The sequence below is a fragment of the Paenibacillus sp. UMB7766-LJ446 genome (assembly GCF_030226665.1).
GTDB classification, from domain to species: Bacteria; Bacillota; Bacilli; order Paenibacillales; family Paenibacillaceae; genus Paenibacillus; species Paenibacillus vandeheii.
This window is the reverse complement of record NZ_JASOYM010000012.1, coordinates 1-57,224: the sequence shown is the minus strand read 5'-3', so window position 1 is coordinate 57,224 and position 57,224 is coordinate 1. Positions and strand designations below refer to the sequence as shown.

General features: G+C 41.2%; 66 protein-coding genes and 1 pseudogene (1 of these 67 running past the window's edge). 62 read left to right on the top strand and 5 right to left on the bottom strand.

Annotation, left to right across the window (positions count from 1 at the left end; translation table 11 throughout):
• The 5 genes from QP794_RS24885 to QP794_RS24865 all read left to right on the top strand — a co-directional run.
• Positions 1-719 carry the 3' portion of a vWA domain-containing protein gene (locus tag QP794_RS24885; RefSeq protein ID WP_024630329.1) on the top strand. 34 nt of this gene lie to the left of the window's left edge, so 719 of the gene's 753 nt are visible here — the last part of the coding sequence; its start codon lies beyond the left edge, outside the window; the stop codon is at positions 717-719.
• Between the two features lie 10 nt (positions 720-729).
• Complete coding sequence (locus tag QP794_RS24880; protein WP_079346814.1) at positions 730-1,572, top strand: protein phosphatase 2C domain-containing protein; 843 nt, start codon at positions 730-732, stop codon at positions 1,570-1,572.
• 190 nt (positions 1,573-1,762) lie between these two features.
• Positions 1,763-2,569, top strand: a complete 807-nt coding sequence (locus QP794_RS24875; RefSeq protein ID WP_285079439.1) for an SDR family oxidoreductase — start codon at positions 1,763-1,765, stop codon at positions 2,567-2,569.
• Positions 2,570-2,664: 95 nt separating this feature from the next.
• A complete protein-coding gene (hrpB, locus tag QP794_RS24870; RefSeq protein ID WP_285079437.1) occupies positions 2,665-5,181 on the top strand; it encodes an ATP-dependent helicase HrpB in 2,517 nt (838 codons plus the stop codon).
• Positions 5,182-5,798: 617 nt separating this feature from the next.
• Positions 5,799-6,401, top strand: coding sequence for a general stress protein (locus QP794_RS24865; protein ID WP_285079436.1), 603 nt, complete (start codon positions 5,799-5,801; stop codon positions 6,399-6,401).
• 135 nt (positions 6,402-6,536) lie between these two features.
• Here the strand turns inward: QP794_RS24865 and QP794_RS24860 are convergent, their stop codons facing one another.
• Entirely contained in the window at positions 6,537-6,947 is a 411-nt protein-coding gene (locus QP794_RS24860) for a YidH family protein (protein WP_029880936.1), read from the bottom strand.
• A 61-nt stretch (positions 6,948-7,008) separates the two neighbouring features.
• Between QP794_RS24860 and QP794_RS24855 the strand changes: the two genes are divergently transcribed.
• The 7 genes from QP794_RS24855 to QP794_RS24825 all read left to right on the top strand — a co-directional run bounded on the left by QP794_RS24855 (position 7,009) and on the right by QP794_RS24825 (position 13,438).
• On the top strand, positions 7,009-8,154 hold the full coding sequence (locus QP794_RS24855) for an acyltransferase (RefSeq protein ID WP_285079435.1): 1,146 nt from the start codon (positions 7,009-7,011) through the stop codon (positions 8,152-8,154).
• A 569-nt stretch (positions 8,155-8,723) separates the two neighbouring features.
• Positions 8,724-9,098, top strand: coding sequence for a replication termination protein (locus QP794_RS24850; RefSeq protein ID WP_053783896.1), 375 nt, complete (start codon positions 8,724-8,726; stop codon positions 9,096-9,098).
• 2 nt (positions 9,099-9,100) lie between these two features.
• Positions 9,101-10,108 carry a Gfo/Idh/MocA family protein gene (locus QP794_RS24845; RefSeq protein ID WP_285079434.1) on the top strand — a complete coding sequence of 336 codons (1,008 nt, stop codon included), beginning with the start codon at positions 9,101-9,103 and terminating at the stop codon, positions 10,106-10,108.
• A gap of 301 nt (positions 10,109-10,409) precedes the next feature.
• Positions 10,410-10,850: a ribonuclease gene (locus QP794_RS24840; RefSeq protein WP_285079433.1), complete on the top strand. Its 441-nt coding sequence runs from the start codon at positions 10,410-10,412 to the stop codon at positions 10,848-10,850.
• Positions 10,851-10,867: 17 nt separating this feature from the next.
• The gene (locus tag QP794_RS24835; protein WP_285079431.1) at positions 10,868-11,143 is read left to right on the top strand and encodes a barstar family protein; all 276 of its coding nucleotides are present in this window, start codon (positions 10,868-10,870) and stop codon (positions 11,141-11,143) included.
• A 214-nt stretch (positions 11,144-11,357) separates the two neighbouring features.
• Positions 11,358-12,644 carry an MFS transporter gene (locus QP794_RS24830; protein WP_285079430.1) on the top strand — a complete coding sequence of 429 codons (1,287 nt, stop codon included), beginning with the start codon at positions 11,358-11,360 and terminating at the stop codon, positions 12,642-12,644.
• 110 nt (positions 12,645-12,754) lie between these two features.
• Positions 12,755-13,438 (top strand): ArsR/SmtB family transcription factor, encoded by a 684-nt coding sequence (locus QP794_RS24825; RefSeq protein ID WP_285079429.1) that lies wholly within the window; start codon positions 12,755-12,757, stop codon positions 13,436-13,438.
• Between the two features lie 158 nt (positions 13,439-13,596).
• On the opposite strand, the gene QP794_RS24820 is transcribed toward QP794_RS24825, so the two are convergent.
• Positions 13,597-14,163, bottom strand: a complete 567-nt coding sequence (locus tag QP794_RS24820) for a TraR/DksA C4-type zinc finger protein (protein ID WP_285079428.1) — start codon at positions 14,161-14,163, stop codon at positions 13,597-13,599.
• Positions 14,164-14,369: 206 nt separating this feature from the next.
• On the opposite strand from QP794_RS24820, the gene QP794_RS24815 reads away from it, so the two are divergent.
• From QP794_RS24815 to QP794_RS24765, 11 genes are all read left to right on the top strand, one after another.
• The gene (locus QP794_RS24815; RefSeq protein ID WP_024630343.1) at positions 14,370-14,747 is read left to right on the top strand and encodes a DivIVA domain-containing protein; all 378 of its coding nucleotides are present in this window, start codon (positions 14,370-14,372) and stop codon (positions 14,745-14,747) included.
• 62 nt (positions 14,748-14,809) lie between these two features.
• Positions 14,810-15,244, top strand: coding sequence for an Rrf2 family transcriptional regulator (locus QP794_RS24810; RefSeq protein WP_285079427.1), 435 nt, complete (start codon positions 14,810-14,812; stop codon positions 15,242-15,244).
• A 36-nt stretch (positions 15,245-15,280) separates the two neighbouring features.
• A complete protein-coding gene (locus QP794_RS24805; protein ID WP_094939528.1) occupies positions 15,281-15,778 on the top strand; it encodes a metallophosphoesterase family protein in 498 nt (165 codons plus the stop codon).
• Between the two features lie 230 nt (positions 15,779-16,008).
• Positions 16,009-16,923 carry a sugar phosphate isomerase/epimerase family protein gene (locus tag QP794_RS24800; RefSeq protein ID WP_285079426.1) on the top strand — a complete coding sequence of 305 codons (915 nt, stop codon included), beginning with the start codon at positions 16,009-16,011 and terminating at the stop codon, positions 16,921-16,923.
• Positions 16,920-18,092, top strand: coding sequence for a Gfo/Idh/MocA family protein (locus QP794_RS24795; RefSeq protein ID WP_285079425.1), 1,173 nt, complete (start codon positions 16,920-16,922; stop codon positions 18,090-18,092). Before QP794_RS24800 ends, QP794_RS24795 begins: the two co-directional genes overlap by 4 nt.
• Positions 18,093-18,190: 98 nt before the next feature.
• Positions 18,191-19,288 (top strand): Gfo/Idh/MocA family protein, encoded by a 1,098-nt coding sequence (locus tag QP794_RS24790; RefSeq protein WP_285079423.1) that lies wholly within the window; start codon positions 18,191-18,193, stop codon positions 19,286-19,288.
• Between the two features lie 202 nt (positions 19,289-19,490).
• Positions 19,491-20,498, top strand: a complete 1,008-nt coding sequence (locus QP794_RS24785; RefSeq protein WP_285079422.1) for a hypothetical protein — start codon at positions 19,491-19,493, stop codon at positions 20,496-20,498.
• Between the two features lie 210 nt (positions 20,499-20,708).
• Positions 20,709-21,293, top strand: coding sequence for a hypothetical protein (locus tag QP794_RS24780; RefSeq protein WP_285079421.1), 585 nt, complete (start codon positions 20,709-20,711; stop codon positions 21,291-21,293).
• 322 nt (positions 21,294-21,615) lie between these two features.
• Positions 21,616-22,464, top strand: coding sequence for an RCC1 domain-containing protein (locus QP794_RS24775; RefSeq protein ID WP_285079420.1), 849 nt, complete (start codon positions 21,616-21,618; stop codon positions 22,462-22,464).
• Between the two features lie 335 nt (positions 22,465-22,799).
• A complete protein-coding gene (locus tag QP794_RS24770) occupies positions 22,800-23,864 on the top strand; it encodes a DUF1648 domain-containing protein (protein ID WP_285079419.1) in 1,065 nt (354 codons plus the stop codon).
• A 498-nt stretch (positions 23,865-24,362) separates the two neighbouring features.
• On the top strand, positions 24,363-24,905 hold the full coding sequence (locus QP794_RS24765) for a GrpB family protein (RefSeq protein WP_285079418.1): 543 nt from the start codon (positions 24,363-24,365) through the stop codon (positions 24,903-24,905).
• A 199-nt stretch (positions 24,906-25,104) separates the two neighbouring features.
• Here QP794_RS24765 and QP794_RS24760 read toward each other — a convergent pair whose 3' ends face one another.
• Both QP794_RS24760 and QP794_RS24755 read right to left on the bottom strand, forming a co-directional pair.
• Entirely contained in the window at positions 25,105-25,395 is a 291-nt protein-coding gene (locus tag QP794_RS24760) for a hypothetical protein (RefSeq protein WP_285079417.1), read from the bottom strand.
• Positions 25,392-25,652 (bottom strand): hypothetical protein, encoded by a 261-nt coding sequence (locus QP794_RS24755; protein WP_285079416.1) that lies wholly within the window; start codon positions 25,650-25,652, stop codon positions 25,392-25,394. Before QP794_RS24755 ends, QP794_RS24760 begins: the two co-directional genes overlap by 4 nt.
• 298 nt (positions 25,653-25,950) lie before the next feature.
• Between QP794_RS24755 and QP794_RS24750 the strand changes: the two genes are divergently transcribed.
• The 29 genes from QP794_RS24750 to QP794_RS24610 all read left to right on the top strand — a co-directional run bounded on the left by QP794_RS24750 (position 25,951) and on the right by QP794_RS24610 (position 46,595).
• On the top strand, positions 25,951-26,610 hold the full coding sequence (locus tag QP794_RS24750; RefSeq protein ID WP_285079415.1) for a lysozyme inhibitor LprI family protein: 660 nt from the start codon (positions 25,951-25,953) through the stop codon (positions 26,608-26,610).
• 233 nt (positions 26,611-26,843) lie between these two features.
• Positions 26,844-27,647: an isoprenoid biosynthesis enzyme family protein gene (locus QP794_RS24745; protein WP_285079414.1), complete on the top strand. Its 804-nt coding sequence runs from the start codon at positions 26,844-26,846 to the stop codon at positions 27,645-27,647.
• 788 nt (positions 27,648-28,435) lie between these two features.
• Positions 28,436-29,575 (top strand): DUF3626 domain-containing protein, encoded by a 1,140-nt coding sequence (locus QP794_RS24740; protein ID WP_285079606.1) that lies wholly within the window; start codon positions 28,436-28,438, stop codon positions 29,573-29,575.
• Positions 29,576-29,781: 206 nt separating this feature from the next.
• Positions 29,782-30,297: a phosphotransferase-like protein gene (locus QP794_RS24735; protein WP_285079413.1), complete on the top strand. Its 516-nt coding sequence runs from the start codon at positions 29,782-29,784 to the stop codon at positions 30,295-30,297.
• 141 nt (positions 30,298-30,438) lie between these two features.
• A complete protein-coding gene (locus QP794_RS24730) occupies positions 30,439-31,320 on the top strand; it encodes a GNAT family N-acetyltransferase (protein WP_285079412.1) in 882 nt (293 codons plus the stop codon).
• Positions 31,321-31,399: 79 nt separating this feature from the next.
• Complete coding sequence (locus QP794_RS24725; protein WP_285079410.1) at positions 31,400-32,179, top strand: phosphotransferase family protein; 780 nt, start codon at positions 31,400-31,402, stop codon at positions 32,177-32,179.
• 154 nt (positions 32,180-32,333) lie between these two features.
• The gene (locus tag QP794_RS24720) at positions 32,334-32,864 is read left to right on the top strand and encodes a hypothetical protein (RefSeq protein WP_285079409.1); all 531 of its coding nucleotides are present in this window, start codon (positions 32,334-32,336) and stop codon (positions 32,862-32,864) included.
• A gap of 424 nt (positions 32,865-33,288) precedes the next feature.
• Entirely contained in the window at positions 33,289-34,128 is an 840-nt protein-coding gene (locus QP794_RS24715; protein WP_285079408.1) for an aminoglycoside phosphotransferase family protein, read from the top strand.
• A 160-nt stretch (positions 34,129-34,288) separates the two neighbouring features.
• The gene (locus QP794_RS24710; protein WP_285079407.1) at positions 34,289-34,816 is read left to right on the top strand and encodes a P-loop nucleotide/nucleoside kinase family protein; all 528 of its coding nucleotides are present in this window, start codon (positions 34,289-34,291) and stop codon (positions 34,814-34,816) included.
• A 292-nt stretch (positions 34,817-35,108) separates the two neighbouring features.
• Positions 35,109-35,633: a GNAT family N-acetyltransferase gene (locus QP794_RS24705; RefSeq protein ID WP_285079406.1), complete on the top strand. Its 525-nt coding sequence runs from the start codon at positions 35,109-35,111 to the stop codon at positions 35,631-35,633.
• Positions 35,634-35,794: 161 nt separating this feature from the next.
• Positions 35,795-36,346 carry a GNAT family N-acetyltransferase gene (locus QP794_RS24700; RefSeq protein ID WP_285079405.1) on the top strand — a complete coding sequence of 184 codons (552 nt, stop codon included), beginning with the start codon at positions 35,795-35,797 and terminating at the stop codon, positions 36,344-36,346.
• 22 nt (positions 36,347-36,368) lie between these two features.
• A complete protein-coding gene (locus QP794_RS24695; protein WP_285079404.1) occupies positions 36,369-36,875 on the top strand; it encodes a GNAT family N-acetyltransferase in 507 nt (168 codons plus the stop codon).
• A gap of 33 nt (positions 36,876-36,908) precedes the next feature.
• Positions 36,909-37,331 carry an NUDIX hydrolase gene (locus QP794_RS24690; protein WP_285079403.1) on the top strand — a complete coding sequence of 141 codons (423 nt, stop codon included), beginning with the start codon at positions 36,909-36,911 and terminating at the stop codon, positions 37,329-37,331.
• A gap of 187 nt (positions 37,332-37,518) precedes the next feature.
• Positions 37,519-37,797 carry a hypothetical protein gene (locus QP794_RS24685; RefSeq protein WP_285079402.1) on the top strand — a complete coding sequence of 93 codons (279 nt, stop codon included), beginning with the start codon at positions 37,519-37,521 and terminating at the stop codon, positions 37,795-37,797.
• Positions 37,798-37,880: 83 nt separating this feature from the next.
• Positions 37,881-38,354: a GNAT family N-acetyltransferase gene (locus tag QP794_RS24680; protein ID WP_285079401.1), complete on the top strand. Its 474-nt coding sequence runs from the start codon at positions 37,881-37,883 to the stop codon at positions 38,352-38,354.
• A 212-nt stretch (positions 38,355-38,566) separates the two neighbouring features.
• Positions 38,567-39,283, top strand: coding sequence for a class I SAM-dependent methyltransferase (locus QP794_RS24675; RefSeq protein WP_285079400.1), 717 nt, complete (start codon positions 38,567-38,569; stop codon positions 39,281-39,283).
• Between the two features lie 135 nt (positions 39,284-39,418).
• On the top strand, positions 39,419-39,904 hold the full coding sequence (locus QP794_RS24670) for an NUDIX hydrolase (RefSeq protein ID WP_285079399.1): 486 nt from the start codon (positions 39,419-39,421) through the stop codon (positions 39,902-39,904).
• A gap of 22 nt (positions 39,905-39,926) precedes the next feature.
• Positions 39,927-40,085 (top strand): hypothetical protein, encoded by a 159-nt coding sequence (locus QP794_RS24665; protein WP_285079398.1) that lies wholly within the window; start codon positions 39,927-39,929, stop codon positions 40,083-40,085.
• A gap of 92 nt (positions 40,086-40,177) precedes the next feature.
• Complete coding sequence (locus QP794_RS24660) at positions 40,178-40,600, top strand: DUF1801 domain-containing protein (protein WP_285079604.1); 423 nt, start codon at positions 40,178-40,180, stop codon at positions 40,598-40,600.
• Between the two features lie 33 nt (positions 40,601-40,633).
• The gene (locus tag QP794_RS24655; protein ID WP_285079397.1) at positions 40,634-41,065 is read left to right on the top strand and encodes a GNAT family N-acetyltransferase; all 432 of its coding nucleotides are present in this window, start codon (positions 40,634-40,636) and stop codon (positions 41,063-41,065) included.
• An 83-nt stretch (positions 41,066-41,148) separates the two neighbouring features.
• Positions 41,149-41,550: an NUDIX hydrolase gene (locus QP794_RS24650; RefSeq protein WP_285079396.1), complete on the top strand. Its 402-nt coding sequence runs from the start codon at positions 41,149-41,151 to the stop codon at positions 41,548-41,550.
• A gap of 164 nt (positions 41,551-41,714) precedes the next feature.
• Positions 41,715-42,269, top strand: coding sequence for a GNAT family N-acetyltransferase (locus QP794_RS24645; RefSeq protein ID WP_285079395.1), 555 nt, complete (start codon positions 41,715-41,717; stop codon positions 42,267-42,269).
• Positions 42,270-42,298: 29 nt separating this feature from the next.
• Positions 42,299-43,183 carry a hypothetical protein gene (locus QP794_RS24640; RefSeq protein WP_285079394.1) on the top strand — a complete coding sequence of 295 codons (885 nt, stop codon included), beginning with the start codon at positions 42,299-42,301 and terminating at the stop codon, positions 43,181-43,183.
• Between the two features lie 46 nt (positions 43,184-43,229).
• Entirely contained in the window at positions 43,230-44,036 is an 807-nt protein-coding gene (locus tag QP794_RS24635) for a GNAT family N-acetyltransferase (protein ID WP_285079393.1), read from the top strand.
• 66 nt (positions 44,037-44,102) lie between these two features.
• Complete coding sequence (locus QP794_RS24630) at positions 44,103-44,381, top strand: hypothetical protein (RefSeq protein ID WP_285079392.1); 279 nt, start codon at positions 44,103-44,105, stop codon at positions 44,379-44,381.
• 13 nt (positions 44,382-44,394) lie between these two features.
• The gene (locus tag QP794_RS24625; protein WP_285079391.1) at positions 44,395-45,192 is read left to right on the top strand and encodes an aminoglycoside phosphotransferase family protein; all 798 of its coding nucleotides are present in this window, start codon (positions 44,395-44,397) and stop codon (positions 45,190-45,192) included.
• An 82-nt stretch (positions 45,193-45,274) separates the two neighbouring features.
• The gene (locus QP794_RS24620; RefSeq protein ID WP_285079390.1) at positions 45,275-45,739 is read left to right on the top strand and encodes a hypothetical protein; all 465 of its coding nucleotides are present in this window, start codon (positions 45,275-45,277) and stop codon (positions 45,737-45,739) included.
• A gap of 4 nt (positions 45,740-45,743) precedes the next feature.
• Positions 45,744-46,205 carry a GNAT family N-acetyltransferase gene (locus QP794_RS24615; RefSeq protein WP_285079602.1) on the top strand — a complete coding sequence of 154 codons (462 nt, stop codon included), beginning with the start codon at positions 45,744-45,746 and terminating at the stop codon, positions 46,203-46,205.
• A 21-nt stretch (positions 46,206-46,226) separates the two neighbouring features.
• Complete coding sequence (locus QP794_RS24610) at positions 46,227-46,595, top strand: NIPSNAP family protein (RefSeq protein ID WP_285079601.1); 369 nt, start codon at positions 46,227-46,229, stop codon at positions 46,593-46,595.
• A 286-nt stretch (positions 46,596-46,881) separates the two neighbouring features.
• On the opposite strand, the gene QP794_RS24605 is transcribed toward QP794_RS24610, so the two are convergent.
• Positions 46,882-47,229 carry a hypothetical protein gene (locus tag QP794_RS24605; protein ID WP_024632092.1) on the bottom strand — a complete coding sequence of 116 codons (348 nt, stop codon included), beginning with the start codon at positions 47,227-47,229 and terminating at the stop codon, positions 46,882-46,884.
• A gap of 103 nt (positions 47,230-47,332) precedes the next feature.
• On the opposite strand from QP794_RS24605, the gene QP794_RS24600 reads away from it, so the two are divergent.
• The 10 genes and pseudogenes from QP794_RS24600 to QP794_RS24555 all read left to right on the top strand — a co-directional run bounded on the left by QP794_RS24600 (position 47,333) and on the right by QP794_RS24555 (position 57,131).
• Complete coding sequence (locus QP794_RS24600) at positions 47,333-47,863, top strand: DUF6933 domain-containing protein (RefSeq protein WP_285079388.1); 531 nt, start codon at positions 47,333-47,335, stop codon at positions 47,861-47,863.
• A gap of 169 nt (positions 47,864-48,032) precedes the next feature.
• Positions 48,033-48,572, top strand: a complete 540-nt coding sequence (locus tag QP794_RS24595; RefSeq protein WP_024632090.1) for a GNAT family N-acetyltransferase — start codon at positions 48,033-48,035, stop codon at positions 48,570-48,572.
• Between the two features lie 416 nt (positions 48,573-48,988).
• Positions 48,989-50,052, top strand: a pseudogene (locus QP794_RS24590) (polysaccharide deacetylase family protein).
• A gap of 250 nt (positions 50,053-50,302) precedes the next feature.
• Positions 50,303-50,857, top strand: coding sequence for a GNAT family N-acetyltransferase (locus QP794_RS24585; protein ID WP_285079387.1), 555 nt, complete (start codon positions 50,303-50,305; stop codon positions 50,855-50,857).
• A gap of 61 nt (positions 50,858-50,918) precedes the next feature.
• The gene (locus QP794_RS24580; protein WP_285079386.1) at positions 50,919-51,395 is read left to right on the top strand and encodes a GNAT family N-acetyltransferase; all 477 of its coding nucleotides are present in this window, start codon (positions 50,919-50,921) and stop codon (positions 51,393-51,395) included.
• Between the two features lie 167 nt (positions 51,396-51,562).
• On the top strand, positions 51,563-52,498 hold the full coding sequence (gene cysK, locus QP794_RS24575; RefSeq protein WP_285079385.1) for a cysteine synthase A: 936 nt from the start codon (positions 51,563-51,565) through the stop codon (positions 52,496-52,498).
• A gap of 143 nt (positions 52,499-52,641) precedes the next feature.
• Complete coding sequence (locus QP794_RS24570; RefSeq protein ID WP_285079384.1) at positions 52,642-53,700, top strand: alpha/beta hydrolase family protein; 1,059 nt, start codon at positions 52,642-52,644, stop codon at positions 53,698-53,700.
• Between the two features lie 76 nt (positions 53,701-53,776).
• Positions 53,777-54,712 (top strand): GNAT family N-acetyltransferase, encoded by a 936-nt coding sequence (locus QP794_RS24565; protein ID WP_285079383.1) that lies wholly within the window; start codon positions 53,777-53,779, stop codon positions 54,710-54,712.
• 655 nt (positions 54,713-55,367) lie between these two features.
• On the top strand, positions 55,368-56,225 hold the full coding sequence (locus tag QP794_RS24560; protein ID WP_285079382.1) for an MBL fold metallo-hydrolase: 858 nt from the start codon (positions 55,368-55,370) through the stop codon (positions 56,223-56,225).
• Between the two features lie 264 nt (positions 56,226-56,489).
• Positions 56,490-57,131 carry a FusB/FusC family EF-G-binding protein gene (locus tag QP794_RS24555; protein WP_285079380.1) on the top strand — a complete coding sequence of 214 codons (642 nt, stop codon included), beginning with the start codon at positions 56,490-56,492 and terminating at the stop codon, positions 57,129-57,131.
• Positions 57,132-57,224: the final 93 nt, after the last annotated feature.

Below are 57,224 nucleotides of genomic sequence, written 5' to 3'. Positions count from 1 at the left end.
CTGCACTGATTATCTATTTAATTGATATTAGCGCCTCCATGAACATGGTTCTGGACAATCGTCGGCGGATTGATGTCGTCTATGATGCCTTATCTCTGGCAATTCGCCAAATGGTATTTCGATCTACGAAGGGGAACCGATTGACACCTCGCTACAGGATTGCCATTCTAGCATACAGCGACGATGTATACGATCTGTTGAACGGGATTAAGGGCATCGACGAAATCGCTGCTGTGGGCTCCTTGCCCGATTTGACGCCGAAAAGATTCTCTGATTCAGCGAAGGCTTTCCTGCAGGCGGAGAAAATTCTGCAGGCTGAAATTCCGAATATGCAGGATTGTCCTGCGCCGTTAGTATGTCATATGACCGATGGGGTAGCCACAGGCGAAGATCCGGAGCCGATTGCCAAAAGAATTATGGGCATGAGTGTGCCTGATGGCAATGTACTCGTCGAGAATATTTTTATATCCGATCATCTGCTGGAAGGCCCTATTGCGGAGCCGAGAAGATGGAAGGGCATATCCCAGGAGACGACCCTTCAGGATGAACATGGAGAGAAGCTGCGCAATATGTCCTCGGTTTTGCCAGAAAGTTATCGTGAAATGCTGGTTGAGGCGGACTATTTGCTTGCACCCGGCGCCCTTATGATGCTTCCTGGTACTTGTGCAGAACTGGTATCCATCGGGTTTCAGATGTCCGCTGCTACGCCTGTGAGATAGGAGGGGAATCATGAGAGCGATGCGTTTGGCAACATTGTCTGCTGGAGATAAAGGGAGCCATGCCGACCCCTATCAGGGCAACTTTCGCTATGTGAGTGTCCAGACAGGGGAACAGCCGCTGAGCCGTTATCAAGGTACATTCAAGTGCAGGTATGGTTATGGAAGAGCGGCGGAGACCGTTAATCAGGGAGACACCGGACAGGATTTTGCTGCTGTTCGCATGAATGGTAATGTGTGTACTTTCGTATTATGTGATGGAGTAGGCATGAGTTACCTGGGTGATTTTGCTGCACGCTTTCTAGGAAACGCCTTGCTGGAATGGCTGGATACAACTCAACATCCTTCTTTGGAAGCTATGGAGCGTCTGCTTCATGACTTGACAAGTCCGGCATCCGAACAGCTGGAGAAGTTGCAGCCTTTGGAAAACTCGCCGTTACTGCTGCGGGAAGTGCTGATGGAGAAGCGAAGCAGGGGAAGTCAGGCCATGTATGTGTGTGGACGCATCGAGCTCTCTGCGGGCAATCGAAAAAGCAAGGTGTGGCTGGCCTGGCAGGGGGACTCCCGTATCCGTCTCTGGCGAAACGGTCAGGAGCAATCGGCAGCATTCCAGGTGAACTGCCGTACGAATGAGCGTTGGTCTACACTGGAAGGGCCGGTGGGTGGCAAACCGCATATCTATGAGGCGAAACTGTCTGCGAATGAAGCCGCTCGCCTTCAGCTGTACACGGATGGCCTGAATGACCTGGATGCCATTCAGGCTTATATTCCCGATGAACACATTCAGGTGCTGCTGGATGCCAGACATACGGGTGGGCTTGAAGATGATGCCGCTTTCATTGAGCTGGAATGGTGAGGTCGGATGTAGTATTAGAGGATAACTCTGATCAAACTGCTGAAAATAGTGAGCATCACCTGCAAAAAAACTTGTCCTTGTTGATTTAAAAGACACTCTTTTTGGGTAATCTTGTGAAGAATCTACTTACAGATATTGCATGAACGTACATTCTTACATAATTACTGAGCGAGAAGGAGTGGAATGGAAAATGACACAACATAACGGCAAGTCTCGGTTCGAAGGCAAGGTCGCCATTATTACGGGTGCTGGTTCGGGGATTGGTAAAGCTGCAGCGCTCAAACTGGCGAGCGAGGGAGCGTATGTTGCACTGCTCGATCTGGTTAATGATCGAATCTCGGAGACAGAGGCAGAAATCAATAAGACTCGTGAAGGTGCGGCAAGAGCATTCGATGTAGATATCTCCGATCCTGCCCGGGTGGAAAAGGCAGTTCTGGAGACCATCGAATTGTTCGGCGGGTTGGATATCGTTTTTGCCAATGCAGGCATTAATGGCGTATCGGCGCCGATTGAGGAAATTCAGGTTGAGGATTGGCAGCAGATTATGACAACGAACCTGAACGGGACTTTTTTTACCATTAAGTATGCACTGCCTCATATGAAGAAGCGTGGTGGTGGAAGTATCATTATCACCAGCTCCATTAATGGCAATCAGCGCTTCTCCAGCTTCGGCTTGTCGGCGTACAGTACATCCAAGGCGGGGCAGGTCGCTTTTGCGAAGATGGCTGCGCTGGAACTGGCGAAGTTCAAAATTCGTGTCAATGTTATCTGTCCTGGAGCGATTGCAACGAATATTGACCAAAGTACGATCAAAACGGATGAGTTGCATCAAATTGTCATTCCGATGGAATTCCCTGAAGGCCAACAGCCGCTGGCTGACGGGCCGGGTCAACCAGAGCACGTTGCTGATCTGGTCGCTTTCCTGGCTTCAGCGGAGTCCAGACACATTACAGGTGCGGAAATTGTCATTGACGGTGCTGAGTCGCTGTTGAGTTAAATTGATATAACTATGAAGTCGTTCCTCTGGAACGGCTTTTTTTGTTATAATGCTAACATTCGAATAGACACGTGGTATCAATTAGGAGAGATGAGATGAAGACGGATTTACCGATAGAGCAGATTATTCCTGAGCTGAGGCAGTTATTTCAGGAGAAGGATACAGTTGTTTTAATTGCGGAGCCGGGTGCGGGTAAAACGACCGTAGTACCGCTGGCTCTGCTGGAGGAGCCATGGGTTGCCGGACGGAAAATTATTATGCTGGAGCCCCGCAGACTCGCCGCTCGCTCGGCAGCTGCACGAATGGCAGCTTCCCTTGGTGAAAAAGCGGGACAGACTGTAGGGTATCGGGTGCGGATGGATACTCGTGTAAGTCAGTCCACTCGTATTGAGGTGGTGACGGAGGGCGTATTAACCCGGATGCTTCAACAGGATCAGGGACTGGAAGATACGGCGATGATTATCTTTGATGAATTTCATGAGCGGCATCTGCAGGGTGATCTTGGATTGGCGCTTGCGCTTGAATCCCGGGCCATGCTGCGTCCGGATCTGAAACTGCTGGTGATGTCGGCCACACTGGACCCAGCTCCTGTCTGTGCGCTGCTTGGCGAGGGAACCAGTTGGATTGACTGCCCAGGACGAACGTTCCCCGTGGAAACCCGATATGTATCCAAACCGGCATCCGAGCAGATCGAGACTTTTACAGCTCAGGCAGTCGTTAAGGCGCTGGCAGAACAGGAAGGGGATGTGCTGGTTTTCCTTCCAGGTGCCAAAGAAATCCATCGCACAGAGCGAGAACTGTCAAACCTCATGCTTCCTGCTCATGTTCAGGTTCATTCCTTATATGGCAGCATGCCTGTAGAACGTCAGGATGAAGCTGTGCGACCCGCAGAAGAGGGCAAGCGGAAGGTTGTATTGTCCACGTCCATTGCCGAATCCAGTCTTACCTTGGCCGGAGTCAAAGTCGTGGTGGATGCAGGGCTGAGCCGTGCGTCCGTTTTCTCGCCGCGGACCGGCATGAGCCGCCTGGTCACCCTGCCGGTGTCCAAGGCGTCAGCCGATCAGCGGCGGGGGCGGGCGGGGCGGATTGCACCGGGCGTGTGTTACCGGCTATGGAGCGAAGAGGCCCATGGTGTGCTGCCAGATGCAGCAAAGCCGGAGATTGCCTCCGCGGACCTTGCGCCGCTGGCGCTGGAGCTTGCCGCCTGGGGTGTCCAGTCCCCTGCAGAGCTGCAGTGGCTGGACACCCCGCCTGATGCCGCCTACGGCCAGGCACAGGCGCTGCTGCGCCAGCTGGGCGGCCTCGACGACGCAGGCCGCATCACGCCCTTCGGGCGGCGGATGAACACGCTTGGCGTGCATCCGCGACTGGCCAGCATGCTGCTCCGCGCGGCGGAGCTTGGGCTGGCCAGCTACGCCAGCATGCTGGCGGCACTGCTGCAGGAGCCTGCCGGCCTCCGCAGCAGTGGCAGTGCAGGCGCGGGCACCGATCTGCGCCCGCGCGTGGAAGCGCTGCTGACTGCGGACAGCAGCGGCATGCCGCAAGCGGCAGCGTCTGTCGCAGACGTCGCTGCCGTGCGGCGCATGCTCCAGGAGAGCCGCCAGCTGCGCTCGGCGCTCGGCCCGGCGGCCGATCCGGTACGGCCGGATGAAGACAGCTGCGGATGGCTGCTGTCCTTCGCTTACCCAGACCGGATCGGGCAACGCCGGGAGGACGGCCGCTATCTGCTGAGCAGCGGCCGCGGAGTGCGGCTTGCAGCGACAGAATCGCTGAGCCGTTCAGCTTATCTGGTCGCAGCCGAGGCCGACGACCAGGGCGCGGATGCGCGCATCCTGCTCGCTGCGCCAGTGCAGGAGAAGAAATTGCTGGAGCTTGGTCCACATCTGCTTCATGAAGAGGTACAGGTAGCCTGGGACCGAAACACCCGCAGTGTGCGTGCGCACAGAAGGCTGCGAATTGGAGCCATTACGTTGAAAGAAAGCAGCATTGCACAACCACCCGAAGATCAGGTACTGGAAGCACTGCTCTCGGGAATACGCATTGAAGGGCTGGATTGTCTGCCCTGGACAAAATCATCTCGGCAGTTAGCGGACCGGATGCGCTTTTTGCATCATCATTTGCCGGAGTGGCCCGATCTCATTGAAGATGATCTGACGGAAGAACTGGCAGAGCATCTCAGCCCTTTTCTGACAGGTATGCGATCTGCTGCGGATCTCAAGCGATTGTCGATGCAGGATGTGCTGCTCGGCGGACTGAGCTGGGAACAGCGACAGCAATTGGATCGCGAAGCTCCTACACATATTCAGGTGCCTAGCGGTTCGCGCATTCCTGTGGATTACAGCCGTCCTGAAGATCCTGCGCTCGCGGTGAGACTGCAGGAGATGTTTGGTCAGCAGGAGACCCCGCGTATTGGCGGTGGTCGAGTACCACTGACCATACATTTGCTATCCCCGGCGCAGCGGCCTGTACAGGTCACACGGGATCTGGCCAATTTTTGGCGAGAGACTTATTTTGAAGTCAAGAAAGACTTGAAAGGCCGTTATCCCAAGCATTATTGGCCGGATGATCCGCTCGAAGCAATAGCGACTAACCGGGCTAAACCGCGAGTTTAGCAAGAAGAACGGGTCTTCCAACCTTGTTTGGAAGTTGGGAGTGAACACGTCCTGAACAGGTGAGTGTGCCGCTGGTTGATGAGGCAGTGGAGCGCTGACGAATCTGAGACGTGTTATACAGGGGCTTTATCGCCTGCAGAAGTGTAGCGAACCTGAAACACGTTATATCGGATTTCGGGGCCGTTTGTGGCGTTTTTATAGGGTGTTTTAGGGGAATAACGTGTCTGGAGTTCCTTACGTTTGAAAATTAGAGCATAAGGTCCAAATAAGACGTCCTGTGTTCTTTAGAAAATGTATGCTAACCCCACTTTGTCCGCCTGCCCGATAGTCTGGAAAAAAGGATGCTAATCTTACTTGGCACTTGGATCCTCCCGTCCGATTGCTTGGCATAGGAGCCGACACCAGATCAGGATTGGCATATCACGGTTACATGACATGCTTGTGTTCAACATCGTTTCATACCGCCTGTAGTTCCCGGCGTGGTGTCCCGTTGAATATCATTGGTCGTCAGCCATCTAGGTCCTTCCAAGATATAATATTGCGATGGAAACGTTTGAAAGAAAACAAGGCGGGTAATAACATAGCGAACCACTCAATTCGATGAGGAGGAATTCACTATGCAGAAGAAAATCGTAGGTGTGTTTAATACAGAACGTGAGGCATCATCGGCAATCGAGGGACTGAAAGCGCAAGGATTCACTTCAGACGAAATTTCGGTAGTCACGCAGGATCGAGATGAATTGAAGGCGATTCGCGAAGAGACGGGTACAAAAGCACCCGAAGGTGTAGCGGCAGGCGCGGCAACAGGTGGGGTGCTCGGTGGAGTAGCCGGATTGCTCGCAGGCATTGGAGCATTGGCGATTCCGGGCATAGGTCCCATTCTGGCTGCAGGCCCAATTGCCGCAGCATTTACGGGTGCCGCTGTAGGTGCTGGAGCTGGCGGACTGGTAGGTGGACTCGTCGGTCTCGGCATTCCGGAGGAGGATGCCAGACAGTATGAGGAATACGTGCAAAGTGGCAAAATTCTGTTGCTCGTGGACTCTACGGATCGGGACACGGATGTTTATGAGGTGTTTAGCAATAACAGCCCTTTAAATCGGGACAGAATGGGTGTCCATCGCGAAGATGTGCCTGCTGAGCGTCCGGATCTGGATATGGAAGAGCGCAGACTGGAAGCCCAGAATAAGGCCGCTCGATTTGGCAACAATACTTTTCTATAATTCGTAACGAACAAAGACAGGATTCTTTCACTGGAATGACATATGTGAATCACCAAATGGTCATCAGCCGGTTTCCTTAGAGGAAGCCGGCTTTTGTACCTGTGTACCATGCCTGAATTAGCAAGTGGGCAGGTGTTAATCCTGCCAGGCAGGGAATAACAATACATACAGTAATACAGCCAGGGCCAGCCCAATCACCAGCAACATCAGTGTCAGGAACCGAATCAATCCGGTGGATGCCTGGAACGTCTGTGAATTGATCTGATTGCGTTTTCGGTGGTAAGCGGAGGCGGAGCACAGGATAATCAAAATACCGCTGACCAGGGAAGTAATACCGATGATGATTGCTGCGATATGGGCTATCCGATCATATGCTGTTGAATTGAAGCCAAATCCGGCTGCAAGAAAGCCGACCCCGACCATGGCAATACCGGTTCGCACCCAGGCCAGAAAGGTTCGTTCGTTAGCCATATGCTGCTGTACATATTTGGAGTCAATGGTGGTTATGTCTTGGTCTGTGTCTGAGATGTGAATCACCCCGTTCATAATATATGGTTTTATTGTACGTTTTTTTCATAGCAAAACCAAGAAAGGGGGCTGTCTGTTTATGCCTCGTAAAGAACGAATTGCAGAAATTGAGAGTCTGAGGGGAATTGCTTTTGCAGCAGTCGTCCTTCAGCACTCCATAGCTCATTATTCCCTGGTCCCGGAAGCGGGACTGGAAGACGGCGTTTTGCTCGCAATGCTGCTGATGCTGTCCAAATTTGCGGTACCCCTGTTTATTTTTATCACAGGCATGGTGCTCTTCTATAACACAGGAGACAAGCTGCACTATGGACGGTTCATGCAGAAGCGATTAACCGATGTAATCGTTCCTTATATCATCTGGTCACTGATCTACTTCACACTCGCGCCTCGCGGCTGGAACGGCTTTGGTTGGCAGGATATCCCTGACCTTGGCTTAAAATTAATTACAGGCAAAACGTCCTCGCATTTTTGGTACATTATTATGCTGATTCAGTTTTATCTGTTATTTCCCCTGTTTTTGCGAGCGATCCGTTATGTCTATAATCGATATGAGGCTAAGGGGCGCACCATAGCTCTTCTAGTCTCCGGTGTGGTGTACCTTGTGCTTGCGGATCAATTGAGAAATATCGCCAAGTTCATGGAAGGGCTGAATATCCCGGTGCTGACCGATGCCTTTACAACCTATGCAGACCGTAATTTCCTGTATTTCTTTTTTTATTTTGTGCTTGGTGCGGCAGCCGGGCTATCGGTCCAACGCTGGAATGAGTGGATTCAGCGTTTACGCTGGGTATATTGGGCTGTGTTTATTGTACTTGGACTTCGGTTTATATATATGTTAATGCAGGAATTCCAGAAGCCGGAAGGTATACAGATCACGTTCTATACCGTCAGTCTAATTCGGCCGGATATGATCTTATTCCTCATTGCATCTATCATGGTGATGTACCAGCTGGCTGGCAAGCTACACAATAACCGAGTAACACGATTGCTGGCGTGGATTGGCGGGGTTTCGTACGGGGGCTACCTGATGCACATGCTGTTGTTGCGCTTCAGCTACATTCCGGATGAACAGTTTTATGTGGCACTGGGTTTAAACCCCGTAGTGCGCATGATCATCACCTGGTTGCTGGCACTTACATTATCCTGTGTACTCACATGGCTTATCTCCCGCGTAAGCTGGGGCAAGTGGATTGTGGGAAGCGTACCGAAGTCCAGACCTGATTAACAGGTGAATACATCATTATATGAAAAATTCAGAACAGTTCACAGCTTACAGCGATGCGTACGAAAAGGTCAATACTTACAACATATGATCTTGCGAGCCTAGCGAAGTTCTTAAAGTTCTTAAAGTTCTTTAAGTTCTTTAAGTTTCTATGCTCTCTCTAATTTCTCGTAATTCTCAGGCTCTCTAAGTTCTCTAATTTCTTTAAGTTTCTAATCTCTAAAAGTTCTCAACTTCTCTAAAATTCTCGAAGTGCTCTAAAAGTTCTAGACGCTCGTCCATTTGCAAAAAAGAGAGTTGAGGCCAACAAAAACGAAGGCAACAATCTGAAAAAAGTGACGCCTTGATCAAGAGGTTAACTTTCGAAATAAATTTTAAAATTTCACTACATGAAAAATTCATAACAGTAAACCCAAAATCCTGCTCTATCATACGTTCCTGCACATCCATTCATTCTCTTTCTTGCTCCCCTAAGCCCTAGGATTAAAGGAAGAAAGACGGATAAAGATGGCAGAAGGGGAACATAAGTTTTATAATACTAGATATATAGAGCTGACAGGAGGGGAATGAACGTGGCTTTTATGATTGCGCAGCGGGCATTTATTAAGCTGTATCTGATTACGATGGTTGAGCAGCACAGGGGATACGGCTATGAAATGCTGGAGGCCATGAAGCAGGAATTCAAAGCCTACGGTTATGTACCACCCCAGAGCGAGATTTACCGGGCGCTGCATGAATTGGTTCAACAAGGTGTCTTTTATCGTACGAAGAAGCTGAAGGGCAGTGATCCCAAAGTCGATTTTCAGGAAATCGTTTTATATCACTTCACGGATGATGGTGCGGAGAAAGCTGAATTATATAAAAAACAGGTCAAAACCGATCTTGATCGTTGTCTCGGCATGTTACACAAGGCAGAAGAGGACAATTACGGAGCGAAAGGAAGATAAGCATGGACAGACACCTACAATGGGGTGTACTCGGTACATCCACAATCGCGAAAAATGCAGTCATTCCGGCGATCCAGCAATCCGAACGTGGTGAGGTGCTGGCGATCGCCAGCCGCAGCAAGGAAAAGGCGGAAGCTCTTGCGAATGAACTCGACATTGCCAGAGCGTATGGCAGCTACGAAGAACTTATTGCCGACCCGGATATTGAAGCCGTATATATTCCTCTGCCGAACCACATGCACAAGGAGTGGACCATCAAGGCTGCTCAGGCTGGAAAGCATGTATTATGTGAGAAACCGGCTGCTCTGAATGCGAATGAAGCAGCAGAAATGATTGAGGTATGCCAACAGCACGGCGTTCTTTTCGCAGAAGCGATCATGTATCGATATCATCCCAAGCATAGACGTGTGCAAGAGATTATAGCCAGCGGGGAGATTGGTACTGTCAGAGCCCTCCATGGCAATTTCACCTGTAATACCGCTGATGACAAAGACAATGTTAGGTTCAAACGGGAGATGGGCGGAGGATCATTATTTGATCTTGGCGTATATCCAATCTCGGCAGCCCGCATGTATCTGGGGCAGGAACCGGAAGCCGTAACGGTACATGCTTTATTCTCGGAAGAGCATGATGGCGTTGATATGATGGCGTCGGGACTGGTGGAATTTCCGAATTCGGTAGCGTTAACCTTTGACTGTGGCATGTGGGCCTCCGGCCGAGCTGAAATGGAGATTCTCGGTACCGATGGACGGATTGAACTGCCTAAGGTGTTCGGCTGGGAGAACAGTGATATTCCACCACAGATTATCGTGCATACGGATTCTGTGAGCCGTGAGGAACGTGTATCGGTATCCAACTCTTATGTTTTGCAGGTGGAAACCTTTGCAGCCGCGGTGCTTGAAGGAGAAGCGTTGCCGTTCAGTCCGAAAAATACCATTCAGAACATGCGTGTCATTGATGCATGCCTGGAATCGGCACGAACCCGTCAACGGGTGCAATTGATTGATTAAAGCAGGAACTAACATGATATCGCGTAATAGAACGTGATAGAAAATGATAAACATGATCGAAATAGTAGACTCCATTCTCCGGGATGTGAGTCTTTTTGCTGTATCTTAATGTCATATTTATGTATATTTACAAAAATAAACTTTAAATTTGATATTTCCTCCAAAATGATGTGATATAAATAGTAAATAGATGGCTTGTTCACTATAATCTAGCAGAACGCACATCCTGATAGATTTCACATCTCATATCAATTACATAGTGGCAACGTTCATCCATTTTAATCATTGGGAGGCTGAATTTATGAAAAAGTTTTTGTCCACAGCTCTGCTCGCAGTTATGTTAACGATTGTCTTCTTCACGGGTTCACAGATCACTCCGGTTGGGCAGCAGAAGGCTTCTGCTGCAACATGTACCATCATCAACACGTTCACTGGTGTGGCCAACTATCTGAGCGCCAACGGCAAACTGCCATGCAACTACATTACCAAGGCGCAAGCAACGGCACTGGGCTGGGTATCGTCCCAAGGTAATCTTGCTACGGTTGCTCCGGGGAAAAGCATCGGTGGAGACGTGTTCAGCAACCGGGAAGGCTTGCTTCCAGCAGCGAGTGGACGCACTTGGCGTGAAGCGGATATCAACTACACTTCCGGCTTTCGTAATTCTGACCGCATTCTGTATTCCAATGATGGCTTGATCTACAAAACGACAGACCACTATGCATCATTCACTCGCTTGAAATAAGGAAGGACAACACAGACATGAAGAAGGTCATACTGAACGGTGAGGAATTTTCCAGCACGGCAGAGCTGCATGAGCTATTGAAGCAAAAGCTCGAACTGCCAGACTTTTACGGTGCGAATCTCGACGCCTTGTGGGACTGCCTTACAGGCATGATTGAGCTGCCGCTTGAATTAACCTGGACAAACTACCAGATTAGCAAGGAACGACTGGGGAATGAGGCAGAGAAGGTATATCAGCTGATGTTCGAGGCGGAAGAAGAGGGTATTGGATTCCAATTGAAGACTGAGGACTAGTATATGGATCATAGTTGCAAATTTGAGTACAAAGTGAACAGACCCTGGGGTCTGTTTTTTTGTGTTTTGTGGAGATGACTCGTTAAGTAACCGTAAAAAAGAAGGCCTAAATCCATCGTTAAAAATATTTTCACGAAAGGGTTGATTTTCGCATATCATACGTTAAAATAAAATTAACATTAAAATTATTTTCACGTTGAAGGGCGGAGTAATTATGAATGAAGGTACAGTCGCACAAAAGCAAGGGATCGGGGAATTAATTCGGATCAGGCCTTATATGCAATTTATGCTGAGCAAGATTGTTTCCAGATTTGGGGATTCGATTGATTCTATTGCCTATAGCTGGATGGTGTACATTCTCACAGGTTCAAAGCTGCTCATGGGAACACTGCTGGCTGTCAATTTTTTGCCGAGTATCTTTCTGGGGCTGTTTGTCGGCGCGCTGGTGGATCGCATGTCGCCCAAAAAGGTGATTGTACTGACGAATACGGGTCGAGGATTATTTGTTGGCATTACAGCCCTTCTGTTCGGTCTGGGTGAGCTTCAAGTCTGGCATCTGTTCGTCATCACCATTCTGAATTCCCTTCTGGAGTGTTTCGCGTCACCAGCCGAGGTATCCAGCGTACCGCGGTTGCTTCCCAAATCAATGCTGCTGTCCGGTAATGCCATGGCCTCATCTGCAACCCGGGTTGCTGAACTAGCAGGACTTGCAGTGGCGGGTACGTTAATTGCAGCGGCAGGGATCACATGGACGATTTTGATCGATGCTGTTTTGTTTGCCTTGAGTGCACTTCTGATGAGCCGTGTGGGTTACCCGAAAGCTTCAACATCATCTAACAATGAAAATACATCACTCGATTCATCCAATTCTCCTCCAGCACGAAAAAGCATATTCTCTGAAATGACGGAAGCCTTTCATTTTATGCGTAAACATGTGTTATTGCTGATCGTCTCGATTCTGTTTGCCTTTGTGAACTTCTGTCTGATGCCATTCAATGTTCTTCGCACGCCATATGTCATTGAAACGTTGCACGCCGGAGCGGGAGGATTAAGTCTGCTCAGTGGGTTGATTGTGGGAGGCATGGTACTTAGCGGCTTATGGCTGTCTCACCGAGGATCGAATTACCGTAAAAGTGTGTTGGTCATTGCCGGGATTGTCATGTTGGGGCTCAGTTATGCCATGACTGCACTCCCCGCTTACATGACGTCCTATCAGCTGCCTGTTGCTGCTTTCTTTTGTCTGATGATGGGCATGGGAATTCCGCTCGCTACGACACCCCTTGCGTCCTATCTCATGGAAGTTACGCCTTCCGAGATGCTTGGCAGGGTATATGCCCTTCAAAGTATGCTCGTCATGAGTGTGTCTCCAATTGGGAGTCTGATTTCAGGAGCACTTGCAGATTGGGTGGCGTTGCCGATTCTGTTTATGGTCTTTGGAGTTTTGCTTGCCATGTCAGCGGCTTTAGTGCTTTTGAGCAAGACTTTTCGCACCGTTCTATAATATGGCTTCCTGAATCTTGCGATCTCCAGCCTGTTTTGACCGAAACCCTGTTCGGACGGTATAATATACACATGATGGGCAACAGGTACCCCGGAAATGAGGATACAGGTATGCAGCGCAAAGTACTTTCAACAATTGAAGAAATCAAGGTCTACTCCGATCCGTATCGGATACAGATCTTGAATATGTTTAATAGACAGGGCAGACCCTCTACGGTCAAAGAGATCGCGGACCAGATGGGCGAAGTACCAGCCAAGGTACATTATCATGTGAAAAAACTGGAGAAAATCGGTCTGCTCACCATCGTATCCACTCGTGAAATTAATGGAATCATCGCCAAATATTATGAGCCTTTCAAGGGAGAAATCCAGCTCCGTAACGAAGATGAAGAGAATTCACCTTTGAAGGAGGTATTTCGCTCCGAAACCTTCAAATTGTTAAATGAAATGTATGAGCAGAGCCGTCGGCGATTTATGAATCAGGCGGAAAACGGGGACCGCATGTTCATCTCGGATATGACGTTGTATGCTAGTCGGGAAGAAGTAGAGCAGCTGTACAACGATATTACGAAAATGTGTGAACCCTATTTAACGAAAGACAGGCATAATGCGGACCAGGAGGTCTTTCATTTATTCAGTTCCCTATCGAAAGATACGGTGAGTAAGCCAGCTTCGGAAACCGATGGGAAATTGAAAAAGAAGGGTTCATCCGATAAGGGCAAGTCTGCTGCCAAAACGTTAAGACCTGCTAAAAAGCGGGATGAGTCCTCGTCTGGTGGTCAGTCGGAAGAGTAATCGGAGCATATTTCATCGCCATATTGACGTTATAACTGTATAAAGATGATATGCTGAACCAAGAAAAAAGCCGCCATTGGCGGCTTTTTCATGCGCAATTTGGCATGATGGAACACATGTATCTGTTTTTGCGTAAAGGACTTTAATTCGTTCATAAACTACATGTTTTCATCATAGTCTTTCACGTCACGTTTGGCTGCAGTTGCAGGAGAGTTCGATGTGCCATATTCCTCGACGGCTTCCCAGGCGTCAGCGTTATCGAACTTGCCAGCATTGCGCTGTCTTACTTCTCCGGCACCACTCGGCGGCATCGTCATAACTTCCTCTTCAACAGGCCGTTCGTTGCTTAACTCGCGGTTAGGCGTATCATTGATACAGTAGGCTGTGTAAGGGATCGCTTCAAGTCGTTCAAAGGGAATATCCTTACCACAGGTCACACATGAGCCATACGTTCCTTGTTCAATTCGCTCCAAGGCTTCATTAACCTGATTGAACTCGTCAGTTAACGTATCATCTATCGCCAAGTCACGGCTTCGCTCAAACGTTTCCGTACCGGCATCCGCCGGGTGATTATCGTATGATGACAGCTCGCCTGTTGAATCTTTCAGGGATTCGGCTGGAGCACCGTCTTCCATGCTGGATTCAAAATGGCGCTGTAGGTTTTCACGTTGTTCCAAAAGAGCGTTTTTCAGCTGTTGAAGTTGATCTTTGGTTAATGTACTCATAAGGACATGCTCCTTTCCCGCAATGGGGTTGTAGTCAGTCCTTACCCGAATTTCATAAGAAGCAATCAGTTTTGTGTGCAAAGAGGGGCGTTGGATTTTATATCTGGCGGATAATGTGTTATAAAAAATAGAGAGAGAAAATGCGGCGGTATCGAAGGTCTACTTGATGCATACCGCGGCGCGTTTGATAATGGAGGGTTGTCAGTATGGATGAGCATATGAAACGAAGATTGGACAAACAAAGACAATTGTTCAAACAATTGGGCGTGCAGCTCGACGCTTTATCGATTCATGAAAAACAATTCAATTATAAACTTCGTGGTTATGATCCGGATGAGGTGGATGCCTATCTTGATTTGGTTATTAAAGATTACGAACGTTTCTATGCCAATATAGCGGATCTGATGGACAAGTGGCAAGAGCAGCAGTTAACGATTCGGGATCTGAAGTCATCGGCGAAGCCAGTGGAAGATCCAACGAAGATTGATCGCAAACAACTGGATGATATTGTGAAACAACTGGAATACAGCGTTCGGCAATTAAAAATCAGGGCACGCCCTGAACAGGACCTGTTCTCCGAGTAGACCTGCACATCCGGGATGATATAAAATCAGCATTTTAATGCTCAACTAAAAGGTGGTTAATCATGAGTACTCATTTTTCGGTCAGTGTGCATTGTTTGTTGTTGTTGTCTTTCAGCGCGCCTGAACGAATCACTTCGGCACTGATTGCAGGTAGCGTGAATACCAACCCTGTTGTGGTCAGACGTATTCTGGGCGGGCTCAAAAAGGCAGGACTGGTAGACTCCTCACCGGGAACAAGAGGGTTCTATCTCGCCAAACCTTCAAGCGAAATCACATTAGCCATGATCTATCAGGCTGCTAAGGATGAAGGCCCATTGTTTCCGATTCACGGTAACTGCAATCCAAATTGTGATGTCGGCCTTCGTATTGATAGTCTTCTGACCAATCTGTACCAGGTTGCCGAAGCTAAAGTGGAACAATTCTTCGCATCCATTACCCTTGAAGATATGGAGCGTTCCTGTTCCCAGTTGGAAGTTCTTCCAACACATGTTGAATAAAGTGTAATGTAAGGGAAAGGGAAGGTGTGCTGTACTATGAACATTATTGTCATCTCGGACACTCATTTACCTCGAAGAGCACGTACGTTACCCGAACCCCTGCTTGAGGCGCTGGCAAATGCCGATCTGATTCTCCATGCGGGTGACTGGTCGGACTGGGATGTATACAAGCTGCTCAGCACTTATGCACCCGTTGAAGGTGTTGCAGGCAATACGGACCCGCCTGAAATAGGTCAAAAACTCGGGTTCTCCCGCATCGTTGAGGCAGACGGTTTGCGTCTTGGTCTGGTACATGGACATCTGGGAGCAAAGTCTACCGAGCAGAATGCGATTCATACCTTTGCAGGGCAGCAAGTGGATGCTGTGATTTTTGGACATTCACATATTCCGGTGATGCATACGGTCAATGATGTCTTGATCTTTAATCCAGGTTCTCCTACGGATCGTCGGCGCCAGCCCCAGTATTCTTTTGGTATCCTGACAACAGAGTTGGGGAAATTGCAGGCGGAACATGTTTTTTTTGATAAAAAATAGAAGTTGAAACAAGGCATCTCGAATCAGAAGGATCTTCTGATAATCGGGGTGCTTTTTGGTATGTGTGTGTTTAAAAGGAAACCTGTAAGTTATCTCTGAATGGGGAATATGGTCTGCTGTTTATCTGTCATTCATCTCTTCTCGCTGACCCCTATGGAGGCCTTCGTATGAATGATACAATGCGTTTACAACAATAAATTGAATACGTTTACATAAGGAGATGAATGTTGATGAAATTGTCTGTATTCACTGTAGCGACACCGGACTTGACGGCAGATGAATTGGCTTCAGCTGCAGCCGCAGCTGGCATCGAAGGAATCGAATGGAGATATCGTGGAATCCCGGCAGACGCTTTGTCCGAAGAACCTTCCTATTGGAGACATAATCGTTGCTCGATCGATCCGGACCAGTGGGAGGAACAGGTACCTGCATTCCGTGAAGCGGCAAAAAAGCATGGCAGACAATCGATTGCATTGGTGCCGTATCTGAACTGTGGGGATCTGCTTGCTACAGAGCAGGCGTTTCAATCCGCTCAAGCCTTGGGAGCATCCACAATGCGTGTTGGGGTTCCCGGCTATGATCGCAAAACCAGTTATCCTGAATTGTACAAACAAGCTGTGCAATATCTGAGTGAAGTTCAAGAAATGGCTCAACAGTATAAGGTAAAGGCAGTAGTGGAAACTCATCATCAAACGATTGCACCCACTGCATCACTGGCTTATCGGCTTGTGCAATCGCTGGACTCACAGCATGTAGGCGTTTTGTACGATCCAGGCAATATGGTGCATGAAGGGTATGAGAACCATCGTATGGGACTGGAATTGCTGGGACCTTATCTGGCGCATGTACATGTGAAGAATGCGGGCTGGTTCAAGGATGCATCGAACATGGATTCAAATTCCAGTGTAAATGAACAGAATACAGAAATTTCGATAGCTTCAGCCTGGCATTGCCAGTGGACCCCCTTGACCGAAGGGGTGGTGAACTGGTTGCAGGTATTCCGTGACCTGAAATCCGTTGGATATGACGGGTATTATGGCATTGAGGACTTTAGCGGAGTCTTGGAATCGAAGGCGATGTTACAGCACTTTGCAGATGTTTTTGCCGAAATTGAACGTCGTGTGGACGAGGAGGTACAGGTATGAGTTTGGTTCGAGTAGCGGTCATTGGAATCGGAAATATGGGTGCAGCGCATGCCAGAACGTTGGTGGCAGGAGAAGTACCGGGTGCAGAACTGGTTGCTGTTTGTGATGTGAGACAAGAAATGGAGAGCTGGGTATCCAGCAACCTTCCGGCCTCAGTCACCTATTGGCAGGATGCGGAGCAGATGATGTCATCGGGGACGATTGATGCGGTCATTATAGCAACACCGCATTATGACCATCCCGAAAAGGCCATTCAGGCTTTTCAGTATGGCCTGCATGTCATGATTGAGAAGCCTGCCGGAGTATACACCAAACAGGTACGCAAGATGAATGAAGCGGCTGCTGCCAGCGGCAAAGTGTTTTCCATGATGTACAACCAGCGAACCAATCCTTTATATATCAAGCTAAGGGATCTGATTGCCTCGGGGGAACTGGGTGAGGTACGGCGCACCAACTGGATTATTACGAATTGGTATCGGTCCCAAAGTTATTATGATTCGGGCGGCTGGCGTGCAACCTGGGCTGGTGAAGGGGGCGGTGTCCTGATCAATCAGGACCCTCACCAACTGGACCTGTGGCAATGGACCATCGGTATGATGCCGGTTCGTATGCGTGCCTTCTGTTCATTCGGCAAATACCGGAACATTGAAGTGGAAGATGATGTAACGGCATATGTCGAGTATGAAAATGGAGCAACAGGTGTATTCGTGACCACGACGGGTGAAGCACCGGGCACCAATCGGTTCGAGGTTAATGGGGATCGCGGTAAAATTGTCATTGAAGATGGTCAGTTGACCTTTTGGCGACTTCGTGAACCCGAGCCTGAATTCAATCAGAGATTTACCGGAGGATTTGGACAGCCGGAATGCTGGAAATGCGAGGTGCCGATTAGCGGTGTAGAAACCGGACATCCTGGACTGATTCGTAACTGGATCGATACGATCCGAAATGGAACCCCGCTCATCGCTCCCGGAGAAGAGGGCATCTATGGCTTAACTTTGTCCAATGCGATGCTGCTGTCGACCTGGACCGATAACTGGGTGGATTTGCCGATCGATGAGGATTTGTTCTATGAGCATTTGCAGCAGCGGATTGCCAGTTCAAATACAAAGAAAGCCAAGGCAGGAAACAGCAATCAGCCTGCTGATCTGTCACAGACATTTAAGTAGTGTTAATTTGTGAAATGCACGCAGAATCCAGAGACTGATTTTCAATATGTAATATAAGGTGCAAATTCAAATGCCCATAGGGGAAGGATGAAGAAGACATGGCAAAAGACGGAATGTTCTATGCTCCAAAGAGTCTGAAAAAAGAGGTCGTATGTGGTCCAGGTGAGTTTACCATTGCTGCTGTGGCGTTGGACCATGGACATATCTATGGTATGGTTGGCGGGCTGGTGGAGGCTGGGGCAACGCTCAAATGGGTATACGATCCTGACCCAGCTAAAATCGAGGCTTTTCGGAAACAGTTCCCGCAGGCACAGATCGCCGCATCTGAAGCGGATGTACTTGCTGACGATGAAGTGCAGCTCGTAGCCGGAGCAGCCATTACGTCGGAGCGTGCGCCACTTGGCATGAGAGTGATGACCGCAGGTAAAGATTATTTTACAGACAAAGCCCCTTTTACTACACTGGAGCAACTGTCCCTTGCGCGTGAAGAGGTTAAACGCACTGGGAAGAAATATATGGTCTATTACAGTGAACGTCTGCACGTGGAAAGTGCAATCTATGCCGGACAACTGATCGAACAGGGAGCCATCGGCAAGGTTGTTCAGGTTATGGGGACGGGGCCGCACCGATTGAATGCGGGTGGTCGGCCTGAATGGTTCTTCCAGCATGAAAAGTATGGCGGCATCCTCTGTGATATTGGAAGTCATCAGATCGAACAGTTCCTGACCTTTGCTTCTTGTACGGATGCAGAGGTAGGCTTCAGCAGGGTGCATAACTTCAATCATCCACAATTCCCTGAACTGGAGGACTTTGGCGAAGCATCACTAATCGGTAACAATGGTGCTTCCGGTTACTTCCGGGTAGACTGGTTTACACCGGATGGCCTGGGCACATGGGGCGATGGGCGAACAGTTATTTTGGGCACAGACGGATACATTGAGCTGCGTAAGTATATCGACGTGGCTAGGGAGCCTGAAGGCGATCAGGTGTACCTGGTTAATCATGAAGGGGAATATCGTTATAGTGTCAAAGGGCAGGTCGGTTATCCGTTCTTCGGTGAACTGATCCGGGATTGTCTCGATCGAACAGAGAATGCGATGACACAGGAACACGCGTTTAAGGCGGCAGAACTCTGCTTGATTGCGCAGCATAAGGCAATGAGTGAGAGAGTGGTATGGAGCAGTGGTGCGAAGTAAACGGTTTTATTTAATAGTAATTAGATTATGTATGGGGAGAGCAGCCAGGTGTAAAGGCTGCTCTTTTGTTTGTTGTGGTACCTTCGCAAATGGAACAATATGGTTTATTATGAAAGTAGTTCAGAAACTGAGCTGAATATGTGGTGTTTACGAAGTACATACATTAAATGTTAGCTAAAATTTATTAAAAGGGGGGAATATTATGCAGTTTCAAGTTGAATATAGCAAAATAAAAGATTCTTATAAGGGTTATAAACCTTATTTTGAGACACATAGAGAATCGGTAGAAAGTCTATTTAGGCATTACTTGATTCAAGGGAAAGGATCAGATTTTGAGGCGTTCTTAAACGAAAAGCATGATGATATGGAAGTAATTGATGAATTTAAACAGAAGTTTATATACAGTAGTACCTTATGCTTATTTAGATCGTTTGACCTTCTTTTATCACTCATTACGTTGGACGCAAAGAATTTTCATACGTGGTCTGATGTTACTGCTTACTATAGCAAGTTCTATTTGATAAAAGCTGTAAATTTTTTGTTGCAAAGAGGTTATATTGAATTAAAGAAGGATGGTAAACCACTGAAAGATAAAAATGATAGTAAATTTTATTTCTTTTTGCTGGAGGATGGTTACAAAGTTTTCAGTCAAGGAACTCCAGAGTTTAATCACTTAAAATCGAAAGGTAGTGGATCACATCAAACATGGTGGACTGTAATGGAGAGTCTTAGAGACATAAATGGAATTGAGAGTTTTGAAAGAGTAGGGTTCCTACTTGATAAACATTGGATAAACCCAAAAACAAGAAATGAAATTAATTATTCTTTAGAATATCTAGAAGGATTCAGAGAATTGGAATGGTTTGATTCGAATTTGACGAATCATCACAGATTTCGCAGAGGAGATTCTAGGGATTTTACATCAATGAATAGTTATTTTGCTAACACTTCACCAGAAGATTGTGATATAGGAGATTATTATACAGATGTAAAAGTGATTTTGTGGGAGTCTATCTTGTGTTACTTAGAATTATATAAAGATTTGATTGGAACTAACCAAATCTTTAGGATTGATAATTTATTTGAACTGCTTGATATTCATGGAATTAAAACTTTAAATTCAGACGTATCATCTAGTGTTATCCAAATCATCAGTAAGCTATTTGAAGAAGAATTGGATCCTTTTGCGTTTGATGATCCATTTAGATAACTCGTAGAAGTTAATAACATCAGCTAACATTATATTCAAGCAACGGCTCCTTTGGAGCCTTGGTCTGCGGATGGATTTGGGAGAGGAATTTCAGCAGACAACTCCTTTGGGGTTCATGAATACAGGAACGTTATCTGCAATACCCTAAAAAACAGTGCAATAGTAGATTGACATCGATCAAACTAAAAAAATAGTAGAGGTGAAAAAAGAATGGAAGCTTTTTTTGATAGTAATTTTTTTCAGACAACAATAATCTTGTTAGTTGGATTCTTTGCTTTTGTTACTTATCGGATGACAAAACGTGATGAAAGGAAAAATGCAGCCTTATTAGTGATAATGGAATTAAGAAGTATTGAAGAAAACTTAAATAAACTGAAAGATTCACGAGATTATTATGTTACTAGTCCTGTTGTTACATCAAATGAATGGAATACTTATAAACACCTTCTTGTAGGCAATTTGGACAATGACCAATATAAAACAATAGATGACTTGTACAATGTAGCAACAAGAATTGAGCAAGAAAGACGATTAATTAGAGAGCAAATTGAAATAATTATTAAAGAAAAAGCTCGTGCTTACCAAGAACAAATAATATCTGTAGCTGCTCAAATGTGGGATCAGGAAAAGAGTCTATTTGATGAAAGGGCTAGAAAAATTGCTGACTTATGTTTTCCGTCAGCACCTGAATTTAAGGGGAAGTTCCCAAAAGAGCTAATGGAAAAACTGTTGCATGAATATACTCCGGTTATGTCTACGACAGCTGGTGAAAAATTAAAGAAAATTGCAAATTAAAGTATAAAATTATTGGAACAAAGAGTAGTGTCTATTCGAAGAAGAGGGTACTGCAGATAACACAACATTCACGCTGCGGGCCGCTTTCGCATCCCTTGGTCCGCACCGAGGATTTTCGAGGAAGTTGGAACAGGCGGATAACCCTGCACTGGCTAAGTCCGTCGGACCCGCTCGCTACGCTCACTTAAGCCAGTGAGGGCTCGTGAATGCAAAAACGTTATATGAAATCAGGGAAATACCCATATAAAGGAGTTAGACAGGAAGTTCTAATTTCTTCTCCATTAGATAAGTTGATTAGTAATTGTTTACAAAGGGGGTTAACATGAAAATCTATTCACCGAAAGTAACTATAGCTGGGGGGAGACGGCATACCGTTGCAGTTAAATCTGACGGAACGGTTATGGCTGTAGGTGATAATAAATGTGGCCAGTGTAATATAAATGGCTGGAGCGATATTGTATCAGTGGCGGCTGGTAACGTCCACATGGCGACGAACACGGGTAATTCTCATACCATCGGTCTTAAATCTGATGGTACAGTAGAGGCTTTGGGTTGGAATAAGTATCATCAATGTGATGTAAATGATTGGCGAGATATTCAATCAGTAGCAGCAGGGTGGAGTCGTACCGTCGGACTTAGATCAGATGGCTCCGTGTTGGCTGTGGGTAGAAATACTGAAGGACAGTGCGATGTAGGTGGCTGGAGTGATATGGTGGCAATAACTGCTGGTGACTGGCATACTGTTGGTCTTAAATCTGACGGAACGTTGATGGCTGTGGGCAATAATCGGTACTCTCAATGTAATGTAAACGGATGGTTCGATATTAGAGCTTTAGCTGCGGGTTACCTTCATACCGTCGGACTTAAATCAGATGGTACGATGGTAGCTGCGGGTATGAATAAGCATAACCAATGTAAGGTAAGTAATTGGCGCGATATAGTGGCTGTAGCGGTGGGAAGTTATCACACTATCGGGCTCAAATCTGATGGTACAGTGGCGGCTGTGGGTTTGAATAAACACGGCCAGTGCAATGTGCATGACTGGCATGACATTGTGTCAGTAGCAGCGGGATGTGCTCATACTCTCGGACTTAAATCAGATGGCACGGTAGTTTCAGTGGGTGATAATGAATATGGTCAATGTAATGTAGATGACTGGGGTTGTATTTAAATTCCTGGAAATTAAGCGTTGTAAGAATCTTCAAGGATGCCCCTGAAATCATATAACATCGTATTCAACGCTGCGGAAAGGCAAGCCGATCCTTGGTCCGAAAGAGGCAATTCGGAGAAGCAGATTCCCCGGACACATCACACCGCCTAACTGCCGCAAGCGGCAGCCGGACCTATGGTCCTTAAGGCGCTGGAACGTCGTGAATACAGGAACGTTATATGTAATAGCCGCAAAGAAATAATAAAAAAATTAAATTACTTTGGAGGTAGAGTTTTCGAATACACACTTATGTATAGGAGGAGGCGAATGATATGACGATAATGCCTATTATAGTAATGATCTTTGTATTTGTACCTACCATTGTACTCATGGTAAGCATGCCTTATTTAACAAGAGAGACGATTAGTTTTGGGATCACCGTCAGTCCTGTACAATTCCACAGTGAGCCTCTGCGCCAGATGCGGAAGTCATATGCTAGGATTAGTGCTGCCTTGCATACCATCCTATTTATTGTTTGTATCATCTGCCTAATATACGGTGGTGAGCATTCCAAGCAACAAAGTTGGATCATTGTCACTTATTCACTCGCCATGGTCGTAATCTCCCTAGTCATAAACATTAGCTATCATTTCAAAATGAAAAGTTTACTACCTATGCTGCCTGTTGCTCCGGAACCATCGATCATAGCAGTGGACACTGGTTTTCGGAAAAGAAACATTGGCTTGTCTAGTAATTGGTTCCTCATTCATGTTTTAATTATTGTTGTTAGTATTGTAACTGTGCTACGCAACTACGATCTGATTCCTGATCAGATTCCGATCCATTTCAACAGCAGTTGGAACGTAGACCGCTATGCAGCTAAATCTTATAGTTCTGTGTTTATGCCTACGATAATGCAAGTGTTCATAACACTTTTGTTCATATTTGAGAATTGGAGTATTCGCAGAGTGAAGCAGCAGGTTCAACCCACTGATCCTAACCGTTCCATCAGACAAGACGTAACTTTCCGCCGTACTTGGTCATATTTTATGATTACAGCAAGCTTCTTAATAGTTATCCTGTTTTCCGTCGTGCAACTAAACATGATATCTCTGCTTAACATCAATTTCGCTATCCCCATTATCCTAATCATAATAGCCTTTATCATCCTATACGCCTTTGCCTTATCGTTCTGGGCTGGTCAGGGCGGAAGCCGCTTGGAGCGATCTGCCGATCGCTCCAATGTCAGACCTGTCCATGATGATGATAAATGGATATTAGGTATGATTTATTTCAATCGCAAAGATCCAAACCTAATCGTCGAGAAAAGGTTCGGAGTCGGCTGGGGATTAAATTTCGGTCACCCAGTAACCTGGCTGATTTGGCTCGGAATTATTGTACTGTTAGTTGTGGTGCGGTAACAAGGCTTTGAGGTTAATACTCACCGGAGAATTCTAGCTTTCAACAAATAAATATTTTCGCTTCCAAATTAGACGCCATCCACATTAGACAAGCAGATTCTGTATATAGCCTTTCATTTTCTTCTTAGCTCGTTGAATTTTTTGTAACAGCAGCAACAGTATCTTTAAAATCATCAGCAATCTCCCTGCTCGTATAACTACAAATCACATTCAATATTAAATACTGTCGCTCTACGCCCCTTGGTCGTCCCCCGCAAATAATAAAAGCTGATGGAACAATTGAAATTTCTAATCCTCCTGATTCTGTACCTGATTTATTAGTAAACGAATGGTTAGACAGAAAATTGATGCAATTATTCGAAGGAGGCAATAACTCTACCTAACATAATATTCACGCTACGGACATTCGTCCTTGGTCCGACATTCGCTGGGTCGTGAATACACCAACGCTATCGGGAATCTTCATAAATACTTTATTTTTTGGGGGGCATCTCAAGAATGAGTAAAAAAACAATAATTATTGAAGATTACAACAATGAATGGCCTGAAATGTTTTCTGATCTGAAATCCATCATAGAACATAGACTCGGGGATCTAGTACTTAGATTCGAGCACGTTGGTAGTACAGCAGTACCTGGACTAGCGGCAAAACCTATTTTAGATATTGATGTAGTAATTGATTCTATGGACTTGCTTCCAGATGTAATTCAAGGATTAGAAAGTCTAGGTTACTATCATGAAGGGAATTTGGGTGTTGAGAACAGAGAAGCTTTTGCAAGAAAAGATGCAAATGTTCCCTATAGTATAGTAAATATACAGAAACCTGAACATCATTTATATGTTTGTGATAAAGAGAGCAAAGAGTTATTAAGACATACTTCCTTCAGAGATGCATTAATTAGCAATCCCGAATTTGTAGTCGAATATGCCAATCTAAAGAAAGAGCTGGTTATTAGGTATAGAGAAAATCGCCAGTCTTATACGGATGGGAAGACCGAATTTGTGAATAAAGTACTTAATGTGGAAAGACTTTGTAGGTAGCTCAAGGGAAAGAAGACATCGGATAACATTGTATTCACCGAACGGGCTAACGCTCCTTGGTTTGCCAGAGGCATTTCGAGGTAGTCGTACCAGACAGACAACTCCTATGAAACTAAGTCTTCGACCCAGCCGCTGATGCTCCTTTAAGCCTCTCGGGTTCGTGAATACAACAATGTTATACGCAAGTTTGTGAAACCTTTTATGAAATAACTAATTTCTCAAAATCTATTTTTAAACCATATTTGTAAAGAAAGTCGACACCTAATATTGCATCGAAACCATATGGTTCTTTGGTAAGTCCTAGTTGGATAGTAAAATCTTTAAGCACAATGCTATCAATAGAGGATCCGAGACAATCTGCTGATAACATTTCAAAAATAGTTGTGGAGCATCCGGTATCCAGAAGGATGTTATTCAGAAGAGTTGATTTATTCTTGTAAGATAGAGGGAGAGAAACAATAGGAAGACCATTTACAAGATGGATTTTCATCGAAGACCTCTAATTCCAGTAAAGGGTTGCTCAATGACTTCAATAAATTCATTTCCGGTGTAGAATACATAGAGTTCCCTAGTAGGCTCTGACAAATGAAGTTTTTTATATGAGGCCCATGCACGCTTAGGGTCGTCATAATCAGAAACAACTGACATTTCTTCAATCGTTCTTATATGGTTATTTGATTGAGTGGCAAGAGCTTCAACTAGAACCCAACGATTAGGGTAGATTTCACGGATATGACTCCATTTCATACATGAACACCTCCGAAAAGACTTATATTTTCATTGTACAACCCCATTTTGAAACATTCAATGATAGTGATTTCAAAGGAGAACGAACCAGCGTGTAACAACGTTTCCTGCTGCGTCCCGTTCGCTCCTAGATATGGAGAGGATCTTCAATGAGGATAATCAGGCAGACAGCCCTGCGATGCTAAGTGACGGAGCCACCCAGTCACTAAGCTCTTTTAAGCCTCTCAGGTCCAGGAACACATAAACGTTATGCGCCATTACCGATAAATATTAAAGATAATATTTAAGGAGAAAATTTATGAAAAGTAAGATACTCTTATTATTTTTTATTACTATAATGTTTTCATCTTGTCAAAATATTAGTCAATCGACTACTTTGAACAGCGAAACTAAATCAATAATGAATTCTGAACTGCCTCCTGATGTAGTGAGTACAGGTAATGGAACAGAACCGAAAGAAATAACTGAAGATCGATCAGATGCTTCTAACAATGAAGTGTTAACCATGAGCATTGGGAACCTTGATTTGAAAGGAGAATTTTATGATGAAATGCTTCGAAATCCTATAGATCATGATTATGAAGTGGAATTTAATGAATTTCAAAATTCCAAAGAGATTATTACAACATTGGGATGGGGGGCGTTGGAAAGCAGATATACAGAGATTTGGGATAAAGAATTGAATCAAATATATAAAAAGCTTCTTTCTAAGTTGGATAGAGAACCAAGAGAAGCACTAATTGAATCGCAGAAAGAATGGTTACAGTATCATTTAAAAGAAACAAAATTTGTAGAGAAGACATTTATTTATAATGGTTACCTTGGATCAAAAGGATCGGTAAGCCTAGGCACGGTTATACGGGAGAGAGTTAGGGAAAGAACAATGCAATTATTTGAATATCGATATTTGCTAGATGGTGAAGTTGAGTTTTTATACCAAAGTAAAAAATACAGGTGAATCTTAGGTTTTTAGATGATGCTTCGAAGACAGTAACGGCGCATAACAATGTATTCATGTTGCGGGGCTACCACCCCTTGGTTATCAGATGTATAATCATGGAAGAACACTCAGACAACAAACGAGCCAGCTTAAGATAAGAGCTATCTAAGGCTGGCTCGTTTCGTTTTACAAGAACGTTATATGTTTCGGAACGACGAAAAAAAGAAAAAACAATAAAGGAGATTACCTCAATGTGTACTAGTTTCGCTGTTCATTTAGACAAGACATTTATTGGTATGAACTTCGACATTTCTCGAAGACCAATCAAAATTGTTTTGATTGGTGAAGATCAACTATTAGTTCTTCAGAATGATGCTGGACAATTTTATCCAGCATTCGGTTTGAATAGTAGTGGTACATTTATGAACTTATTAATGGTCGATCCAATTGAAGAAGGCAAATATAGACGTGGAAAGAATTGCGTACATATTATGAAATTGTTTGATGAAATTCTTTCAGGACGGATTGAGTTATCTCAATTAAGTGAATATTTAACCAATAACGTAATTGTTAATGTCCCGAGTCATAGTGTCCACAGTTTGATAGCCGGGAGAAATCGGAAGACATTTATTGTTGAACCGGGAAGAAAGAACATTGATATTAACTCTTCCGATAGGGACTTCATAGTACTAACTAATTTTCCTGTATCGGATAATTTCGAAAATGAATATAAGACTTTTGAAGGACCAGGAAATGATAGATATATAAAGGCCTACGAAGTCATTTCAAATAACAAAGAAACATTTAATATCGCAACAGGCCTTAACTTGCTTATGGATACTGCTCAGCAAAGTGGGGATTATCCAACCCAATTTTCGCTTATATTTGTTCCAGAAGAAGGTAAAGTTCATTTTACTCTGAATGGAGATTTTACAAAGATATTTGAATTCTCATTTATCAATAAGCAAATTCAGAGTATTGAAGGTTTTACAAGGAATAATAGTCTTAAACTTACCAAAAAAGGTGTGTTGCTTTCAGAACTTGAAGATTGGTAATGACTGTACAGATATAGGAATAGCATTTCGAGAGTTATTCAATGAAGCATAATTAGGCAGATAACATCGATTTCCCTAAGATAAGAGCTATCTAAGGGGTAACGTTAGATGAATGGTTTGAAAGGTGGTGAAGTTCTAGATCATGAAACCAGAAATGAAGTATAAAATAATTATATTTCTTTCAAGTATAAGTTTCCTCTCAACCATGTATGGAATTCTATTTTTGATCGGCGTGCCATTCTCAGAGCCAGCAATTATTGGAGTCGTAATTGGTACAGTTTACGGATCATTCGCGAAAACAATTGATTATAAGAGCAGAGATAAATATATAGGAATAATCTCTTTAATTGTATTGATAGCTATACTTCTTTTAATAAATAAAAATAATACTGAATTTGTATTGAAAATATTATTGATATCTCCATTATTATTTTTGATTATTTTAGTATATGACTACTTTAATAAGCAATCGTATTTTAGGTATTTAAAGAACAAAGATAATCAGAACAATGTTATGTAAATTTAAGGGGATTAGACCCATCATATGACACTATACCCACGGATCGATTCGATTCCGTCGTCTCTCGATCCGAGAGAGCTAAATGTGGTTTGATGAGGCATTTCATAACGGGGAAGCAGAATCAACCGGATATATCCGCACCAACTAACCACATCGCGGTCGCCCTTCGAGCTTAAGGTGGTGGGACGTCGTGAACACGGTAATGTTATCCGAAAAACTAATACTATTATAGAGTGGATTTAAATATCAATTTTGGTGAAAGGCGGTGATTTTTGTATCTCACAACAGACAACTTACAAGATCTCAGAACGCAGCAATTGAATATATAAATCATTGCACGAGATCCCAAAAAAGTGAAGCTCAAGCATCACTCAAAGAAATTTTTCAGTTATCCAATATTCCTTGGAATATCTTTGAAGAAGCAGTTGATAAGCTTAGATCCCATGCAAGGGTGGCTATGCATTTTCATCCGGATCGTCCGGTTGTAGATATGAAAAGTGTGGCTCAATCATTATTAGAGCAGGGGATCTATAAAAGTCAGTTCGAGACTCTCATATCCAATGGGAGCGTATCGGCATATGTAGGTGGTGCACGGGACCTTTGGGAGGAAAAACTATTTGGCGGAGCTTATCAGATAGAGGGAGTAACCAACTTTGAAAGACCAAAGTATGGGGCTCTTCATTTGTTGTTACATCCGGATGGACCGTCTCCACGATTCGGATCTTGTTATTTTCTTTTAAAACCGAATGCTTCACATCGTTGCACGTTCACTTACGGTGGCTCACAAGATGATCCGAAGGAAATGGGGACATATGAGGAATTAGACGATATTCTATCTGCGCTTTTTACGGATGCTTTCTTTCGGGATTATGCTATTGGAGAAAAAGATCTTACTCCTAAAAAATTGATAGATCAGCTATTGTACAATCTGGAACGTCCGTTAGAGGATCCCTCAAAACTGGCCCCACATCGGAATCTTAACCATTTTATCGAAACTCAAGTTCATGGAGATATCGTTCTTGAAGATGATGTGGAAATTTTAGTAGCTGACCCATCGTTCAAAGGAACAGAAATAGGGAATCACTTAGAGCAAATTTGCATCAAATATTCCATTAAACTATTTTGGCATATGGGATTTGCGATGCGTGCGGAGGAAGTGCCCTCTGATTTTAGGGGTCCAACCATGCCCTCATTAGCCAAGCGAATTGCAAGCAATGGTAACATCGATGCAAGTCTGATCGGGAATGCAGTCAACGATTTGAAACGCAATCCTGACCTCTGGTCTGACAGAGGTAACTATGAAGAAGTGCTTCAGGAATTAAAATACATGTGGCATGTACTCGTTCGATATGGTAAATCGATGGATTCCATTTTCAGTAATAGCATCAGCGATAATAAAAACCTCTAGAAATTCTTATACGTTCAACCTAATTGATTTAATAGTGCATCTATTTGGTGGATTAATAATTACAATATTATTCTAAGCAATGAACATGGAATAGATCTATTCTTTTCGAACGAAGTTATTATCTTTTACAAAATTGGTCTAGGTATTTTGCAATTCGAAGAAGTCGTAGACACTCAAACATAACCCATGCAAAGGAAGATGAGAAAATGGATAAAGGGAAAATTATATTTTTGAATGGCGTAACCAGTTCAGGTAAAACTTCAATCGTAGAAGCGATGCAAAATTATTCTGATCCCTTTTTTTATGTTGTGGCCAATGATCTTTTTGAAAATACGATTGGTGATAAACATTTGCAAACAGACTACTGGAAGTATTTAAGTGAAGCCATCATTATAATGTATCATACAGCAAAATTATTTTCGGATCATGGAAAGAATGTTTTAATCGATGGGATACTTGTTGAAAGACCGGAATTAAAGCCGCATTATGGTAAAGTCCAAGATATATTTGCTGGATATCCTTTGGATATCATTGAGGTGTACTGCCCATTAGATCTTTGTCGTAAGCGAAATATAGAACGTGGTGACAGAAGAGAAGATCAATCCGATGAGCAAAATAAAATAATGTCGCCACACATCCGTTATAGCTATTCAGTCGATACGAGTTTGAATACGGCGGAAGAATGTGCAGAAATGATTATCACATCAGTATTCAAAAAATAATTATCGAAAATATTTATTTAAGGAAGCAGAATCAGGCAAACATACTTCAAACTTTCATTGAGGGGAAGGAAGAAGTATGGGGTGGCCATTTGTTTTTTTATTATGAAGACGTACAAAATTTATATCATATGGGGGATTAAAATGAAGATTGTTTTTAGAAATTTCGATGAATCTTATTATGAACAAGTTTGTGATTTTTTGATTGAATTATCAAAAGATGACCGTAGGCATATAAATTGGAACTGGGCAAGGTGGGAGTGGATGTTTCATCATCCTGAATTCAATCGAGACTTAATGGATAAGATTGGCTTGTGGTATTGTAATGACGAGTTAGTAGGTATAGCAACCTATGACCACTATTTTGGTGAAGCATTTTTTGCTACTAAACAAGGGTTTGAAGAATTAGAACAAGATATATTAGAATATACAACTACAACTTTCAGTAATGAAAATGGTCTGGGGATTGCAGTGAATGACAAAGATACTCACACTCTAGATTTATTGCGCAGTAAGAAGTTTGTGGAGAATGATCTGACTGAGAACATACTTGAACTTACACTAGAGAATGTTAGCCTTGATTATGTAATTCCTGAAGACATAATACTAAAAAGTATAGATATAGAAAATGACTTATATAAGCTTCATCATTTGTTATGGAAGGCATTTGACAATGAAGGATCTTTACCTACGGATGAAGCTACTATAATTAAGCAAAAAAGAATGTTGTCAGCAAGAAATATGAATTCATTCCTACATATTGTTGCCGAGAATGAAGATGGGGAATACGTTGCTTATTGTGGCTTATGGTACAGTCAAAAAACGGATTATGTTTATGTAGAACCTGTATGTACAATTCCAGAGTATCGGCAGAAGGGACTTGGAAAAGCAGTAGTTTTAGAAGCCTTGAAAAGAGGTCGCTCCTTAGGTGCTGAAAAGGCATATGTTATTTCGGATAGTTCTTTTTACAAGTCATTAGGCTTTCAACAGTATTCTCATTATACTTTCTATTGGCATAACATTTGATACTTTCTAAAGCCGTTCGGGTTCGTGAATGTAGGGAATGCTATCTAAAAGGGAATGTAGTGGAAGAAAGGATGAAAGCATGAACATTCAGGACGTCCCAATTGAGATAATAGAAAAAATCGGAAAAGTCCAGAAAATTACTTTTCCCAAACAAGGTCATACTTCTATCGTGGCTATTCTGGATACGCTCGATAAAAAGTACATAATCAAAAAGACAGAAAACGATCTCTATAATGAATGGTTATTAGAAGAATACAAGGTGCTTCAATATCTTTACCATACGGGGCTCCCAGTTCCGCGAGCATATTCATATCATGTCGAGAATCAATCGAGATGGCTTTTAATGGATTATATTGATGGAATAAGTTTGAGGGAATTTTTATCTAAAGAGCCCAATCTCAAAGATAAAGAAACAGCTATCTTTAACTTTGGCCTTTGTTTAAAGAAAATACATGAATGTTCCTGCCCTATTGAATTATTGGAAAATGATCATCCTTGGTTAGATACAATGCTTAATAAAGCAGAATATAATCTTAATCACTTTGCTATAGACGGATCAGAAGAATTACTTAAACGGTTGAAAGCAGTAAGACCCAAACCAAGAGATAACACTTTGATTCATGGCGATTTTACAATTGATAATGTATTAATTAAAGAATGCAACATAGTTGGAGTTATTGACTGGTCGGGAGCGGCGTACGGGGATCCAAGATATGATGTAGCATTGGCCATTAGACCCAAATGTAATACTTTTGATAATGAAAGAGATAAAGAAATATTTTATAACGCATACGGCAAGTTACGAATAACGGATGAAGAATATAACTATTTTGAAGACGGAATATATAGCTTCTTTTAGTATCGCTTCGGAGCGTGCTTCATCAGATAACACTATATTCAGGCAGACACTTCCATACCACTAACCGCATCAAGGCTAGGAAACCACCCCTTAAGTCGGCGGAGGGTTCATGAATACAGAATCGTTATAAGCTGCACATATTAGGAGGTCAACTATGTTAGATCATAAAGAAATCTTACCGATTATTAGAAGGTTCGAAGAGAATGAATTAACTTATTCACTTGGTGGAAGTGGATTGTTATATTATTTTAATTTATCAAATACAGTGAATGATTGGGATCTTATAGTTGATTGTCCAAAAGATATGCTGCTTAAAGTTATAGATGGATACGATTGGATAGAACAGGATAGTGGTGACTACCCTTTTGCAAGTGAATACAGGATACATATTCCTTCATTAAGAATAGATATCATAGGAGGATTTGCTTTTTATGCTGAAGAAGAAGTGGTTCGTTTACCTACATCTCATATTCAAAATAGAACATGGGATGGAATAAAGGTATCCCGTCCTGAAATCTGGTATGTTGCCTATTATTTAATGGGAAGAGAAGCGAAATCAAATTTGATCTTAGGTCACTTACAAACACATAAAGAAATTGTAGATCAACATGTAATAAGAGATTTATTAATGAGGAATGGTTTAAATTATGAAATTAAAGAAGAACTTAGTAAATTAATTCAATGATGGACCCTACACCTAAAGCATTAATATTTAATGTGTTCTTACAGTAGTGTTGTCTACAAGGATCGATTACGAAAAGCCATTAATTAACAAATGAACAGCAAACAAAATTTATACCAGATGAGGTGAACAGAATGAACAAGCATATGGTCTATGAAACAAACAGCTCCTATTGGAATAATCTATAGATTGAAAGCTAATGAATGGAGAACGAAATAGTGATTTTAAAGTCAGCAGGTGACATCATCTAAAATTAAATTCTTACGATAGGGTTTATAGGCCTTGTCGTTCAATCAACAATCAGGGAAGTGACTCTGTTGACATGCGAGCCGACCTAAGATAGTAGCTATCTAAGGTCGGCTCGCGTAGCGAATATGGGAACGTTATTTGAAAGACCATAAGTGTAAAGAAAGATGGTGCGAATCAGATGTCTCACGAAATCTTATTTCGTAAATTTGAAAATATTAAATTGATTGAACTTTCAGGAGGATATACCAACAGTACATTTTTACTTGAAGGTACAAACCCGCCTGTTATTGCAAAGATCTCAACTAATAACAGTATTGATGCTAGAGTAGAAATTAATTGTCTAACTCTCTTGAACGAGGCAAGAATCTCGCCTAGAATACACGATTATTTTGAAGATAACGGATTTTTGTACATTATTTTGGACTATTTACAGGGAGTGAATAGCCAAAAATATCTGGATGATAATGATAATGTCAAAGCTCAAGAAATTTTTAAGCTACTTGGAAAGCATCTAGCAAAAGATGTTCATTCAATACAGCTTAGAGAGTTCAACTCCAATATACCGATATTAAACCTCATAAATGTTGATATAGATTCTATTGATTTCATACCAAGTGTCATAAAAGAAAAAGTTAAAGTTTTACTTAACATTGATATTGAAGAAGAGGAAACATTAATACATGGTGATTATGGACCTCATAATGCAATTAGCTTAGATGACACATTGTATATTATTGATTGGGAATGGGCCGGATGGGGGCATCCTCTTCAGGATATCGCATGGGTAATATGGTTTGTACATCTGCATTATCCAATGTTTGCGAAGGATCTTTCATGGATTTTTATAAGTGAGTATAGCTCATATTCAAATGTACAAATTAATGAAGAATTATTGAAAGCGTTCTCGATTTCTCGGATTCTAAATATTATGAATCGAATAAAAAATGCGAATATGGATGTAAAGAACGAATGGGTTAGAAGATTAGAATGGACACTTCAAACAAATTTTCTTAAGTGATTGAGGAGGGGATTATTCAGATTACAATGTATACAAAGCTGCTTCTCTTCATGGTTTTCATGAAGATGAAAGAGAGAAGTTGAATTAGCTCTCAACGACGAACATTAGACGAAAGCGCAAAAGGCTATTATATTGCAGTAAATTCAAAGGAGGCTACAACATGACAAGATCCGTTTACGTCATTTCTGGCCCTGCCGGTGTCGGGAAATCTACTACATCAAAGAAACTTGTTGAACATCTGGATCGCAGTTCATATATATCTGGTGATGATATTAGTCATCTACCTGTAAACGGGAGGGGAAAGCCGTGGATCTGTCAAGAAACTCATAAGCTAACGTGGATAAATATTTTAAGTTTAGTGAAGAACCTCATTGAATTTAGTTACGATGTTGTTATAGATTATGTGACGTTTCCAACGGAGGCTAAATGGTTAGCTAATGAGCTGGAAAGTATAAATGTAAGGATTATTTATGTTGTATTTATGGTTGATCATGAAACAATTATTAGAAGAGATCAGTTAAGAGATCCAACGATACAAATGGGAGAACGAAGCGTAATCCTTTTGAATGAATTTAAAGATGCCCTAAAAGACGAAAGACATATATTAAATACCCAACAATATTCTGTTGACCAGATAGATGAAGTGATTGAAGAGATATTAAACAATAATAGATTTTTAATAGGCTAATTGGAAGAAGAGGTACCATCGTATAACATATAATCAAGCTGCGGCTCCTGGGAAATACCTGATTCAGCAAGATGGGTCTGGAAGAGGCATTTCATGCTAGTCTCACGAGAGCAACCTACACCTTCGAACTTCATATTTCCACATTGAATTTGAATGATTTATTGCGAGCAGAATTAAAAGGTAATGATAAATTTTTACTGTATAAGAATATACGTTCTGGTATAATTGAACTGAGAATAGCAAATCTCTTCCTCTAAATTTGGTTACAAATAAAAACAGTGAGGTGAGTGAGATGGAACAAAGGAATGCGCCAGAGATAAGAATTGAACTATGGGACGAAGGAGATCTAGATTTGCTTCGTCAATTAAATTCGCCTGAGATGACAGTACACTTCGGAGGACCAGAGACTGAGGAGAAAATCCTAGCTCGCCATAAGCGCTATTATGAAATCGCCCAAAGTGGAACAGGGAAAATGTTTAAGATCCTTTTGCTTCCGCATCTTGAAGTCGTGGGTAGTGTAGGGTATTGGGATCAGACGTGGAAAGAAGAATCTATTTTCGAGATAGGTTGGAGTGTTTTATCTGAATATCAAGGTAGAGGAATAGCGACTGAAGCAACAGCAAAGGCCATAGCTTCTATTCGTTCTGAAAAGAAGAAACATAATTTCATTCACGCTTTTCCTAAAACTAGAAATCCCGCTTCGAATGCCATTTGTCGCAAGCTGGGCTTTTCTTATATTGGCGAGTGTGATTTTGAATACCCTATTGGGACTACCATACGTTGCAATGACTGGAGATTGGCAGTCGAGGAAAATTAAGATCAAGAGCACGGAGGGAAATTTAAATCAGCTGTATGTCTTTCTCCATATTTCAGGGCAGATGAGAGACCATCTGCTTTTTTTTGCTTGATTTACTTCATATATGTAATAATATGGATTAGTACTGAGTGAGAATACTTAAACCATTAAGGAGAACTAAAATGTCGCAGTTTCCAGAATTAGAAACAAAAAGACTTGTATTAAGAGAACTAACACAGAATGATTCCAGTGATATATTTCATTGTTTTTCATTGGATGAAGTTACGAAGTTTTATGATGTTGAGAGTTTTACAACCATTAAACAAGCAGAAGAATTAATTCGAAGATGGAATGAAAGATTTGAAACAGGTCAAGCCATTCGGTGGGGAATCACTCTGAAGTCTGAAAACAGAGTAATTGGAACATGTGGCTTTCATGGCTGGATGAAAAATCATTATAAAGCTGTCATTGGATATGAACTAACACCAGAATATTGGCATCATGGTATTATGACTGAGGTGGTTGAAAAGGTCATTGAATATGGATTTAATACACTTGGCTTAAACCGAATTGAAGCATTTGTAGAACCAGAGAATGTGGGATCAAGAAAGGTACTTGAGAAAATCGGCTTTAGAGAAGAAGGGATATTAAAGGAAAATTATTATTGGAAGAATCGATTTGTTGATAATGCCATTTATGCATTTCTCAAGAGTGACTATAAAGTTCATTCATAGCTAACGAAAGAAGGGTAACCAGATGATTACAATTCGATTTGTTTCAAATGAGGATATCCCACACATTCAATCCATAGCTCAAGAAACATGGAATTATACTTATAAAGGCATATACTCCGAAGGCTACATACAAAATTTTTTAAGTAGAGCATATTCAACTGAGAATTTAAGTCGATCTGTCGAGAGAGATCTTCAAAGTGCCAAACGGAGTTTTTTAATAGCAGAATTTAATGGCAAAGTCGTTGGATATGCTCAAACAAGACAAGTGAAAGAAGAAGAATATGAATTACTAAGAATTTATATACGACCTGAATATCACAAAATGGGAATAGGTAAAGAGTTTGTTCAGAGATTCACTCAAGTTTTAAAGCCAATAAATAAAATGTTTGCCTGGGTAGGGAAAGAGAATCATATAGGAAGGGCATTTTATGAGAAAAGTGGATTTGAAGAAATAGAAGAAATGATCGAAACCATAGAAGGGCACAGTAAAACGCAAGTTAAATATGAATTGGAAATCTCGAAGGTATAGATATGCACTCATATTAAGAAAGGAGAGAGGACAATGAAACGAGTCAACGTAACATACACTCTAATTACAGATGAATCAAAATCGAAAGTCTTAATGGTCAAAAATGTAGGACGTTCAAGCTGGTCTTTACCAGGAGGAGCAGTAGAACCAGATGAATCATTAGAGCAAGCTGCTATCCGAGAAGCCAAAGAAGAGACAGGTTTTGATGTTAAGGTCTATGGCATCGTAGCTATAAATGAATGTAAATTTGAACATTTAAATGAACATGCAATTTTTATAGTCTTCAGGGCTGAAATTACTGGAGGTACTGAACAAATTGTAAGACCTGATGAAATCTCCGAGATTGCTTGGAAGGATATAGAGGAAGGAGATCAATTAATGCCATTTTATAAAGGGGGTATAAGGAACTTAATTAGCGGTAATGAGATCACTTACTTCAATGAAGGAACCAAGTGATATGTGATACATAAAGTGAATTGATGAAAACCATACACACTGTGGCGTTCGCCCCTGGTTTGACAAGTACTTTTCTAAGACTAGAAGAACTAACTTAATACGCCCAGCTCCTTAAGATAAGAGAGTTTAAGAGAGCTAAGAGCTATCTAAGGGTGAGAGGCATCATGAGGAGTTCATAAAAAGTTATATGAGCTGGGGGAATAATATCATTAAAATACTGAAAACGCTCAGTTTCACAGTAGTACTTCTTCTTGTAGCTTATTTCTCTTATCAATATCTCAATCAAGAAAATGAACAGCTGAATAAAGAGATTTCTATCGATCACATTAAAAGTACCCAAATGACAAAAGCAGTCTACTCGCACAAAACGCCTTCAAACATCAGTGCTGGAATAGCATTTCGACTTCATTCAAGAAGAGATAATACAATCCAATATGATCTTGAGCAAATGCGGCAGCGATTGTAATGAATGAGAATAATGAACTAGTGAAAGCAAGAGATTAAACAAGCAGAACACAAATTAGATTCAATAACGGAGGATGCTATGAAATGGAAATTTCATTATCCAAGGCAAGTCTTAAAGAAGCTTCAATCATTCACGAAATCCAAATAAAAGCATTCATGCCTCTATTAAATAAATATCAAGACCTTGAAACAAGCCCAGCAAATGAAACGGTGGAACAAATAGCAGATCGAATAAATCAAAGCTTTACAGATTATTACCTAATTAGAGAAGCAAATATTCCTGTAGGGGCTATTAGAATTGTAAAAATGGAGAATAAAACCTATCGAGTGAGCCCCGTTTTTATTTTACCCGACTATCAAGGGAGAGGGATCGCACAAAAAGTATTTTCAATGATAGAAGATATATATAGCCATGCGGAAATATGGGAGTTGGCTACAATTTCAGAAGAGCATGGGAATTGTTACCTTTATGAAAAATTAGGATATAGGCAGAAGGGAGATACGAAACAAATTAACGACAAAATGACAATTGTGCTTTATGAAAAACGCATGATTTAGGTAATCAAGAACAATAAGATTAAAAAATTTAGACTGATGCGCGTGAAGGCTGAAAAAATTGTATAACGTAATATTCAAGCTTTGGTCATGACGGAAGTTTGATCTGAGGGATGGATATTGGAGAAATTATCTCAATTGAGACCCCTTATAGGGTTCATAGATACAGAAAGGTTATTGGATTTAACCAAAATCATAATAAGGGAGTGTGTCCAGTGGAGAGTAAAGAGACGTTTAATTGTATTGCTAGTGAATATGAAAAATATAGACCCAACTATCCTGATGAAATGTTTGATGATATTTTTAATTATTCAAATGCAGTAGAAGAAGATAAAATCCTTGAAATCGGTTGCGGAACTGGACAAGCAACAAGTGGATTAGTTGATAGAGAATATAAAAATATTACATGTATTGAATTGGGGGATAAATTAGCCCGGCTCACTGCAGAAAAATTCAAATCCTATAAGTCTCTTAAAGTGATCAATACATCGTTCGAAGAGTGGGACGGTGAAGGTGGTCCTTTTAAATTAGCAGTTTCGGGTACTGCATTTCATTTTATTGATCCTCAGTTTGGTTATCGCAGGGTGTGGGAGTTACTTGAGGATTCAGGTGCAATTGGTTTCTTCTGGACCATTCATGTGCCAATGTACGATGAGATTCATAATGAAATACGATCTCATTATAAAGTGTTTGCACCACATTTAGACGATTCCAAATTACAAACGCCTGAAGAAACCATAAATGAAAGAAAAGCGATCACTGAGGAAACAGGTAATTTTACAAGAATAGAAGTCAAAGAATATAGCCGAATTCTTTCATACACAAGCAGCGATTATATTTCGTTGCTTAATACCAATTCAAAGCATAGACAACTGTCGGAACCGGACAGAAACAATTTGTTAAATAGAATCAAAAATTCTATTGATAGATAAGGTGGATATATTTTTAAAGACCATAGAGTTGCTTTGTTTTTAGGAAAGAAGTTGAAGTGAACTGAATTATTCATTTCGAATATAACAACGATATGAACATTGTAGAAAATTCAAACCTTATAAAGGACTGGTTGGATGTTCTATGTTAACTCAAGAGCGATCATTGAAAGAATTCATAATGAAGCTATTGAAGTCGTTATACAAAGAAGAACAAAGTCGGACTCTGCTTTTCAGTTTGAACTTCCTGGAGGTAGAATTGAATTGTTTGAATCGTTAGTCCAAGCTCTGGTAAGAGAGGTTAAAGAAGAGACTGGATTAACTATCTACGAAATAGAAGGAATGGAAACAAGAATTGATACGACTGGAATTAATCCTGAATTTGAAGTGGAGTGTATTAGACCATTCGCAGCTTATCAAACCACTAAGGGACCAATTGATTCCGTTGGATATTATTTTAGATGTAAGGCAAGTGGAGAATTGTTAGAAGCTGGTGATGAAACAGTAGATATTCAATGGATTGATATTAAGGAACTAAATAAATTATTTATGGAGAACCCATTAGATTTTTCCGATGTTGATCGTGCTGGAATTAAGTATTACTTGAATTATCAAGGGTTTTGAGAGGAGCTGGAGGGTGAAATCTTTGAAAAGAGCTGTTTATTTCCTTTCTTTGATCATTGGAATCGTTTTTATTGCCATGGGAGTAGTACCAGCTATTTTTGCCTATCCCTACAGTGCTGGACCAAATTCTGGGCCAGTAGGCTTTTGGGAACGGATACTGATTACTAGTTATGAACAATGAACAGTGTTTCTGATTGTTGGCATGATATTAAGTCTGTTTCTTATATTAAAACGGCAGAGAGTAACCTGATATATGAAGGAGCGATTTTATCAATGTACAAACTTAAAACAAAAGAAACGGACAACAGTGTCATTGAATTTATTGAAAGTGTTGGGAATACCCAAAAACGTGAAGATGCGTATCAACTATTAGATATTTTTACTGAAACAACAGGTTATAAAGCAAAGATGTGGGGACCGAGTATTATTGGATTCGGCGCTTATCATTATAAATATGATTCTGGTCACGAAGGAGATGCACCATTGGTGGGTTTTTCTCCCCGAAAAGCAAAAATCAGTTTGTATTTTGCGACAGGCGATACAGAGCGAGAGGATTTATTAAAGGACTTTGGAAAACATACGACAGGAAAAGCATGTGTATACATCAATAAAGTTGCAGATATCCATGTAGATGTATTACAAGCGTTGATCAACCAATCCATCAGGTTTTTGAAAGAAACCTATCCGGATCACTAACTGCCGTTGACAGATATTATTGGAGGTTATGTGATGTCAGAAGAGAAAATGTATATTCGTTGGGCGAACGCAAATGATGCAGAGGACCTTCTAAAGCTCAATGATGCTTTTAATGGTGTAGGTACATCCGTAGATGAAGTAAAAGATAGCCTTGCTTTATCTGATGAGCTTATTGCTCTAGCTGTTATTAACGACCAGGCAGTTGGATTTGCTTGTGCTCAATATTTTAAATCTTTTTGTTATCGTGGTTTCCAGGGAGAAATCACAGAAATGTATATTACCGAAGTTGCCCGGAGAAGGGGGCTGGCTACTTTGTTGATTGCTTTTATAGAGGATGAACTCAGAGCACGAGGTGTGACCAGTGTGAAGATTCTGACAGGTGAAAGAAATGAAATGGCTATAAAGACATACGAAAAATCAAACTATGAGAGAACGGAAGAAGTATTACTTCAAAAGAAGTTATAAACCACAAAGCTATTGGATGACTCCAGAGGGGAATTAAATGTGGATTACGGCTATGAACTAAAACTAAAGAAGGGGGATTTTGAATGAAATTTATCGTATCTGCAAGTGTAATTGTCCTTAATGAGAACAATGAAATCTTACTTATGAAGGGACGGAGAGGCTGGGAAATGCCTCAGGGCTGTGTAGAAGAAGGTGAGTCCATCACACGAGCAGCCGTTCGAGAGGTGAAGGAAGAGACTGGCATCGATATTGAACTTATTAAGTTTTGTGGTCTATATCAGAACACTACCCGGGGAGTGTGTAACAATATATTCACTGGAAAACCGATTGGAGGAACTCTAACTACAAGTAGTGAAAGTGATGAGGTTGGATTCTTTACATTGGAACAAGCCAATGAAATGATAACATGGGGGAATTTTAAGGAGAGAATTCACAGAGCATTGGATGAGAGCACTCATCCCATTTTAGTTGAGTTTTCTGAATAACATAGGGGTGAAGGTATCTTGGAAAATAACATCGTTGTTGAGGTTGTATGACTATTTACCACGGACTATTATAAATGATTTTGGAAAATATAACGTAATAGAGACGATAGGAATGATAGATTGATTATAGTATGGTCCATTTTAATCAAATAAGGTGGGATAGCATGATATACGATGATATCAATAAAACGATGACTACAGAGAGGTTACTATTAAGATTATTTACGAAAGCAGATGCTGAAACCGTTACCAGACTATGTAATGACTACAACATATATAAGAGCACACTCACATTACCCTACCCATATACATTAGATTGTGCTATGTCATGGATAGAACATCATCAAGAAAACTTTGATGCGGATAAGTTATACGAATTTGCTATTTGTGATAGGGAAACAGGCGCTTTATACGGGGCAATCGCATTATCTAATCACCAACGTTACGATAACGGTGAGTTATCGTATTGGGTCGGTCAACCCTTTTGGGGAAATGGATATGCAACAGAAGCTGCCAAGGCGATCTTGGACTTCGCTTTTGATGTGAAAAAATACCATAAGGTATATGCACGACACTTTGCTTCGAACCCGGCATCCGGACAAGTAATACAGAAAATTGGCATGAAGAAAGAAGGGGTACTGATGGATCATGTCAAGAAAGACGACCGATATGAGGATCTGATTTACTACGGAATAGTGAGAAATAAAATGAAAGAATAAATTCCAAATCCAACGCGGAGGAATACATATTGAAAATTAAACCGGGCAAAAAAGTTTTACGGTCTTGGGTCGATTGCTATGTACCGGAAAAAGATTTATTTTTCCTATCGAAAGAACATCTTGATTATGAATTTGACTTTACTGATGTACTATTCATGCCAAAAGATGAGTTCTATAACCACAGCACATATAGGCAAGTGAATTATGTAAATGGTTATGAGTACTGGAATATAAGGAACGTTGATTATGTAATCATTGCTGAAAAAGAATGGATAGAAAACATCCCTGAAGATAAGAAACGATCTCTGTTAAATGCACAAGTGCAAAGTAAAAGGGGACTTGTTTTACCCGTTACATTTGTACATGATCTGTCAGAGATACCTGCAAGCTATTTAATTGATGGACATGTGATTCTTCAGCGCTTCATGTGGGAAAATTTGGACATATCATGTAAAGAACAGATACTTACGACAATGGTTTACGAATGGTGGGATAAAGGAGAATGTGTGAAGCCACCTGAGTCGCTACCTGATTTTCTAAAACCATATGCCAATTCATTTGCTAGTTCCCAAGGTGCAAATTGCCTCGCAGCAGTTTTGTTTGCAATCTCCAAAGGAAAACAGGAATGGTTTATCTATGAATGGGTACATCAAAAAACGTTTCTTGAGAAATTAGAACAGTATCATTACGAGGAGCTAATAACAGAGGATTTGGTTCAAGGGGACGTTATCATATGGACAGATAAGAATGGGATCATTCAACATGCAGCGTACCATCTGGGAGAACAACTATATTTCAATAAAGATGGGCAAACGATGTTTAATCCATGGAAGATACTCTCTAAAGAGCAGCTGTATAAGGAGTGGGAGCGTCTAAACATTGTAAAGTATAGGCAATGCAATGAAGTTTTTTGATGGAAATTAAAATAGAGTTCCCATAATTTTATATGGAGGTAAAGATATGAATCCACTGATTCCATCCTTAGATTTAATTAAAGAAATTGAAATCTCTGAAATCGATTATATGACAGATCGTATGCTTGCTATACAAGGTCGGGACAATAATCCGGAAGGAATTGAGATTCAGCAATTTGGAAATGCCATCTGTTTCTACAGTAAGACCATGCCTTGGCCCACTTTTAATACGGTGAAGGGCTTAACAAATAATGATATGGAACACATGGAAGCTATCATCGATTTTTATAGACAGCGAGATCGAAAGGTTCAGTTCGAAGTCATTCCGACTGTGGTGGATCAGAACTTTTTGAAACGCTTAACCGACTTAGGTCTGTATGCATCGGGTTTTCATTCATCCCTGATCATCAAACCTGAAGACAAAAGGAATCAATCAGATCATATCCGAATTCAAGAACTTGAAGAGGAGCAATTCGAGCTATATGCGACCATCCATTGCCGGGGGACCGGTATGTCGGATGACGGTATCCCTTATGTCGCGCAGAATAATAAGGTTCTTTATCATCGTCCAGGATGGAAGTTTTACATCGCATATGTCAATGAGATCCAAGCAGCGGTAAGTGTTCTGTTTATTAAAAATCAAAAGGCGTCCTTAACCTTTGCAGCAACATTACCTGAGTTTAGAAATCAGGGTGTACATCAGCAGCTTTTGAATAGAAGAATAACGGAAGCCATGAAACAGGAATGTAATCTGGTGGTGGGACAATGTTCCTTTTTATCACAAAGCCATCGAAATATGGAGCATGTTGGAATGAAGTTGGGATACATCCGAACCGCGTGGTCTGAAAGATAAGAAGCAGTTGAGGAGGCTTGGCATTAAAAATGGATTATAATCATAAACGGAAATAGGAGGCAGCTCATGAACAATACAAATAAAATCCTGGGTGCGGTTCTTATGGTTAGCAGCGTTTTTATTTCAACCCTAGATAGAATTTCGGATAGAATATCCATAGCGATAGTAGAAGCTGGTTATGCTTCAGGTGGGAAAGCGCGTGAGTTAATACCAGCAAGTGATAATGGTTTTACGGGTATACTCGTATATTTCTTATTTTTCGTCGGATTTGTACTATTGGTTTCCGGATTTCCGGGGAATTCCAGAAAGGATAAAACCAATAGGTATACCCAAAACCGAACATAGGAGGAGTTTTATTTTGCGGGAACACGAGGAGATTCTTAACGGAGGCAATGTGAACAAGGTTGTAAAGGTTGGGAGCACCGTTCGGCGTGAAGCAATACCGAATCTGTATGTATATGAATTGCTTTTGCACCTTGAAAAGGTGGGCTATGCGCATTCCCCTAGATATTTGGGAGCAGATGAGCAGGGTAGAGAGATTCTTTCTTACCTGGACGGTGTAGTTCCGGGAAATGATTATCCTGAGATTGAAAGTTATATGTGGTCGGATGAGACCTTAGAAGAAGTAGCCAAGCTTTTAAAAAGCTATCATGATGCTACAGTGGGATTTATTACAAGTACCGAGTCTTCCAATACCTGTCCAAGGATATCTTCAGAGGAAGAAGTAGTCTGCCATAACGATTTTGCTTTGTATAACGTTGTGTTTAAAGATCGACTTCCTGTAGGAATCATTGATTTTGACATGGCAGGGCCTGGTCCGCGTATATGGGATATCGTTTACAGCTTGTATACCTCTGTTCCGCTAGCAGGCTTTTCACCGGGTAAAGATGAAAGGGAAGTCGTTCCATATCATAAACAGGATCATGCATCTGAGCGGAAAAGACGTATAGCGTTATTTTTTAATGCTTATGGTATGGATGTGCCGACAGATCTGAAGGAATGGGTGGTTTCTCGAATTCATTTCATGTGTACTACATTATCTGATCGGGCTGCGTCTGGGGAGACTGCATTTATCAAAATGATCGAAGAGGGTCATTTGGCTCATTATGAGAAGGAAGCAAAGTTTCTTGAGAAGCATTTCGATGACTGGAGTTAATCCAACCTTTTATGCTATAGAAGTAATTATGAGGAAGGTGATCCAGCTTGAATCAAGCAGTGGTCGTTAGAGGTGAGGTAGTATGAAAAAGCGTTATTTAATACTTGGTTTAAGTATTGCTATTGTTGTTTTCATTGTTTCTTTAATAGAAGTTAGAGATGAAAGCATTGTATCAATAAAGCCTGAGGAAGTTGTTAAGGCTGAAATATATAATTTTGTTTTACCTTCTAATGCAACTGATCTCCAAATGATTAATATAACTGAAAAAAAAGATATTGCTCACGTGCTAACCAAATTAAGTGAGATAAAGCCGAAGGACAAAGGACTATCTTTAGATGGAGACTATTCCATTATATTTAATAAGAATGATGGCTCCAGACTTGTATATATGTATGAGAGAGGGCTACTTACAACTTCGACCGGATATAAAGGTAGAATAATTAGTGACAACATCATTAACAGGCTATGGGCCGGCCTTGATTATCCTGTACAGAATGTAACTGAAAATGAACTTCCATCGGATATGAAAAAGAAACGAAACGAGTGATTTTATTGTGATCAGATTAATACCTACGACAAGAGAGAACTGGAAAGATGCATTAAATTTACAAGTTCAAGCCAATCAAAGTCATTATGTTCCATCAGTAGCCGTGTCTCTAGCAAAAGTGCACATTCGTCCAGATGGAGATGAATACAGGTATCTGCCATTTTGTATATATAATACGGAGGATAGCTTAGTGGGTTTTGTCATGATCACAGTAGATGAAACAACAGCTTGGTCCTATTGGTTGAATGGTTTTATGATCGATGCAAGTTATCAAGGTAAGGGATATGGAAAAGCAACGATAGATTCGGTAATTAGATATATCAGAGAGAACTATGTCCATAGCAAGTGTTTGAATTTAACAGTATGTTCAGATAATGAAGTTGCAAGAAAGCTTTACGAAAAAATGCGATTTGCTGAGACCGGAGATGTATATGATGATGAAATTGTATATCGATTCGTTTTTTAATTTAACGAGAGAGGTGCAGTGATGATATATCGGAGGAAAACATATGTTGTAGCTTCTTCATTCGTAGAAGAGTTTAATGCTTTATTTAATGATATTTTATTACCTTCACAACTGAAGTACGGTGCGAGATTGATTGGAAGATGGCATACGCTTATTGATGATGAAACCAGTGAGATTTTTGCGATGTGGGAATATGATACATTAGAACAGTATGAAGAGATAGAGAAGAATATCAAGTCTGACAACGAACATGTAATTCGGGTACAAGAACGTTTTGATCAGATTGGAAGAAATAGATATAAGGAAGTATTTCGAAAAGATATTAAGCAAGAGTTCTTCGAATCGACAGTTGACCGAGAGAAGACAATCTTAAAGACCTCGTATAACTAATCGTAATAAATGAACCCCTTCTCAGCCCCGCCTAAGTAAAACCATATGGAAAACATCTCGACTTGATGATAGGTTTTCTTGCGACAAGGATTGGGGATTCCTATACGGGAAAAAGGTTTCAACCAACGATATCCTACACTTGATAACCGATGTTCCATATTTAACTTAAAGGTAGTAACAATATGATGCATCAAGTCTTCAAGTGTGGCATCGTGTTAGGTCTTTGACCATGAAGGCCTTCCTTTCATTTGCATTTAAGCAGATGAAAGCACTTGTAACTGACTTCCTATTTCTGCTTAACCAGAACAACACCAATAATGATGACCGCAAGACCAACCCACGTTTTCCATGAAGGGATCTCCTTCATAAACCAGTATCCCATCCATATGGAGATGAGCACTTCCATGCATTTGGCAATAATCAGGACATAGCCCAGTTGGCTGGCGGCTTTCATACCAAACTTGACGCCATATCCGACACTCAGATTAGCTGCGAAGAATAAAGGCAGCATCCAAAGATGGAATTTAAACGTAGACCAGAATTGAGGGTCGATATGCTTGCTCTGATATGAAAAAATAATATTGATACAGGCTAAGCCAGTAAACATGAGCACCAAGCTGATAAGGTACAGCATCACATCACTCCCTGGGATAAGTGGTATAATTAATGTTTCCTCGAACCAAAAATTTTATCCCGACGCATGAAATGTTGTTATTAATATTGATGAGAAAGCTAAAATGAAAGGAACAAGATTCATGATAATTTTTAAAGCAACGAAAGACACATTAAAGGATTTGAATGTGAAACCTGAAATAATCGAGCAGCCTGCAGATGCTTTCTTTAGTTGGCATGTCAATTTCTTTAAGCTATATGGCAAAAAACATTATGTGTTTATGAATGATTTTTCTAGATTGAGTTTAACGGTAACCGGAATTCGAACGAATCAAGCCAATAAACTAAAAGAGGTTTTTGTAAATCATTTGCAAGATTATTTTGCTGTTGAACAAATTCCTGAAGCGTTAGCCAATTCATATATAAAAGAATGTAGTGAAGAGGTAATTACAAAAACGGATAACAGGAGTGTTATAGGCACGATGAATGAAATGATGCTGATTTTGAATACGATTCAGCATGAAAACGATGATTTGAGAGACGAGGCCATGAGACATCAATGGAATAATAGAATAATCTACAAACCAATTGATTATAAGTATCCCATCGAGGTATTTGTTAAGGAACTGGAAAACAGATTCAAAAATGAAAATTAACTGCACTCTTCATTGGAGCGTCACGTGACGTCCAGCCAAAATGATGTGGAAAACATTTCTATGATGAATTTTACATAAAAGCAATATAGAATTCATTAAATTCCACAAGTCCTTTTATATACTTAGTTTGTTTGACTCAGCGAACTAAAAGGACTAGGTGGTCGTTTAAATGTTAAAAAAACGAGACTTGCACGAATGCCACTCACTGTATGATTTAATGCTGGACCCCGCAGTTTTTCCTTATGTTCGTCATAAGTGCCGATCTTATGAAGAATATTTATTCGTAACCAAGCAGGTGGTTGTTGAAGAAGAGCAAAACATATGTATTTCAAGAACGATCCTTAATGAGCTGGGCCACCCCATCGGCACCATTGATCTATATCAAATCGATAATAAGACGGGGTTTCTTGCCACGTGGATTGGAGCTCCTTATTTTGGAAAAGGCTACAACCAACGAGCAAAGGAAGCCTTCTTTGCGGAATTGTTTCTGCAATATGAAATTGAAACGGTATTTCTGAAAATTCGCAAACAAAACATCCGATCCAACAAAGCGGTTGGAAAATTACCGTATGTCAAATTAGCAAATGATATATACCCGGAGATATATGAATCGATAAATTATGCCGAACAGATCTATGATTTATATTATGTGGAGCGAGCAGGCTTTCTAACAGGCAGTGAAGAAATGCAGCATGTGGTAGCAACATAAGCCTTTTATTTAAGATATGGCTTGACTTGAAATGAAGTGAGGGTTCTCATAAAAGCCATGCCCCTTGGTTTACCAAAGAGAAGCTGGAGAAGAAGTTTGCAGTCCAAGCAGCCTTTTCCACAAGTTCATAGGGGCCAAGGGGAATAATAGCGACAAGGCGAAAGGAAATAGAATAATTTGGTTTATATTGAATTTACTTTAAATATACATATCGTTTATACTGTATCCATCTGGAAGAAACTGCTTACATACACGAAACAAGGCATACAATATCAAATTATGAAAGCGCTTTTTTTAGAGTTGGTAATCGTATGAAAGAGAGGAGGTCAACTTCCTAGATTGTAGTAGAGAGGTTAAACGGTTGGGAGTGAAGCGAACAACGATATTGTTATTAAATTTTAAAGGAGGAATTTATAATGTTCAAAGCCAAACTAGTAAAGGCAGCAATGTCTGTTGCACTTTTTAGCACGTTGTTCTCCATTCCAGTTATACCTACCGTCAGCGCCGCCGATGCCAACTGTCCAAACGGTTATGTAGGCCTGACGTTTGATGATGGCCCCAGCGGCAACACAACAAACGTGCTTAATGCGTTAAAGCAGGCGGGTCTACGGGCTACGATGTTTAATGTAGGGCAAAGCGCTCAAAATAATCAATCTCTGGTCAGCGCACAGGTGGCAGCGGGCATGTGGATCGGCAACCACTCCTATACGCATCCTGATATGACGACATTGAGCAGCTCCCAGATGTCATCGGAAATCACCCGGACACAGCAGACATCCAGTCGATAACCGGAAGTTCACCGAAGTTGTTCCGTCCGCCTTACGGCGCGACCAATGCTACTCTAAAATCTGTCCTCAGCCAAAATGGTCTAACCGAAGTGTTGTGGAACGTGGATTCTCAGGACTGGAATGGCGCCTCCACCGCCCAGATCGTAGCTGCCGTGAATAGAATGCAAAACGGTGACGTTATTCTGATGCATGACCAGTATCAAACGACATTGCAAGCGATTCCGCAGATAGCACAAAACCTGAAGAGCCGAGGCCTTTGCTCCGGTATGATCTCTTCGAGCACTGGCCGGGCTATCGCGCCTGACGGTGGTACAACCAATCCTCCAAGTACCGGGACGAAAGTGGAAGCCGAGAATATGACCAAAGGCGGCCAGTATACTGGTAATATTAGCTCGCCTTTTAACGGAGTTGTTCTGTATGCCAATAATGATTTGATCAAATACACACAGTATTTTGCAAGCGGCACTTATAATTTCTCACTCCGTGGTGCTTCGAATAATTCCAATATGGCCCGAGTCGATTTGAAGATTGGCGGCCAAACGAAGGGAACCTTTTACTTCGGAGGAAGCAGTCCCGCGGTTTACACCCTTAACAATATCAGCCATGGGACCGGAAACCAGGAGATTCAACTCGTTGTAACCGCTGATGACGGAACATGGGATGTATATATCGACTATTTAGAGATTAACTGAATAATCAGAGTGGTTAAACTAATCTGGAATTTTTGATTTAAGATACAATATGTATTCAAATGAAATCCTGTCGGGTCCGACCCGACGGGATTTTCAAGGTGCTCCTGGCGATGAATTATAGTAGATAGATGGGATATAAAGTAGAAATGCAGGAAAATGGAAAATTAAAGTCGAAAGAAGAGATATAACAGATATGTATAAAACAACGTTGTGTGCTGGTCGCTGAAATATATATTTCTGGGGTGATGTAATGGATATCAAAAAAATAGAGAATCTATCCAATGAAGATTGGCTTCAACTTGGAAGCTTTGGTTATAAATCCACTCAAAAATATGAGCTTACCAAAGAAGAGACGCAAGGCTCCTTTAGTATGCATTTAACGTTAATAAATTTGGATGACATCTACGAAAAAGAAGAATTGAACAGTACAGAAGATTTGGAACGATATGAAGAAATCATAAAAATGGGATTTTCTTATGGAATATTTATAGATGGGAAAATCATAGCGCTCGCCATTTCAGAACCACAACATTGGAATAATACGCTGATGATATGGCATTTGCAGGTTAATGAAACATACATAAGAAAAGGATATGGGAGGCTGCTGATCAATAAAGTGAATGAGATTGCTCAGGAACAAGGTTTCAGAGCTATTACGTTAGAAACCCAGAATACGAATGTTCCAGCCATTCATTTTTACATGCAATGCGGTTATCGAATAGAAGGAATTGATGTATCACTATATTCAAATAATCCGAGCGAAAACGAAGAAATAGCTTTATTTATGAGAAAGAAGATCAAGTAAGATAACTGGGTGTTATCATGAAACCGCTTAAACTATGATGTTGGGTGAGGAGAGAATACACATGATTACGCTCAGAAAAATAACACTAGATAACCGACGTTCTATATTTAACTTGGAAGTTTCAGAAGAACAGCGACAATATGTTGCTTCGAACCTTTCGAGTGTAGCCTCGTGTTATGTCCTTGCAACCAATGGCGGCACCCCATTCCCGCTTGCGATTTACGCAGATGAACAACCCGTAGGTTTTGTTATGATAACTTATGGAATCACGGGTTATGATCTTCCTCTCATTGCTGATAATAGCTATTGTATTTTGCGACTGATGATTGATAAACAGCACCAGAGCATGGGCTATGGTCGTGAAGCATTTAAGAAAATATTGGAGTTTATTCGAACTTTCCCAGCTGGACCTGCACGTTATTGTTGGATTCCATATAGTCCTGATAACTTGGCTGCCAAAAAGCTATATGAGGGCTTTGGATTCCATGAAAATGGTGAGGTGTGCCACGACGAGCTCATAACCGTATTGGAACTTTGAATTCTATTTTTAGAGGGGATTCTAAAACAAAGTTTCACGCTCAGTCTAATAGCTCTTGCTTCCTTGTGTCGTAAAGTAGAAGTTCAAAGTTGTATTTTTTACCATACATGATAACGTGATATTAAAACCAACTATTTTAGTTGGAAATGTATTTGGGAGGTATAATAATGACTAATATCGCGAAGAATCTCACAGATCTGATTGGTAATACACCACTATTGGAGCTTTCTAATTTTGCGAGAAAGTACCAAGTTGAGGCGAAAATCATTGCCAAATTGGAATACTTTAATCCAGCAGGTAGTGTAAAAGATAGAATCGGATATGGAATGATTAAAGACGCTGAAGAGAAAGGCTTAATTAACCAAAATTCAGTGATAATAGAACCGACGAGCGGAAATACAGGTGTAGGGCTTGCTTTTGCAGCTGCAGCATTAGGATACAGATTAATCATAACACTTCCTGAGAGTTTCAGTGTAGAACGTAGGAAGCTTTTGATCGCTTTGGGAGCAGAACTAGTTCTTACACCTGCCACAGAAGGAATGTCTGGAGCCATCAAAAAGGCTGAAGAAATAGCAGCTGCAATTCCTAATTCATTTATACCTCAACAGTTTAAAAATCCAGCAAATCCACAAGTACATAAGGTAACAACCGCAGAAGAGATTTGGAGAGATACTGAAGGCAAAGTGGATATTTTTATTGGTGGAGTGGGTACAGGCGGAACCATATCTGGAGTTGGTGAAGCACTTAAACAAAGGAAAGAAAATGTAGAAATTATAGCTGTAGAGCCTTCGGATTCCCCGGTACTTTCTGGAGGGACTAAAGGAGTGCATTCAATTCAAGGAATTGGTGCCGGTTTTGTTCCAGACAATTTTAATAGATCTGTAGTTGATGAGATCGTACAGGTAAGAAATGAAGATGCATTTGAAACAGCGCGTTTGTTAGCTAAATCCGAAGGATTATTAGTTGGAATTTCGTCTGGTGCTGCTGCTTATGCAGCAGTACAAATTGCAAAAAGGCCAGAGAATAAAAATAAAAGTATAGTTGTTCTATTCCCGGATACAGGGGAACGATATTTATCAACAGGCCTTTATTCTGAGGCATAAGATGAACTTAATGAGCCGCCCTCAGTACTTTTAATCGCTTCGTTGATGTTTTCTTTGGAGAAATTTAGGGGTGAGGGGTCAAAAACGAAATAAGTAAACATTAAACCGTGTGGTAGTAACAAAAATAAAAAAGGGTGAATGCGATGACTGTTGGCAGAAAGATTTTTGTTTTGAAGGATGAATCACGTATTGATCCCATAAGTAAGGAAACTAGAGAAGTGCTCATTAGCATATACTATCCTTCCAATCCCGTGGAACATGAGTCAAAGTATACTTCGTTATTTGAACCTAATACTTCTCTAGCTGTTGATATGCTCTGTAGTATGGGCGTTGATAGAGATCATATTTGTAATCTGGATACAAAAATACATAATGATGAGAGTGTTGATATTGCTGCTAAAAACTGTCCCATTATTGTTATAGCTCCGGCTTTTGGTGTAGTTAGAGATATGTATTCCTTCTGTGTAGAACATTTAGTGGAGTCCGGATTTGCTGTTATTACTGTAGGGGCGACTCATGAATCTATATTCTCCATTTTTCCTGACGGCCGCTTTGTCCAGCAATCCAATGAGATATCCGAAATAGACAGTTTAGATATCCATTCTTGGAAACGACTGTTGAAGCTTAGAACTGAAGATATTCGTTGGGTTTTGAGAAATGTAGTTGAAGTCTTGGATTCAGTTAAGGATCTTAGGGCTATAGTCGATGTGAATGAAATGGGGATCATTGGTCATTCATTGGGTGGGGCTGCTGCTTATGAATTGCTCAAAAGAGACAAGAGAATTAAGGCTAGTATTCTATTAGACCCTAGTTTTCATTTAATAACGGCGAGTAAAGAAGAAGGAGTATCTGTTCCGTTATTGATAGCTCGACAAGAGAAATGCTCTTTTGAAGAACTGGAAAATGAAATTTCTCCAGACCTATTACCTTTGTTACTGAGTGGGTATGAGTCGCTGTTTAACTCGAGTGATCTGAATAGTTCATTTATAAAACTAAACGATGCTCATCATATGACTTTTAGCGACATCCCGATACATTACAATGAAAATGGGATAGAAGACAAGCATTCTACTATTAATAAGTATATTACTGCTTTCTTTGAGGAGCATTTAAAGAAGAAAGAAAATAAATTTCGTGAACTGCTGAAAAATAAGTTTGAAGATGGAATTGATCAAATAAATAGTAAAGGACAAGTTATTTAAGGGGGACTAGAGATGTTTAGATAACACACGCTTAAAATTTTTGAAGGTAGTTCGCATTCATGAGGAGGAATGACGCGTGGAATTAAATAATTGGTCTGAGGAACTTTATTCTTATGATTTATCTAATGAATATTCCATTCAAAAGGCTGATCCCGAAGAATGGGGAGTGTATTGTTCTGTCTATTATAATATGGCCTATACTGGATTTTTTAAAGGAGAAGGCTTCAATGTTTCGCGGAATAACTCTTTTTGGATTTATAAAGGAGATTCAAAAATCGGTGGGGTAAGAATGGCACCCAATACGTTATATCATCTATTCTTTATTCCCCCATTCAATGATTCATTTGAGGTACTGAAGCTTCTTAAAAAAATACTTATAAAATGGTCTGATCCAACTCAACGTATCAAGGTATATGAAATTCTCCCCGATCAAGTACATTTATTTACGAGGGCTGGATTCTGGCCAGATGAGTTTAGATGCCGCTGGATGCAGCGTCCTACAGATCATTTCAATGTGCATTGGGATCCTGATCTTATGATTAAGAGCCCCGAAATTATCGAAAATGAAACGGGGACTAAGCAATACAGTAATGAAGATGAAATCGCTCTGTGTGACTTTGACAGCTTTGTAGGCGGTTTCGAAGCCTTACGGAGAAAACAGTCCTCCTTAGAAGACTTTATCCCGAACCAAGAGATACATTATACCAATGAGAACCTAACTCAAGCCTCTACCCTTGTATATGATAAGGTTACTGGACAGCTAGTAGCTAACTGTCGCCTATGTTTACAGGACAATCAAGCAGCAGTATACAGCATAGGAGTCAACCCCGCTTACAGAGGAAAAGGACTTGCTACACGCATGCTGCAAAGAGCTCTGACTGAACTTAAAGACAAGTATCCAGTTCTACAGTTATATGTCATGGAAGGCAACGATGCTGAATCAGTCTATTTTAATCTTGGATTTGTTCCAGGTGTTCAAGAGATACAAACAATGTATCTACCTGTAAATTGAATAGTCACGGTTAAATTTAATAAATAACAAACCCGAGAGGATTTATCAGACTGGGCAGCTTCGCTGTTTTTAATCCCTCGGGTTATAAAATACACTCCTGCTCCAATCCGTATTTTCTGATATTCATCTTCAATAGATGTAGTGCGTACATATTGTTGCTTTAGGAAGGATGGATGGTAACTATTGGAGACTATCTTAATGTTGGTAGTGTCTTTATTTTTTGGTATTTTTGTTGTGAAAATCGGAATGGATAATTCGAAGAGTAACCAGTACACCAAAGAAATATTGCAAGAATTAAGAGAAATCAAGGAGATTCTAAGGGATGAACGTTGACGAATTTCTAGGAGGAGTAGGGTGCTTTATGATTTAAAAGGCGAAGCTAGTATGTCCCTGTTGTTGGAATACTATTTTTCTGCGCTTAAAGAAAATATCCAACGACCCCGACGCTTACTAATGAACAATGAGAACCCAGCAGTCGTATTGCATATGCCTTTGAGCAGCTAGCAGTTCATAGAAAAAAGCCGAGTATGTGAAGAAACAAAGGAGGTGATTCCATTGGTAAACCAATAAAATGAGAAAATCTAAATGTTGATTCAAATAAGCATGCAGATTTTCTCTCTTATGGATCAAGACTTTACTATAGAGGAGAATGAACATGCTAAATCAATTAAGTGAAACGATCTACTATCTATCTAACCAAAATGATAAAGAAAGGCCAACATTGGGGTTAGTTTGCGGTGATAAATATAGCCTTGTTGTTGATGGTGGGAATTCGGTTCAACATGCCAGGGATTTCTTACATGAAATAGAGAAGTTAAACGTTCCACCCGTTAAATATGTGGTCATCACGCATGCACATTGGGATCATTTTTTAGGCATGAATGAATACGGAGCTACGATTATTATGAATAGTCTAACTAGCCAAAAGATGAATGAGTGGAGGGACTATTCTTATGATGACCGCTCTCTTCAGGAGTATGTGGATTCCAAGAAGATGACTTCACATTGTATGGAGACGATACAAAATGAGATACCGGAGAGGGACATATTTCAATTAAATCCCCCGGATATTACTTTTGAAAAGTCTCTCCATCTGGACTTGGGCAATAAAGTTTGTGTGCTTGAGACCATTCAAAGTACGCATACGGATGATTCAACAGTTGTGTACATTCCGGATGAAAAGGTGATATTTCTAGGCGATAGTGTGTATTGCACAACGACAAAAGATTTATATCATTTTAAACAGTCTCATTTATTGCCTATGATAGAAGATATTCAGAAATATGATGCAACGCATTTTTTGCTTGGTCATGAATCGATCTGTGACTTGGAGGAGATGGATAAATACTACAAAGAGCTCATCTTAGCCAATAATGCTGTGAAATCCACATCCATAGAGGAAGCGATTGAGCGATTTGAGGCAGCCAATGAACGAAAAGCAAATGACGATGAGCTTTTTTTCTTACAAGGATTTGTGAATGATCAGATATTACAATCAAAAGCAACGGAATAAAAGAATATCCATGAGGTCCTATTTCAATTGATCCGTCCGAAATTCTTTGATATACTTTTCGCATGATATTTGATTGGGGGTTACTCAGATGGCAATGCTGAATTGCTCGTTAGCTAGAAATAACTCATGCAAAGCCTGATCGGGGGCGATACTTTGTGTGGGGTGCGATAGTCTGAATTCTTTCGCCCAAACTTAACTTTATCGTTTCTAATAACAGGCTTTGCCCTTATTGAATTTTTTATGAATAATAAGGAGCTGAAAGCTATGAGTACATCATTTATTAGAAACCACCAATATAATCTGATTAAAAGACAAGCTGAATTTGTTCGCAAAACGTTTCAATCCGCCGCGGACCGCAGGGTCCTGGAGACTGTGAGATACAGTGCTGCAACAAACATTATAGGAGCATTTACGGAACTGACAGAGAATCAGCAGCAACTGCTGGAGCAAATTTCGTCACTGGGGACAACCGATGATTACCAAAGGTATTTGAAGACGTTAGAACCTTACCTGGAGTTGTATCCACCGATTACGTTGAAGCAAATTCAGAAGTTATTTCCGAAGAACAAAAAGATGAAAATGCCTGATCTACAATCCATTGATTTTCGTTATGTAACGTATCTGAGCTGGGTAGATATTGCTACAAACAAATTATTCATTGTATATCCGTTTGAAGGACAGTTTATCGGTATTGAGGGAAGAATAACGCCGACACACAAGAAGGGGTATTGCCTATTCTGTAATCGACATCAGGAGCTTGCCTTCTTCACGGTTAAAACCAAGAACGCTCTACCGGATAATTATTCTGCGATTGGTCAATACGTATGCATGGATAACCAAGGATGTAATCACAGCATTACCAATACAGAATCGCTGGAGAAGTTCATTCTCTCCGTTCGTAAATAAGGGTTATAACAAGTAATAAAATGTACCCTATAAGATGGACACTTTAAAAAGGTCATCTTATAGGGTCTTTTTTGTGTACAATGAATAAAAAAC

What these genes read in the sequence shown, in the direction of transcription:
- cysK (WP_285079385.1), top strand. Translation starts at nt 51,563, where the DNA reads ATGACTAATATCGCGAAGAATCTCACAGATCTGATTGGTAATACACCA.
- QP794_RS24610 (WP_285079601.1), top strand. Translation starts at nt 46,227, where the DNA reads ATGATATATCGGAGGAAAACATATGTTGTAGCTTCTTCATTCGTAGAA.
- QP794_RS24805 (WP_094939528.1), top strand. Translation starts at nt 15,281, where the DNA reads ATGAACATTATTGTCATCTCGGACACTCATTTACCTCGAAGAGCACGT.
- QP794_RS24760 (WP_285079417.1), bottom strand. Translation starts at nt 25,395, where the DNA reads ATGAAAATCCATCTTGTAAATGGTCTTCCTATTGTTTCTCTCCCTCTA.
- QP794_RS24705 (WP_285079406.1), top strand. Translation starts at nt 35,109, where the DNA reads ATGGAACAAAGGAATGCGCCAGAGATAAGAATTGAACTATGGGACGAA.
- QP794_RS24825 (WP_285079429.1), top strand. Translation starts at nt 12,755, where the DNA reads ATGCAGCGCAAAGTACTTTCAACAATTGAAGAAATCAAGGTCTACTCC.
- QP794_RS24845 (WP_285079434.1), top strand. Translation starts at nt 9,101, where the DNA reads ATGGACAGACACCTACAATGGGGTGTACTCGGTACATCCACAATCGCG.
- QP794_RS24670 (WP_285079399.1), top strand. Translation starts at nt 39,419, where the DNA reads ATGTTCTATGTTAACTCAAGAGCGATCATTGAAAGAATTCATAATGAA.
- QP794_RS24840 (WP_285079433.1), top strand. Translation starts at nt 10,410, where the DNA reads ATGAAAAAGTTTTTGTCCACAGCTCTGCTCGCAGTTATGTTAACGATT.
- QP794_RS24755 (WP_285079416.1), bottom strand. Translation starts at nt 25,652, where the DNA reads ATGAAATGGAGTCATATCCGTGAAATCTACCCTAATCGTTGGGTTCTA.
- hrpB (WP_285079437.1), top strand. Translation starts at nt 2,665, where the DNA reads ATGAAGACGGATTTACCGATAGAGCAGATTATTCCTGAGCTGAGGCAG.
- QP794_RS24880 (WP_079346814.1), top strand. Translation starts at nt 730, where the DNA reads ATGAGAGCGATGCGTTTGGCAACATTGTCTGCTGGAGATAAAGGGAGC.
- QP794_RS24650 (WP_285079396.1), top strand. Translation starts at nt 41,149, where the DNA reads ATGAAATTTATCGTATCTGCAAGTGTAATTGTCCTTAATGAGAACAAT.
- QP794_RS24690 (WP_285079403.1), top strand. Translation starts at nt 36,909, where the DNA reads ATGAAACGAGTCAACGTAACATACACTCTAATTACAGATGAATCAAAA.
- QP794_RS24605 (WP_024632092.1), bottom strand. Translation starts at nt 47,229, where the DNA reads ATGCTGTACCTTATCAGCTTGGTGCTCATGTTTACTGGCTTAGCCTGT.
- QP794_RS24795 (WP_285079425.1), top strand. Translation starts at nt 16,920, where the DNA reads ATGAGTTTGGTTCGAGTAGCGGTCATTGGAATCGGAAATATGGGTGCA.
- QP794_RS24855 (WP_285079435.1), top strand. Translation starts at nt 7,009, where the DNA reads ATGCCTCGTAAAGAACGAATTGCAGAAATTGAGAGTCTGAGGGGAATT.
- QP794_RS24560 (WP_285079382.1), top strand. Translation starts at nt 55,368, where the DNA reads ATGCTAAATCAATTAAGTGAAACGATCTACTATCTATCTAACCAAAAT.
- QP794_RS24570 (WP_285079384.1), top strand. Translation starts at nt 52,642, where the DNA reads ATGACTGTTGGCAGAAAGATTTTTGTTTTGAAGGATGAATCACGTATT.
- QP794_RS24635 (WP_285079393.1), top strand. Translation starts at nt 43,230, where the DNA reads ATGAATCCACTGATTCCATCCTTAGATTTAATTAAAGAAATTGAAATC.
- QP794_RS24585 (WP_285079387.1), top strand. Translation starts at nt 50,303, where the DNA reads ATGGATATCAAAAAAATAGAGAATCTATCCAATGAAGATTGGCTTCAA.
- QP794_RS24745 (WP_285079414.1), top strand. Translation starts at nt 26,844, where the DNA reads ATGTGTACTAGTTTCGCTGTTCATTTAGACAAGACATTTATTGGTATG.
- QP794_RS24735 (WP_285079413.1), top strand. Translation starts at nt 29,782, where the DNA reads ATGGATAAAGGGAAAATTATATTTTTGAATGGCGTAACCAGTTCAGGT.
- QP794_RS24810 (WP_285079427.1), top strand. Translation starts at nt 14,810, where the DNA reads ATGAGTACTCATTTTTCGGTCAGTGTGCATTGTTTGTTGTTGTTGTCT.
- QP794_RS24820 (WP_285079428.1), bottom strand. Translation starts at nt 14,163, where the DNA reads ATGAGTACATTAACCAAAGATCAACTTCAACAGCTGAAAAACGCTCTT.
- QP794_RS24595 (WP_024632090.1), top strand. Translation starts at nt 48,033, where the DNA reads ATGTTAAAAAAACGAGACTTGCACGAATGCCACTCACTGTATGATTTA.
- QP794_RS24860 (WP_029880936.1), bottom strand. Translation starts at nt 6,947, where the DNA reads ATGAACGGGGTGATTCACATCTCAGACACAGACCAAGACATAACCACC.
- QP794_RS24655 (WP_285079397.1), top strand. Translation starts at nt 40,634, where the DNA reads ATGTCAGAAGAGAAAATGTATATTCGTTGGGCGAACGCAAATGATGCA.
- QP794_RS24715 (WP_285079408.1), top strand. Translation starts at nt 33,289, where the DNA reads ATGTCTCACGAAATCTTATTTCGTAAATTTGAAAATATTAAATTGATT.
- QP794_RS24620 (WP_285079390.1), top strand. Translation starts at nt 45,275, where the DNA reads ATGAAAAAGCGTTATTTAATACTTGGTTTAAGTATTGCTATTGTTGTT.
- QP794_RS24660 (WP_285079604.1), top strand. Translation starts at nt 40,178, where the DNA reads ATGTACAAACTTAAAACAAAAGAAACGGACAACAGTGTCATTGAATTT.
- QP794_RS24600 (WP_285079388.1), top strand. Translation starts at nt 47,333, where the DNA reads ATGAAAGGAACAAGATTCATGATAATTTTTAAAGCAACGAAAGACACA.
- QP794_RS24680 (WP_285079401.1), top strand. Translation starts at nt 37,881, where the DNA reads ATGGAAATTTCATTATCCAAGGCAAGTCTTAAAGAAGCTTCAATCATT.
- QP794_RS24785 (WP_285079422.1), top strand. Translation starts at nt 19,491, where the DNA reads ATGCAGTTTCAAGTTGAATATAGCAAAATAAAAGATTCTTATAAGGGT.
- QP794_RS24790 (WP_285079423.1), top strand. Translation starts at nt 18,191, where the DNA reads ATGGCAAAAGACGGAATGTTCTATGCTCCAAAGAGTCTGAAAAAAGAG.
- QP794_RS24555 (WP_285079380.1), top strand. Translation starts at nt 56,490, where the DNA reads ATGAGTACATCATTTATTAGAAACCACCAATATAATCTGATTAAAAGA.
- QP794_RS24580 (WP_285079386.1), top strand. Translation starts at nt 50,919, where the DNA reads ATGATTACGCTCAGAAAAATAACACTAGATAACCGACGTTCTATATTT.
- QP794_RS24730 (WP_285079412.1), top strand. Translation starts at nt 30,439, where the DNA reads ATGAAGATTGTTTTTAGAAATTTCGATGAATCTTATTATGAACAAGTT.
- QP794_RS24725 (WP_285079410.1), top strand. Translation starts at nt 31,400, where the DNA reads ATGAACATTCAGGACGTCCCAATTGAGATAATAGAAAAAATCGGAAAA.
- QP794_RS24630 (WP_285079392.1), top strand. Translation starts at nt 44,103, where the DNA reads ATGAACAATACAAATAAAATCCTGGGTGCGGTTCTTATGGTTAGCAGC.
- QP794_RS24780 (WP_285079421.1), top strand. Translation starts at nt 20,709, where the DNA reads ATGGAAGCTTTTTTTGATAGTAATTTTTTTCAGACAACAATAATCTTG.
- QP794_RS24720 (WP_285079409.1), top strand. Translation starts at nt 32,334, where the DNA reads ATGTTAGATCATAAAGAAATCTTACCGATTATTAGAAGGTTCGAAGAG.
- QP794_RS24765 (WP_285079418.1), top strand. Translation starts at nt 24,363, where the DNA reads ATGAGTAAAAAAACAATAATTATTGAAGATTACAACAATGAATGGCCT.
- QP794_RS24700 (WP_285079405.1), top strand. Translation starts at nt 35,795, where the DNA reads ATGTCGCAGTTTCCAGAATTAGAAACAAAAAGACTTGTATTAAGAGAA.
- QP794_RS24710 (WP_285079407.1), top strand. Translation starts at nt 34,289, where the DNA reads ATGACAAGATCCGTTTACGTCATTTCTGGCCCTGCCGGTGTCGGGAAA.
- QP794_RS24695 (WP_285079404.1), top strand. Translation starts at nt 36,369, where the DNA reads ATGATTACAATTCGATTTGTTTCAAATGAGGATATCCCACACATTCAA.
- QP794_RS24645 (WP_285079395.1), top strand. Translation starts at nt 41,715, where the DNA reads ATGATATACGATGATATCAATAAAACGATGACTACAGAGAGGTTACTA.
- QP794_RS24815 (WP_024630343.1), top strand. Translation starts at nt 14,370, where the DNA reads ATGGATGAGCATATGAAACGAAGATTGGACAAACAAAGACAATTGTTC.
- QP794_RS24865 (WP_285079436.1), top strand. Translation starts at nt 5,799, where the DNA reads ATGCAGAAGAAAATCGTAGGTGTGTTTAATACAGAACGTGAGGCATCA.
- QP794_RS24830 (WP_285079430.1), top strand. Translation starts at nt 11,358, where the DNA reads ATGAATGAAGGTACAGTCGCACAAAAGCAAGGGATCGGGGAATTAATT.
- QP794_RS24835 (WP_285079431.1), top strand. Translation starts at nt 10,868, where the DNA reads ATGAAGAAGGTCATACTGAACGGTGAGGAATTTTCCAGCACGGCAGAG.
- QP794_RS24875 (WP_285079439.1), top strand. Translation starts at nt 1,763, where the DNA reads ATGACACAACATAACGGCAAGTCTCGGTTCGAAGGCAAGGTCGCCATT.
- QP794_RS24770 (WP_285079419.1), top strand. Translation starts at nt 22,800, where the DNA reads ATGATCTTTGTATTTGTACCTACCATTGTACTCATGGTAAGCATGCCT.
- QP794_RS24775 (WP_285079420.1), top strand. Translation starts at nt 21,616, where the DNA reads ATGAAAATCTATTCACCGAAAGTAACTATAGCTGGGGGGAGACGGCAT.
- QP794_RS24750 (WP_285079415.1), top strand. Translation starts at nt 25,951, where the DNA reads ATGAAAAGTAAGATACTCTTATTATTTTTTATTACTATAATGTTTTCA.
- QP794_RS24800 (WP_285079426.1), top strand. Translation starts at nt 16,009, where the DNA reads ATGAAATTGTCTGTATTCACTGTAGCGACACCGGACTTGACGGCAGAT.
- QP794_RS24685 (WP_285079402.1), top strand. Translation starts at nt 37,519, where the DNA reads ATGAGCTGGGGGAATAATATCATTAAAATACTGAAAACGCTCAGTTTC.